A 55,774-nucleotide genomic window follows, 5' to 3' on the forward strand; every position below is an offset into this window, starting at 1 on the left:
TTCGAGGACGAGGGCGAGGCCCTGGCCCACGCCGATGCAGAGGGTGGCGACGCCGGTGCCGGACCCGGCGGCCCCGAGCTGGTGGGCGACGGTGCCCGCGAGGCGGGCGCCGGACGCGCCGAGCGGGTGGCCGAGCGCGATGGCGCCGCCCCGGGGGTTGAGGATCGCCGGGTCGAACTCGGGCCATTCGGCGAGGCAGCCCAGCACCTGGGCGGCGAAGGCCTCGTTGAGTTCCAGTGCCGACAGGTCGGCGAAGCGCCTGCCCGCCTTGGCGAGTGCCCGGTTGACGGCCTCGACGGGGGCGAGCCCGAAGTAGTGCGGGTCGGTCGCGGAGACGCCGGACGCGCTCACCCGGGCGAGGGGTTCGCGGCCGGTGGCCCGCAGGCCCGCCTCGTCGGTGAGGAGGAGGGCGGCGGCCCCGTCGTTGAGCGGTGAGGCGTTGCCCGCCGTGACGGTCCCGCGCTCCGTGCGGAAGGACGGCTTCAGCCGGGCCATCGCCTCCAGGGACGCGTCCGCGCGCACGGACTCGTCCGCGGCGACGAGAAGCGGGTCGCCCGAGCGGCGGGGGACCGGCACGGGCACGATCTCGGCGTCGAACGCTCCCGCGGCCTGTGCCTCGGCCGCCTTGCGGTGGCTGGCCAGGGCGAACTCGTCCTGCCGTTCGCGGGTGATCCCGTGCTTCTCGGCGATGAGTTCGGCGGACTCGCCGAGCGGGACGGTCCACTGGGGTTCCATCCGCGGGTTGACCATGCGCCAGCCCAGGGTGGTCGAGTACAGCTCGGTGTGGGCCGCCGGGAAGGGCCTGTCGCTCTTGGGCAGCACGTAGGGGGCGCGGGTCATCGACTCGACCCCGCCGGCCAGCGCGATGGAGGCGTCGCCGACCGCGATGGCCCGGGCGGCCTGGACGACGGCTTCGAGTCCGGAGGCGCAGAGGCGGTTGACGGTGACGCCGGGCACGGAGGTGGGCAGTCCGGCGAGCAGGGCGGCCATGCGGGCCACGTTGCGGTTCTCCTCGCCCGCGCCGTTGGCGTTGCCGAAGTACACGTCCTCGATCCGCGCGGGGTCCAGGTCCGGCGTACGGGCGAGGAGTTCCCGGATGGCGTGGGCGGCCAGGTCGTCCGGGCGGACGCCGGCCAGGGCGCCGTTGTACCTGCCGACCGGCGTGCGGACCGCGTCGACGATGTAGACGTCCTTCATGAGTCCTCCTCGGGCAGGCGCACCTCGGCGGCGGTCCTGGCGGTGATCTCCTCGGCGGTGACGCCGGGCGCGGTCCCGACCAGCACCAGCCCGCCCGGGGTGACGTCCAGGACGCCGAGGTCGGTGATGATCCGGTCGACGCAGCCCTTGCCGGTGAGCGGCAGCGTGCACTCACGGAGGATCTTGGGGGAGCCGTCCTTGGCGGTGTGGGTCATCACGACGACGACGGTGCGGGCGCCGTGCACCAGGTCCATGGCGCCGCCGATGCCGGTGATCAGCTTGCCGGGGACCGCCCAGTTGGCCAGGTCGCCGCCCGCGGAGACCTGCATGGCGCCGAGCACCGCGACGTCGATGTGCCCGCCCCGGATCATGCCGAAGGACAGCGCGGAGTCGAAGTAGGAGGCGCCGGGCACGACCGTCACGGTCTCCTTGCCGGCGTTGATCAGGTCCGGGTCGACCTGGTCCTCGGTGGGGTAGGGGCCGGTGCCCAGGATGCCGTTCTCCGACTCCAGGACGACCTCCACGCCGGGCGGGAGGTGGTTGGGGATCAGCGTCGGCAGGCCGATGCCGAGGTTGACGTACTGCCCGTCCCGCAGCTCGCGCGCCGCGCGGGCGGCCATCTGCTCCCTGCTCCAGGCCATCACACGCCTCCCGTTCCGCCGGCCGAGACCGTCCGCTTCTCGATCCGCTTGGCGCTCGCCTGCTCGGGGGTCAGGGCGACGACGCGCTGGACGAAGACACCCGGGAGGTGGACCGCGTCCGGGTCGATGGCGCCCGGCTCCACGAGTTCCTCCACCTCGGCGATCGTGATCCGTCCGGCCATCGCCGCGAGCGGGTTGAAGTTCCGCGCGGACTTGTTGAAGACGAGGTTGCCGTGCCGGTCGCCCTTCGCGGCCCGCACCAGCGCGAAGTCGGTGCGGATGGCGCGCTCCAGTACGTACGGGGTGCCGTCGAACTCCCGCACCTCCTTGGGCGGCGAGGCCAGCGCGACGCCGCCGGAGCCGTCGTAGCGCCACGGCAGTCCGCCGTCCGCGACCTGGGTGCCCACCCCGGCCGGGGTGTAGAAGGCGGGGATCCCGGCACCACCGGCGCGCAGCCGCTCGGCGAGGGTCCCCTGCGGGATCATCTCGACCTCCAGCTCACCGGCCAGGTACTGGCGGGCGAACTCCTTGTTCGCGCCGATGTAGGAGCCGGTGACGCGGGCGATCCGGCCCGCCGCGAGCAGGACCGCCAGGCCGGACTCCATCGCGCCGCAGTTGTTGGAGACCACGCCCAGGCCGGACACGCCGCGCTCGTACAGCGCGTCGATCAGTGCCGTCGGCACCCCGCTGAGGCCGAAGCCGCCGACCGCCAGTGTCGCGCCGTCCGGCACATCGGCCACCGCCCCGAGGGCCGTGGCGACCACCTTGTCCATCCGTGAAGCCCCATCTCTTCCGAGCGCCCAGTGCGGCAGTTAGTCAGCGCACTGATTATTTCTCCGAGGTTGCCCACACGCTGCCACTCGTGTCCAGGTCAGTCAAGGCCCCTGGTGGTGGGCCCCGGTAAGAGGAGATTTGCCCGAGACAGGTGAGTGGTGGCCGGGTATCGTTCAGTGCACCAACGAAAGCCGACCTGCTACGTCGCGGAAGCCCGCGGGTACGCGGACCTAGGAGCGCACATGGCCGCGGTGGACCTCTCCACCCATCCCGGGCACCTCGCCCGGCGACTGCAGCAGGCGCACCACCTGCTGTGGAACACGATGGTGTCCGAGGAGATCACCTCGCCGCAGTTCGCGGTCCTGAACGCGCTCGTCGCCGAACCGGGGCTGGACCAGCGCACGGTGGGGGAGCGGGTGGGCCTGGACCGGTCCACCATCGCCGAGGTCGTCAGCCGGCTCGGCCGCCGCGCCCTGCTGGACAAGGTGCGCGACCCGCAGGACGGCCGCCGCTTCCTGCTCCGCCTCACCGGCGAGGGGACGCGCACCCACCGCAGGCTGAGTGTGCGCACGGCGCGGATGAACCAGGTCTTCCTCGGCCCGCTCTCCGCCGATGAGCAGACGCTGTTCTTCGACCTCGTCCTGCGGGTCGCGGACGCCGCCGAGGGCCTGCGCAATCCCGGGGAACCCCTCGTGGCCGGCCAGGCGTGAGCCCGCCTCCGGCGGGACGGCCCGCCCGCCCGGCTCGCGTCAGGCCTTGGTGAAGACCACCCACACCTGGCCCTCGGCGAAGTTCATGGGCGTGCCGTCCGCCGTCGTGAACTCCGTGCCGTCCGCCGCCGATCCGCGGTGCCATTCGGCGTCGAACACCCGCCCGTCGCGCAGCACTTCGGCCTTGCCCGACCCGACGGTCTGCGTGTACGGCGTGTGGTTCCCCAGCACGTCGTGGAACCGGGACGTGCGGACCGTCACGTGCTGCACGACCACGGTCGCGGGAGCCGCCCGTCCGGCGTCCGTCGTCACGGTCGGCCTGCCGTCCATCGTCACCAGCCAGCGATCCCGCTCCGCGGACCAGGTGAAGGTGAAGCGGGCCGCGGGGAAGCGGACCGTGCGCTCGGTCTCCGGAGTGCCACCCGCCGGCGCCGCACCGAAGCGGAAACCCGTCGTCAGGGCGTCCGCGCCCGGCGCCGCGTCCATCAGCCGCCGGGGACGCAGATAGAGGTTGTGCGGGGCGGCCTTGCCGGTGCCGCGGAAGTACGCGGCGGAGTTCTCCTCGGGGCGGACCGGGGTCAGCGGCGCCTTGTCGATCAGCGGCAGCAGTTTGTGCTGTGCGCCGGAGTAGGCGAGCGTCGGCTCGTGGAACTGGCGCAGGAGTTCCAGGTCGGACTCGCGGGCGCTGCGCACCGGGCCCACCGTCTCGGGCAGCCGGGTCGCGTACACCGCCATCAGCCGGCTCAGCCCGCCCTCGACCTGTTCCGCGTACACGACGTCCGCGGCGTTCAGGCCCGTCTGCGGCCGGGCGGCGCTCGCGTTGTCGATCTTGACAGCGAGCACCGGGTCCGCGGGCTTCCCGGCGGACTCCGTGGGCGTGGGCTCGTCGTGCCGTCCGCGGCCGTCGTCGAGCGGGCCGCCGCCTGCGGTGCAGCCCGTCATCAGGGAGCCCGTCACCGCGGCGGCCAGCAGCGCCGCCGTCGTCACGCCGCGCCGCATCCGTGTCATCCGTCCCATGCCCACCGTGGCCACCCATGTCCTGTGCTGTCGATTGTGCGCTCATATGTTCATCGGTGGCCATACCCGATCTCTTCGGGATCTGCGCGTCGCCTGGGCCGAACGGCGCAGCGGAAGTCGGTACGGGACACGGCACTCCGACTGGCGGCGCCGGTCAGGCGGGCGGCCCGAGGATCTCCGCGAGGTCGTAGCGCACCGGCTCCTCCAGCTGTCCGTAGGTGCAGCTCTCGGCCGTACGGTCCGGGCGCCAGCGGCGGAAGCGGGCCGTGTGCCGGAACCGGGCGCCGTTCTCCATGTGGTCGTACGCCACCTCCGCCACCCGTTCGGGCCGCAGCGGCACCCAGGACAGGTCCTTCTTCGACGACCAGCGGCTCGGCGCTCCGGGCAGCCGGGCCGACTCGTGGGCGGCCTCCTCGGCCCACGCGGCCCACGGATGGCTCCGCACGTCCGGCATCCGCAGCGGTTCCAGCTCCTCCACCAGCTCGGCGCGGCGCTTCATCGTGAAGGCAGCGGACACCCCGACGTGCTGGAGCGCGCCCCGGTCGTCGTACAGGCCGAGCAGCAGCGAGCCGACGACGGGTCCGCTCTTGTGGAAGCGGTAGCCCGCGACCACGACATCCGCGGTGCGCTCGTGCTTGATCTTGAACATGGCGCGCTCGTCCTGCCGGTACGGGGCCGCCGGGGGCTTGGCGATCACCCCGTCGAGACCGGCTCCCTCGTACTGCTCGAACCACTGCCGGGCCACCTCGATGTCCGTCGTCGCCGGAGCGACGTGCACGGGGGCGCCCACCCCCGACAGGGCCGTCGTCAGCAGGGCGCGGCGGTCGGTGAGCGGCACGTCGAGCAGCGACTCGTCCGCCAGCGCCAGCAGGTCGAAGACCACGAAGGAGGACGGGGTCCGCTCCGCCAGCGTCCGCACCCGCGAGTCCGCCGGATGGATGCGCTCCGTCAGCGCGTCGAAGTCGAGCCGCCCGTCGCGGGCGATCACGATCTCCCCGTCCATGACGCAGCGCTCCGGCAGCCGCTCCCGCAGGGCCTCCACCAGCTCGGGGAAGTACCTGGTCAACGGCTTCCCGGTACGGCTGCCCAGCTCGATCTCGGCACCGTCGCGGAACACGATCGCCCGGAACCCGTCCCACTTCGCCTCGTACTGCATGCCCGGCGGGATCTTCGCCACGGACTTGGCGAGCATCGGCTTCACGGGCGGCATCACCGGCAGATCCATGCTCCGATTCTGCGGGCTTCCGGGGCGGTTCGCCCGGTGTGCGAGGTATGTGCGGGACGCCTACCGTGGCTCGCATGGGCGATGCGGTGGAACTCGAGGCGGCGGGCAGGACGGTGCGGCTGTCCAGCCCGGACAAGATCTTCTTTCCGGAGCGCGGTTTCACGAAGCTGGACCTCGCCCGGTACTACCTCGCCGTGGGCGACGGCATCCTGCGCGCGCTGCGCGACCGCCCCACCACCCTGGAGCGCTACCCGGACGGGGTGACCGGCGAGTCGTTCTTCCAGAAGCGGGCGCCCAAGAACATGCCCGACTGGATCCCGACCGCCCACATCGCCTTCCCCAGCGGCCGTACCGCCGACGAGATGTGCCCCACCGAGGTCGGCGCCGTCCTGTGGGCCGCGCAGTTCGGCACGCTCACCTTCCATCCCTGGCCGGTGCGCGGCGGGGACGTCGACCATCCCGACGAACTCCGGCTCGACCTCGACCCGCAGCCCGGCACCGACTACGCCGACGCGGTGCGCGCCGCCCACGAACTGCGCGAGGTGCTCCACGAGTACGGCGGACTGCGGGGCTGGCCCAAGACGTCCGGCGGCCGGGGACTGCACGTCTTCGTGCCGATCGAGCCGCGCTGGACCTTCACCCAGGTGCGCCGGGCCGCCATCGCCGCCGGGCGCGAACTGGAACGCCGCATGCCCGAGCAGGTGACCACGGCCTGGTGGAAGGAGCAGCGCGGCGAGAAGATCTTCGTCGACTACAACCAGACCGCGCGGGACCGCACCATCGCCTCCGCCTACTCCGTGCGCCCCCGCCCGCACGCCCCCGTGTCCGCGCCGCTGCGCTGGGACGAGGTGGGCGTCGCCGTGCCCCGGGACTTCGACCTGGCGACCATGCCGGCGCGCTTCGCCGAACTGGGCGACGTGCACGCCGACATGGACGACCACGCCTTCTCGCTGGAGGCCCTGCTCGAACTCGCCAGCCGCGACGAACACGACCACGGCCTCGGCGACCTGCCGTACCCGCCGGAGTACCCGAAGATGCCGGGCGAACCGAAACGAGTCCAGCCGAGCCGCGCGAGGCGTACGTCCTGAGGCCCCGACAGGGCGGCGGAACGCCACGAGTGGAGGATGCCGTCACCTCTCGTCCGCCCGTACCGGACGGCTCTCACCTGACGCCGATGTCGAGCACCGCCCACTGCGTCCAGGGTTTCTGCTGAACGTACAGGCGCGGGCCGCGGCAGACCACGCGGCGCCTTCGGTGTCCGAGATCCGCACCGCCGGAACGGACCAGCCGGCCGTAGCCGACGGGCCGCACGGCGTCCGCGGAGAGACGGCAGTCCACGAGCACGTTCCAGTCGTCGCCGTACGGGCTGAAGAACACCACGCGGTCGCCTTCAACGATCACGCCCTTCGCGCCCTGCACCGGGTTCTCGCGTGCCCGTACGGCACCGTCCTCGCGGATCTCCAGCAACCGGAAACCCGGGTAGGGGCAGGCCCAGACGGTCCCGGCGGCCACGTTCAGCGCGTAGCAGTCGGAGATCGTGTCGAAGCCGGGAAGCGGCTGGTACGCCCACAGCGGCTCACCAGTGGCGCTCCAGCGGCGCAGCCCCGGCGCGCTCAGCGCGTCGCCGTACACGCCTTCGTCGAAATAACCCACCCAGACGTCACCGGCATGGTCTACCAGCAGATCCTCGATGCCGTCACCGACCCGGAACGTCCTGGACCGGCGGCCGCGGGAGTCGAGGACGCTCACTTGGGAGTCACCGCGACGCGAGCGGGGGGCGGCGAGGACGAAACCGCCGGCCGGGAGAGCGTCCAGTCTGCTGTAGGACGCGTGCACGCCGCTCAGTACGGTCTCGTGGACGGACCCGCCCTCGACGGTGACCACCACGGCGTCGTAGGGATCGCCGCGGTGTGGTTCCGGCCGGCGTTCCGTGAGCAGCCAGTGGGCGCGGCCACGGGCGTCGACCGTGCTGTGCACGACGTGCCGGCCGCCGTGGGACTCCGGTAGGCCGGCGTACGGAGTCAGCGGGGTCGGCGGCCGGTCACCCGGCACGGGATCTTCTCCACGTCATGGCGTGATCATCACCGGTGACGCGGCGCGCGGACAAGGGACTTACGGCGCCCGCGGCCGGCGGTGCCGTCCGGTCGCCGGGCGCGCAGGCGCCGTACGCCGTGTCGTCCCCGCGGCTATCCTGATCCGCAACCGCCGAGGAGGAGCCCTGAGGTGACCGAGCCGACGACAGAGTCGCGCCCCACGCTGGAGGCCGTGGCCGCGCGGGCCGGGGTCTCCCGGGCCACCGTGTCGCGTGTCGTCAACGGCGGGGACGGGGTGCGCGAACCGCTGGTCGAGCGGGTCCGACGGGCCGTCGAGGAACTCGGGTACGTGCCGAACCAGGCCGCCCGCAGTCTCGTCACCCGGCGCCACGACGCGGTGGCGGTGGTCATCGCGGAGCCGGAGACCCGGGTCTTCGCCGACCCCTTCTTCGGGCTCCAACTCCGGGGCATCAGCAAGGAACTGACGGCCCATGACATCCAGCTGGTACTGCTGCTGACCGAGGGCCGCGACGACCACGCCCGCGTCGGCCGGTACCTCGCCGGCGGCCATGTCGACGGCGCGCTCGTCTTCTCGCTGCACCTCGACGACCCGCTGCCCCAGCTGATCCTCGGCGCGGGCGTCCCGACCGTCTTCGGCGGCCGGCCCGGCTGGGGCGACGGAGCCCCCGGTTCCGCGTCCCCGGCGTACGTCGACAGCGACAACCGCGGCGGCGCCCGGGAGGCCGTGCGCCATCTGGTGGGGCTCAGGCGAACCCGGATCGCGCACATCACCGGGCCCCTCGACCAGACCTCGGCGGTGGACCGGCTCGACGGGTTCCGGGACGGGCGGGTCGACGCCGACCCGCGCCTGATCGCGGAGGGCGACTTCACCTCAGGGGGCGGTGAGCGGGCGATGCGGGAGCTCCTCGCGCGCTGTCCCGACGTGGACGCCGTGTTCGCCGCCAACGACCTGACGGCCTCGGGCGCGCTGCGGACCCTGCGCGAACACGGGCGCCGGGTGCCCGAGGACGTCGCCGTGATCGGCTTCGACGACATGCAGCCGGTCGCCGAGCAGACCGACCCGCCGCTCACGACGGTCCGTCAGGACATAGAGGAGATGGGCCGGTTGATGGCACGCATGCTGCTGCGGGACCTCGACCGCAGCGGCACCAGGGAGTCCCCGGCGGGTGAGCCGCCGGGCGTCGTCCTGCCGACCACGCTGGTGCGCCGGACCTCCGCCTGAGCCGCTGCGTCCAAGATCGGGCCGGGGTGGTGCGGTGCGGTGCGGCGCGGGCCGGTGCGGTGCGGGATGATCGGCCCGGCCCCGGCCCGTCTCAGCCCCGCTGCCGCGGCGCGCTCCTGATCACCGCGAAACGCGCCCCGTACGGGTCGGCGAGCTGGGCGACGCGGCCCACGCCCTCCAGGTCCGTGGCGGGCAGGAGCACCGTGCCGCCGAGCTCCTGGGCCCGCGCGAGCGTGGCGTCGGTGTCCGTGACCTCGAAGTACGGCAGCCAGTACGCGCCGCTCCCGGCCCCGGTGGGGTCGCCGGACGGCGGGACGAGCCCGCCGAACATGTCCTCGGCCTCGGTGCCCGCCGGGCTGACGCAGGTGTACATGCCGCCGGGGAAGGGCATCGCCGAGGTCTCCCAGCCGAACACGGCGTGGTAGAACGCGGCGGCCGCCGGGACGTCCGGGGTGTGGAGCTCGATCCAGCGCAGGGAGCCGGGGTCGCCCGCCACGTCCAGTCCCTTGATCCGGCCCGGCTGCCAGATGCCGAAGGACACGCCCGCCTTGTCCGCGAGGACGGCCATGCGACCCTCGTCCATCACGTCCATGGGCGGCATGAGGACGGTGCCCCCGGCCCGCTCGACCGCCTGGGCGGTGCCCTGCGCGTCGGGGCTCCGGAAGTACACCGACCAGGACGGCGGGCCCTGCTCCGGGGTGGTCTGCATACCGCCGGCGGCGGTCCTCCCGCCGAGGTGGAAGAAGCCGTAGCCGCCGGACTCGGAGCCCGCCGACCGGAACTCCCAGCCGAAGAGGCTTCCGTAGAAGGACGTGGCGCCGTCGATGTCGGGCGTGCCGACGTCGACCCAGTTCGGAGCGCCGTCGACGAAACGGGTGGTGAGCATGGTGTGCCCTCCTCCGGTGAGGGGTCCCGTTGCCTGCACTGCCGAGTCTGGCACCGCCCGTCGGCGACCGCCGCCGGGCGTGCGGCCCCCGGTGTCCGTCCGTACCCCCGCGACGGAGGGGCCGGGCCGGGGCGGACGCTGTCCCGCAATCCGTTCGCGCGTCCGCGCGCCGCCGTGCGCCGGCCGGTCGGGCGGGGCCATAGTCAGGGGTCCGCCGGAGGGCCGGACCGAGTCGTTGATCCGGCGTTGATCGAACGTTTTTCGCCGCGCGGCACGATCTCGCCATGCACATCGACACGATCATCGAGCCCGACCTGGCGTGGCGGGAGCAGGCGCTCTGCGCGCAGACCGGGGCCGACTTCTTCTTTCCCGAGCCGGGCAGCTCGGTGCGCGAGGCGAAGCGCATCTGCGGCATGTGCGAGATGCGCACCGCGTGCCTGGAGTACGCGCTGAACAACGACGAGCGCTTCGGCGTCTGGGGCGGCCTCTCCGAGAAGGAACGGCTCGGCCTGCGGCGGGCCCAGGAGTGACCGCGGCCCCGAGGCGGGCGGGCACACGCGTACGGCCGGTCCCGGGGGGAACCGGCCGTATGCGTCGGACGGGGGTGCTGCCGCCGGGGCGGGCGGGTCAGCCGGCCGCGCGGGCCGCCATCCGCGCCTTGCGGGCGGCGAGCTTCTCGTCGAACTTCGAGGCCTCGGAGTCCAGGCCGCGCATGTAGAGACCCAGCTCCTCCTGCGCGCGCACACCCTCCGGGCCGAGACCGTCGATCTCCAGGACCCTGAGGTGGCGCAGCACCGGCTGGAGCACGTCGTCGTGGTGGATGCGCATGTTGTAGACCTCGCCGATCGCCATCTGCGCGGCGGCGCGCTCGAAGCCGGGCATGCCGTGACCGGGCATCCGGAAGTTCACGACGACGTCGCGGACGGCCTGCATGGTCAGGTCGGGGGCCAGCTCGAAGGCGGCCTTCAGCAGGTTCCGGTAGAACACCATGTGCAGGTTCTCGTCGGTCGCGATGCGCGACAGCATGCGGTCGCAGACCGGGTCGCCCGACTGGTGGCCGGTGTTGCGGTGCGAGATGCGGGTGGCCAGCTCCTGGAAGGCGACGTACGCCACGGAGTGCAGCATCGAGTGGCGGTTGTCCGACTCGAAGCCCTCGCTCATGTGCGCCATGCGGAACGCCTCGAGCTTGTCGGGGTCGACCGCGCGCGAGGCGAGCAGGTAGTCACGCATCACGATGCCGTGGCGGCCCTCCTCGGCCGTCCAGCGGTGCACCCAGGTGCCCCAGGCGCCGTCCCGGCCGAACAGGGAGGCGATCTCGTGGTGGTAGCTGGGCAGGTTGTCCTCGGTCAGCAGGTTCACGACGAGCGCGATCCGGCCGATCTCGGTGACCTTGGACTGCTCCTTGTCCCAGGCCTCGCCGTCCTCGAACAGGCCGGGGAAGTTGCGGCCGTCGCTCCACGGCACGTACTCGTGCGGCATCCAGTCCTTCGCCACCTTGAGGTGGCGGTTGAGTTCCGTTTCGACCACTTCCTCCAGGGCGTACAGCAGTCGAGCGTCGGTCCAGACGTTGGACGGGCTGCCGAGCTGGGGAGTGGTGGTCGTCACAGAAGCTCCAGGGGGACGTGCGAGCGGAGAGCGGAGTTAACCTACGGCATCGTAGGCTACGTACCCGTAGGTTACGAGACCGTAGGTTAAGAACGCCGTAAAGAACGCTGATCAGCGGGTTCCCGCCATCGCGCCGCACATGCGCGGACACGCAGGCCAAAGCGCCGAACGAGGGATGCCGGGCAGGTTCAGACGTACAGCTCTCGCAGCCGTACCGAGAGGCAGGTCACACAGCCTTCCAGCTTCTCGAACTCGCTGATGTCCACCAGCACCGGCTCATGCCCGAGGTCCGCGAGCAGCTCGGCGGTCTTCGGGGCGCTCGCCGCCATCAGCAGCTTTCCGCCGCCGAGCAGGACGACGTGCGCGCCGGACTCCTCGGGCACCGGCAGGAAGCGCGGGAACAGCGACGGCGTGTCCACCAGCGGGATGTGCCCGAGAACGGTGCCGTCGGGCAGCGCGGTGACCGCCGACTTCAGATGCAGCACCCTGCTCACGGGCACGGCGACGACCCGCGCCCCGAGCGGCTCGAAGGCCGCGCGGAGCTGCTGCACCCCGGCCGCGTTGGTCCGCCCGCCGCGCCCCACGTACAGCGTGTCGCCGATCTTGAGGACGTCCCCGCCGTCGAGGGTGCCCGGATCCCAGATCCAGTTCACCGAGCAGCCGAGGCGGGCCACGGCCTCCTCGACGCCGGCGGTCTCGCCGCGCCGGGACTCGGCCCCCGGACGCGCGATCAGCGCGACGTTGCGGAAGACGACCACCGTGTCCTCGACGAACACCGAGTCCGGGAAGTCGTCGGCGGGGTCCACCTCGACCGTCTCCCAGCCGTGCGTGCGCAGCGCCTCGGTGTACGCCTCCCACTGCTCGCCCGCGAGGTCGACGTCGACCTCCGCGCGGTCGAGGTGCGTCACCAGGCCCTCCGCGAGGCGGGGGCCGGGGCGGCGGACGAGGGCCTTCTTGCTGGGCACGTACAGGTCTCCGAATCGGCAGGGGTCTGGCGCCATCATGCAGGGTGACCCGCGCGCACGAAAGCCCCCCGCGGCCGGACGGCGGCGGGGGAGTCGCGGTGGGGACGCCGCGGCGCCCTCACCGGCGTGGCGCCCTCACCGGCGTGGCGCCTCACCGGCGCGGCGCCCCCACCGCGCGGCGGCTCAGGCCGGAGGCGCGACCGCCTCCGCCGTCGTCTCGGTCAGCTCGCCCCCTTCCAGCAGCAGCCAGCGCGTGATGCCCACCGACTCCAGGAACGGCACGTCGTGCGCGGCCACGATCAGCGCCCCCTCGTACGACTCCAGGGCCGCGGTGAGCTGCCGGACGCTCGCCATGTCGAGGTTGTTCGTCGGCTCGTCGAGCATCAGGAGCTGGGGCGCGGGCTCCGCCAGCATCAGCGCGGCCAGCGTGGCCCGGAACCGTTCGCCGCCCGACAGGGTCGCCGCCCGCTGGTCGGCCCGCGCGCCCCGGAACAGGAAGCGGGCCAGCCGCGCCCGGATGTGGTTGTTCGTGGCGCCCGGCGCGAACCGGGCCACGTTCTCGGCGACCGTCAGCTCCTCGTCGAGGACGTCGAGCCGCTGCGGCAGGAACCGCGTCGGCACCTCGGCCCGCGCCTCGCCGGACACCGGCGCCAGCTCCCCGGCGATCGTCCGCAGCAGCGTGGTCTTGCCCGCGCCGTTGCGCCCGATCAGCGCGACCCGCTCGGGCCCGCGCAGCTCGAAGCCGCCTTCGACCCGGGCGCCGTACCGCAGCTCCAGGTCCCGCAGGGTGAGCACGGTGCGGCCCGGCGGCACGGCCGTGTGCGGCAGGTCGACGCGGATCTCGTCGTCGTCCCGTACGGCGGAGGCCGCCTCGTCGAAACGCTCCCGGGCCTCCGCGAGCCGCTCCTCGTGCAGAATCCGGTGCTTGCCCGCGCTCTCCTGCGCCGCGCGTCGGCGCGCCCCCATGACGATCTTCGGCTCGCGTTTCTGCTCGTACATCTTCTGCCCGTAGCGCCTGCGGCGGGCCAACTTGACCTGTGCGTCGGACAGTTCGCGCTTCTGCCTGCGCAGATCGGACTCGGCGACGCGCATCATGCGTTCCGCCGCCTCCTGTTCGGCGGCGAGCGCCTCCTCGTACGCCGTGAAGTTGCCGCCGTACCAGGTGACCTCCCCGGAGTGCAGTTCCGCGATCTGGTCGACGAGGTCCAGCAGTTCACGGTCGTGGCTCACCACCACCATCACCCCGGACCACGCCTCGACGGCCGCGTACAGCCGGCGGCGCGCGTACAGGTCGAGGTTGTTCGTCGGTTCGTCGAGCAGCAGGACGTCCGGGCGCCGCAGCAGCAGCGCCGCCAGCCGCAGCAGCACCGACTCGCCGCCGGAGAGTTCGCCGACGGTGCGGTCGAGACCGATGCGGCCCAGACCGAGTTCGCCGAGGACCGCCTCCGCGCGTTCCTCGACGTCCCAGTCGTCGCCGACGGCCGCGAAGTGCTCCTCGGCCGCGTCGCCCGCCTCGATCGCGTGCAGGGCGGCGCGGGCCGCCGAGACACCGAGCGCCTCGTCGACCCGCAGGGCGGTGTCGAGCGTGACGTTCTGCGGCAGGTACCCGACCTCGCCCGTGACGCGCACCGTGCCGTCGCCCGGGGCGAGTTCGCCGGCGAGGAGCTTCAGCAGCGTCGACTTGCCGGCGCCGTTGGCACCGACGAGACCGGTTCTTCCGGGGCCGAAGGAGACCTGGAGGTCCTGGAGGACGGGGGTGCCGTCCGGCCAGGCGAAGGACAGGGAGGTACAGCTGACGGACGTGGGGAAGGTGGACATGACGCCTCGCGGTTGCCTGGTGTGGTCGGGGGAACGCGTTCGGGACACCGCGAGGTGACGACAGTCCGGGAGGGGCGGTGGAGAAGGGGCCCGTGCCGGGAGGACGGCTCATACGCCGAGGTCGCACGCTGCGCACACCGGTGCCGGACGGGCCGGGCGTGTGTGACGCGGTGTCTCAGGACCTCAGACGAGCAACGTCCTTCTCCAATCGGCGGCAACAGGACCTCTCCACCGTAGGAAGGGGCCCCGGGGCTGTCAACGCGATTAAGAGGGGCGGGGGCGAGCCGGCGCGCCGCCCGGTCCCTACCGCCTACGGTGGGCTCCGCCCCCGACCACGTGAAGGAGACTCCGTGCCCGACGGCTCGCTCTCGCTGCCCGCCCGGCTCTACCTGCTGGCCTGGGACACCACGAAACTCAAGGTCAGCGGCGCGACCCACCTCCACCACCTGGTCCGCGCCGGCGCCCTCACCGAGCTGGCCCAGCGCGGGCTGCTCGCCGACGTGGACGGCATCGCCACCCCGGCCGACGCGGACGGCCGCACCGGCGATCTCGTCCTCGACGGACTGCTGGAACTCGTGGAGGAGTCCCGCCCCCGGAAGTGGAAGACCTGGGTGACGCTGCGGGCCCGGGTCACCCTCGACGCCCTGCGCGCGCAGCTCGCCGCCGACGGTTATCTGGTGGCGCGCAAGAAGCGGGTGCTGGGGATCTTCCCCTCCGTGGAGTACGAGTTGGCGCGGGTGCCGGTCGTGTCGGCGCTGCGCGAGGAGGCGCGGCAGGTGCTGCAGGGGCCGGGGCCCGTCGCCGAGGTCTCCGACCGGGACGCGGCCCTCGTCGCGCTGGCCGCCGCGGCGGAACTGCGCCCGTTCGTGTCGGCCCGGGACCGCAAGCAGTACAGGGCGCGCATCGAGGAACTCACCGAGCGCAGCGGCGCGGCGGCCCCCGCGTTGAAGAAGGTCATCCAGGAGGTGCGCACGGCGATGATCGTCGCCGTGACGGCCGCCTCGACCGCCGGGGCGAACACGGGAAGCTGAGCGAAGGACCCGGCTGGGGAGAGGCGGGAGCCCGAAAGGTCGAAAGCCGAAGGGCGTCCCGAGCAGGCCCGCCGCTGGTGGCCGGCTCCCGGCCAGGGCCGTGCCGCCGGTCGGTGCGGGGAGGCCGACCGGCCTCGTCGTCAACGCAGTTGTAGCGCTCGCAGTCGTGTCAACAAGGCTGCCGATCTCCTCCCGTCCGCCCGGCGGCTGCCGCGTCCAACGGCGCCCGGCGGCCTCCGCCCGCGGCGGTGCCGCCGCACGCACATGTCGCATTCTCGCCAGCCACGCCCGACTCCCCGGTGGTTGGCTCCTGTCCATGACGCATGACGACACCTCCGCCCTGCACGCCTCCGCCGCCGCCTTCCGCGCCCTGCACGTCCCGGGCCGCCCGCTCGTGCTCCCCAACGCCTGGGACACGGTGAGCGCCCTGCTCGTCGAGGAGGCGGGCGCCGCCGCGCTGGCCACCACCAGCGCCGGGATCGCCTGGGAGCTGGGCACGGCCGACGGGAACCGCCTCGACCGCGGGCAGGCCCTCGCCGCCGTCGAGCGGATCGCCGCCCGGGTACGGATCCCGGTCACGGCGGACATCGAGAGCGGCTACGCGGACGACGCCGAGGGCGTCGAGGAGACCGTCCGGGCGGTACTGGCCGCCGGAGCGGTGGGCGTGAACATCGAGGACGCGCTGCACGACGGCGAAGGCCGGCTGCGCCCGGCGGACGAGCAGGCCAAGCGCATCGCCGCGGCCCGCGCAGCGGCGGACGAGGCGGGCGTGCCGCTCTTCGTCAACGCGCGCACCGACACCTTCCTGAGCGGCGGCGGAAGCGTCGGGGAGACCCTTGAGCGGGCGGCCGCCTACGTCGCCGCCGGAGCGGACGGGGTCTTCGTCCCCGGTGCCGCGGACCCGGCGGTCGTGAAGGCGCTCGCCGAGGGGATCGACGCCCCGCTGAACGTGATGGTCGGCCCCTGGATGCCGGCCGGCGTCGCCGAACTGGCCGCGCTGGGTGTCGCCCGGGTCAGCGCGGGGGCGGCCCTCGCGCAGGCGGCGCACGCCCTGGTCCGTCGTGCGGTTCGGGAGCTGCTGGGCACGGGAACCTACGAGGCGCTGGCGGACGGCCTCGACCACGGAGAGCTCAACCGCCTGATCGGCGGCGCCCGTTAGGGCCGCTCCGCGGTCACCGTCGCGGCGGTACGCGGCTGGCGCGCGAGGTCGGCGCACGTACGCGTCGGCTCCGCGGAATCAGCACGCGTCCCGCATCGGCTGCGTGAGGTCAGCACGCGTCCCGGGCCGGGTCGGGTCGGATCGGCACCGCAGGCTCAGCACGCGTCCCGGATCGGATCGGATTGATCCGCGACGTCAGCACGCGTCCCGGATCAGCTCCGCGAGGTCGTGGTCCAGATCCAGCTGGAGGTGTTCCAGGCCGAAGGGCACCAGCTCCGTCGTACGCTCCAGGAAGCCGCGCACCTCGCCCGAGCGGACGTGCACCACGGCGGTGCCCTCGGGGGCGTGGAACTCCAGGACGGTGCGGTCGTATCCGTACGGCCGCACGCGTACGTCGCCGTCGCCCTCGGGGCCTTCGAGCCCGTCCACCAGCAGCTCCCGGGCGAAGGTCCAGCAGACCTCGACGCCTTCGAGCGTGGCCGGGGCCGGGAACGTCATGCGGACGGCGAACGGGTCGCGCCGGTCGTAGTGGAGCGTTGCGGGAATGCTCGGCATCCGCGGCGCGGCGGCGACGAGGCGGGCCTCTACGGGCTGCTCGATGACGATGGACAACGCCTTGCTCCCTTGTGACGGCTGGACGGACTCCGGACGGACGAGATCTGCTACTTGAGGAGACGATGGAATGAGCCAATCCGTGCACCTGAAAGTCGAGTGACCTCTGTCACCGGGTTCATTCGGAGTGACGATCGTTCCGTTTGGTGATCCATTTCTCATCCGGTCGTCCCCGGACATCCGGGAGGACACCGGCCCGTGGTCCCCGGGTTCCCTCCGGAGGCCATCTGGACGGCACCGGGACAGTGGGCTAGCTTCGCCCGCCATGAGGGGCTTGGGGAAGACGAGACGTACGAGCCGGACGGTCACCGTGGGACTCTGCGCGGCGGCACTCGCCGCCGTGCTGACGGCACCCGCGCAGGCCGAACAGGCACGGAGCGGAACGCAAGGGCGCGGGGCCGGACCGCACTGGGACCTCAAGGACAGCGGCACGGACGTACGGTTCCGCGGGCTGTCCGCCGTCAGCAGGGACACCGCCTGGGTGGCCGGTTCCAAGGGCACCGTGCTGCGCACCACCGACGGCGGCACGCACTGGCGGAACGTCTCGCCACCGGGCGCCGCCGACCTCGAACTCCGCGACGTCGAGGCGTTCGACGGGCGCCGTGCCGTCGTCCTGGCGATCGGCGAGGGGGAGGCCTCCCGCGTGCTGCGCACCGACGACGGGGGCGCGACCTGGACCGAGTCCTTCCGCAACACCGACGCCAAGGCGTTCTACGACTGCGTCACGTTCTTCGACCACCGCCACGGGCTGGCGATGAGCGACCCGGTGGACGGCAGGTTCCGCATCCTGTCGACCGACGACGGCGGCCGCTCCTGGAAGGTGCTGCCCAGTGCCGGGATGCCCGCGGCGCTGGAGGGCGAGGCCGGCTTCGCGGCGAGCGGCCAGTGCCTGGTGACCTCGGGGCCCCGTGACGTGTGGCTCGCCACCGGCGGTGCCGCACGCGCGCGTGTGCTGCACTCCGCGGACCGGGGGCTGACCTGGACGGCCGCCGACTCCCCGATCCCGGCGGGCGACCCCGCCCGCGGTGTCTTCGCCCTCGCCTTCCGCGACCGGGCCCACGGCCTCGCCGTCGGCGGCGACTACCGCGCCGACCGGCCGTCGCCGCAGGCCGCCGCGGTCACCCGCGACGGGGGACGCGACTGGACGCCCGCCGCCCGGCCTCCGGCCGCCTACCGCTCCGGCGTCACCTGGCTCCCGCACAGCCGCTCCCGCGCGCTCGCGGTCGGCCCCACGGGCACCGACCTGACCACGGACGGCGGCCGCACCTGGCGCACGGTGGGCACCGGCTCGTACGACACCGTGGACTGCGCGCCGGACCGGGGCTGCTGGGCATCGGGCGAGAAGGGCCGGGTGGCACGGCTGGAACGCTGACGCCCGCTCGCCGTGCGGCGGGCGAGGGGCCGTGTTTGCGTGGGGACTCGGGGTACCCGCCCGGACGAAGAGGGCGGTACCCGTCCCACGACGAAAGGAAGTGAGCCGTCATGCCCCGAGGCTCGAGTCCCAAGCGGGAACGCCAGTACGAGCACATCAAGGAGAGCGCGCAGGACCGCGGGGAGAGCAAGGACCGTGCCGAGGAGATCGCGGCGCGCACCGTGAACAAGGAGCGCGCCCGCGCCGGCGAGTCCAAGACCGCGAGCCGCACGTCCACGAAGGACATGTCGTCCAGCAAGCGCGGCGGCCAGCGTTCGCACCAGGGGTCCCAGGGCCCGACGTACGACCAGCTGTACGAGGAGGCCAAGCGGCGCAACATCCACGGCCGCTCGGACATGAACAAGCAGCAGCTGCAGCGCGCGCTCGACAAGTAACGGACCCCTTCGACCGGGCCGCACCGCCGCCCGGTCCGCGCGGGCACGGTCCCCCGCGACGGCGAGGAGGATGCCGCCGTCGCGGGGGACTTCCGTCTGCCGGCGGGTGGTGACTGGCGCCGACGGAGGCGTCGGAAAGTGGCGGGGAGCCTGCTGTGCCGAACGGCCCGACGGCGACGGGCGGCCGACGGTGCCATACAGGCACGCAAGCCCGACCCACGCCGGCTGCCGGACACCGCTGGCCCAACTCCCGCACGCCGAATGTCAGTTGACGGCGGCACTCAGACATCCGGACGGCCCCGCCGGGTGCCCGCCCCCCCCCGTCCGGCGGGGAGGCGACGCGGCCGGACCCGTACGCTCGTCACCACCATGACGACCGTACCCATCCCGGCGGGCTGGCCCGCCACCGAAGAGCAGGCGCGCGCCACGCAGGACGAGTTGCGGGCGCGAGTGGTGCGCGACGAGCCCGGACCGCCGCCCGGCAGCGGCCACGTCACCGGGGTCGACGTCGCGTACGACGACGAGCGGGACGTCGTCGTGGCCGCCGCCGTCGTACTGGACGCGGCGACCCTCGACGTGGTCGCCGAGGCCACCGCCGTCGGCCGGGTCTCCTTCCCGTACGTGCCCGGGCTGCTCGCCTTCCGTGAGATTCCCACCGTCATGGCGGCGCTGGACGCCCTGCCCCTCGCTCCCGGGCTCGTCGTCTGCGACGGTTACGGACTGGCCCACCCGCGCCGTTTCGGCCTCGCCAGCCACCTCGGCGTCCTCACCGGGCTGCCCACGATCGGCGTCGCCAAGAACCCGTTCACCTTCACGTACGAGGAGCCGGGCGCCCGGCGCGGCAGCGCGTCCCCGCTGCTCGCGGACGAGGAGGAGGTCGGCCGGGCGCTGCGCACCCGGGACGCCACGAAGCCGGTGTTCGTCTCCGTGGGCCACCGGGTCGACCTCGACACCGCGTGCGCGCACACGCTCGCGCTCACGCCGCGGTACCGGCTCCCGGAGTCCACGCGCCGAGCGGACGCCCTGTGCCGGCGCGCCCTGAAGGAAGCGAGGGACTGAGCGGAGTGAAGTGGGCGTCACCGAGCCCCAGTTACCGCAGCGGCACCTACGCCCTTGCGCACTGCTGCGGCACCTACGCTCCTGAGCACCGCAGCAACTCCCTTGCTCCCGAGTACGGCAGTGGACCCTCACCTCCGAGTGCCGCAGCAATTCCCCTGCCCTCAGGTGCCGCAGCAGCCCCTCGCCCTCAAGTGCGGCAGTGGACCCTCACCTCCGAGTGCCGCAGCGACTCCCTTGCTCCTGAGCGCCGCGGCGGCACCTTCATCCCCGAGTACCGCACCAGCATCCCCGCCGCCCCTGAGTACCGCGAGCCCTCGCCCGCCCCGAACTGAGTACGCGTACGGATGCCGTCACCCCGGTCGCGTCGGCAGGGTGGGCCGTATGACGACGCAGCGGTCCCACAGAGCACCCGCCCCGCCCGTGCACCCCGTCCGCCCCACGGAACGCGCGGTGACGGCCGCCCTCGTGCTCGCCGTGATCGCGGCGCTGGGCTGGACCGCCGGGATGGTCTACACGGTCCTGGGCTGGCCGCTGTAGACGGGGCCGACGCGCGGCTCCCGCGGGGAAGCCGCGCGGGAGCCCGCCCGTCCGGTCACCGGGTGGCGGCGACCCGGAAGACGATCCCGGCCCGGCGGAGGCGCTCCGTCAGGGCGTCGCCCATGGCCTGCACCGTCGTGACCTGCCCGGCGGTGGCGGGGAGTTCGTCGAACGCGAGCGACAGCGCCCCCTCGGCGAGGATCTTCGCGGTCTCGCCATAGCCCGGGTCGCCGCCCGCGACCTCCGTGTAGACGCGGCGCCCGCCGCCCTCGCCGACGAACCGCACCGAGAACCAGCTTTTCGCCCGCTTCTCCTCGCTGGGCCCCTCCCCGGGCTTCACCCGGCCGGACAGCCAGCGCCGGGCGGGCGGCACCTGGGCCGCCGCGAAGAGGGCGCCCACCGCGGCGACCCCGCCCAGGGCGACCGGCAGGTGCTCGACGGCCGCGTAGTGCCGGTAGCGGAAGTCGGGACCGTACCGTTCGACGGCCCGCGCGGAGCGCTGCACCACCTGGGGGTCGATCGTGGGCAGCGGCAGCGCCCACGCGCCGACCTCCTTCGCGAACCGCGGGGCGCTCGGCGGGGCGTACGCCCGCCGGCCCACCAGACGCGGTTCGTGCCGCCTGCGGTCCCGCGCCGCGGCCAGGATGTGCCGGCCGCGCGCGAACTGGTTGAGCGCCGAGGCGAACGTGCCGCCGGAGAACATCCCCTGCACGCGGACGTACCCGTCCACGGTCAGCGGCACCCCCTCGGGCAGCTGCCGCACCGTGAAGTACGCGCCGAGGTCGTGCGGGACCGAGTCGAAACCGCAGGCGTGCACCAGCCGCGCCCCGGTCTCCCGCGCGCGTGCGTCGTGCCGGACGTACATCAGGTCCACGAACTCCGGCTCACCGGTGAGGTCCACGTAGTCGGTGCCCGCGTCCGCGCAGGCGGCGACCAGTTCCTCGCCGTAGGTCAGATAGGGCCCCACGGTGGTGGCGACCACACGTGCGCTGCGGGCGAGCTCGCGCAGCGAGGAAGGGTCGGACACGTCGGCCCGGAGCACCCCGACCTCCGAGGCGGCGGCGAGGCCCTTCCGCAGCCGTTCGAGCTTCTCCGTGCTGCGCCCGGCGATCGCCCAGCGCAGCCCCTCGGGCGCGTGCGCCGCGAGGTACTCCGCGGTGAGCGCGCCGACGAAGCCGGTGGCCCCGAAGAGCACGATGTCGTACGCCCGCTCCGCCCTGTCCTGCATGGTCATGACACCTCTCAGCAGTTCGTCCCGCGCCTTTGCCGGTGGCTGAGGCTAGCGTGAGGTGCGGCGGACCGAACGGCGAGGGGCCGAGACGGCCGGAAATTGACTAAGCGCTTGCTCGTCAGGGTCTTGTCCGGAGTGGAACACGTTCTTTAACATCGCTGATGTCACATCAGTGGTGTCACAGTGCTGGGGGCCCGATGGCAGCGGCAGGGACGGCAGGGCACGGTCCGCTCGCCGGGGTGCGGGTCGTGGAGCTGGCGGGCATCGGGCCCGGCCCGTTCGCCGCCATGCTCCTGGCGGACCTCGGCGCGGACGTCGTGCGCGTGGACCGGCCGGGCGGCGCTGGTCTCGGGATCGACCCGGCGTACGACGTCACCAACCGGAACAAGCGGTCGGTGGTGGTCGACCTCAAGGCGGCGGACGGAGCGGAGCGCGTCCTCGACCTGGCGGAGCGCGCGGACGTCCTCGTCGAGGGCTACCGCCCCGGCGTCGCGGAGCGCCTCGGCGTCGGCCCCGAGCCGTGCCACGCGCGCAACCCGGCGCTCGTCTACGGGCGCATGACCGGCTGGGGCCAGGACGGACCGCTCGCCCCGCGCGCCGGCCACGACATCGCCTACATCGCCCTGACCGGCACCCTCGGCATGATCGGCGACCCGCAGAGCCCGCCGCCGGCCCCCGCGAACCTCCTCGGCGACTACGCGGGCGGCTCCCTGTACCTCGTGGTCGGCGTCCTCGCCGCGCTCCACCACGCCCGCGCGACCGGCGCCGGACAGGTCGTGGACGCGGCCATCGTCGACGGCACCGCGCACCTCTCCGCGATGATCCACGGCATGCTGGCCGCCGGCGGCTGGCAGGACCGGCGCGGGGCCAACCTGCTCGACGGCGGCGCCCCCTTCTACGGGACCTACGAGACGGCCGACGGCACGTACATGGCGGTGGGCGCCCTGGAGCAGCGTTTCCACGACGAGTTCACCGAGCTGCTCGGCCTCCCGGACGACGCCCCGGCCCGCCAGGACATGGCCCGCTGGGGCGAACTGCGCGAGAGTGTGGCGGCCCGCTTCCGGACCCGTACCAGGGACGAGTGGACGGCCGTCTTCGAGAACTCCGACGCGTGCGTGGCACCGGTCCTCTCGCTGCGCGAGGCCCCGGCCCACCCGCACCTCGCCGCCCGCGGCACCTTCACCGACCACGGCGGCATCACCCAGCCCGCCCCCGCGCCCCGCTTCTCCGCCACCCCCACCTCCGTCCGCCGCGGCCCCGCCCTCCCGGGCGCCGACACCGCGGACGTGGCCCGCGACTGGGACCTGCCCCGCCTCGCGGAGCCCGGCGGCACCCGGCACAGCGACCCGAAGGACGGCGACATGCACGACAGCGACACCGAGGACGGCGACTGATGGAGCTCTCCCTCCCGCTCGACTACGCGGGCGACCCCCGGCAGGCCGCCGACGAGGTGGCCGCCCTGGAGTCCGCCGGTCTTGACGCCGTCTGGGTGGCCGAGGCCTACGGCTTCGACTCGCCCACGATCATGGGCTACCTGGCCGCCCGCACCGAGCGCCTGAAGATCGGCGCCGCGATCCTGAACGTCTACTCCCGCACCCCCGCCCTCATCGCCCAGACGGCCGCCGGACTCGACGCCGTCTCCGGCGGCCGCGCCCTCATCGGCCTCGGCGCCTCCGGCCCCCAGGTCGTGGAGGGCTGGCACGGCAGGGCGTACGACAAACCGCTGGGCCGCACCCGCGAGGCCGTCGAGCTGACCCGCCGCATCCTGCGCCGTGAGGTCATCGACCACCACGGCATCACCGACATGCCGCTACCCGGCGGCCTCGGCAAACCGCTGAAGATCCTCACCCGGCCGGTGCGCCCCGAAGTGCCCCTATACATCGCCTCGCTCGGCCCCGCCAACGTGCGTCTGACCGCCGAGATCGCCGACGGCTGGCTGCCGACCCTCTTCATCCCGGAGAAGGCGCACCAGGTGTGGGGCGCCGCGCTCGCGGAGGGCGCGGCCCGCCGGGACCCGGCCCTCGGCCCGCTCCGGACGGTCGCCGGCGGGGTGCTCGCCATCGGCGAGGACGCGTCGGCCCTGCGCGACCTCGCCCGCCCGAGGATCGCGCTCTACGTGGGCGGCATGGGCGCGCCCGGCAAGAACTTCTACAACGACCTCGCCGTGGCCTACGGCTACGAGAGGGAGGCCGCGCTCATCCAGGAGCTGTACCTCTCCGGGAAGAAGCGGGAGGCCGAGGCGGCCGTGCCCGACGAGTTCTGCGAGCTGATGTCGCTCTGCGGACCCGAGAGCTACGTGCGTGAGCGCGTCGAGGCCTTCCGCGAGGCGGGCGTCACGATGCTGAACGTCACGCCCGTCGGCGAGGATCCGGCGAAGTTGGTCGAGACCGTCAAGAACTGGCTCTAGGGGGCCCCGGCAATGAAACGGCAGATCTTCTCCGCCGAGCACGACGCGTTCCGCGAGACCGTCCGCACCTTCCTGGCCAAGGAGGTGCTGCCCCACTACGAGCAGTGGGAGAAGGACGGCATCGTCGCGCGCGACGCCTGGCGGGCCGCCGGGAAGCAGGGCCTGCTCGGGCTCGCCGTGCCCGAGGAGTACGGGGGCGGGGGCAACACCGACTTCCGCTACAGCGCCGTACTCGCCGAGGAGTTCACGCGCGCCGGGGTCTCCGGACTCGCCCTCGGCCTGCACAACGACATCATCGGGCCCTATCTGACGGGCCTGGCCACCGAGGAGCAGAAGCGGCGCTGGCTGCCTGGGTTCTGCGACGGCTCGCTGATCACGGCGATCGCCATGACGGAACCGGGCGCGGGCTCCGACCTCCAGGGCATCAGGACGCACGCCGAGGACCGGGGCGACCACTGGCTGCTCAACGGCTCCAAGACCTTCATCTCCAACGGCATCCTCGCCGACCTGGTGATCGTGGTGGCGCGGTCGACTCCCGAGGGCGGCGCCAAGGGACTGTCGCTGCTGGTCGTCGAGCGCGGCGCCGAGGGCTTCGAGCGCGGCCGCAACCTGGACAAGATCGGCCAGAAGTCGCAGGACACCGCCGAGTTGTTCTTCCACGACGTCCGCGTGCCGAAGGAGAACCTCCTCGGCGACCTGAACGGCGCCTTCCTGCACCTGATGACGAACCTGGCGCAGGAGCGCATGGGCATCGCCGTCGCCGGGATCGCCGCGGCCGAGCACCTGCTGGAGATCACCACCGCGTACGTCAAGGAGCGCGAGGCCTTCGGGCGGCCGCTCTCCAAGCTCCAGCACATCCGCTTCGAGATAGCCGAGATGGCGACCGAGTGCGCCGTCACCCGCACCTTCCTCGACCGCTGCATCGTCGACCACGCCAACGGCGAACTCGACGCGGTGCACGCCTCGATGGCCAAGTGGTGGGCCACCGAGCTGCAGAAGCGGGTCGCCGACCGCTGCCTGCAACTGCACGGCGGCTACGGCTACATGACGGAGTACCGCGTCGCCAGGGCCTTCACCGACGGACGCATCCAGACCATCTACGGCGGGACCACCGAGATCATGAAGGAGATCATCGGCCGTTCCCTGCTCGGCTAACCCTCCTGCCCTTCCCGAAAGGCCTCATCGTGAGCACCGAAGCGTACGTGTACGACGCGATCCGCACCCCGCGCGGCCGCGGCAAGGCGAACGGCGCCCTGCACGGCACCAAGCCCATCGACCTGGTCGTCGGACTCATCCACGAGATCCGCGACCGCTTCCCGGGCCTCGACCCGGCCGCGATCGACGACATCGTGCTCGGTGTCGTCGGCCCGGTCGGCGACCAGGGCTCCGACATCGCGCGCATCGCCGCGATCGCCGCGGGACTGCCCGACACCGTCGCCGGCGTCCAGGAGAACCGCTTCTGTGCCTCGGGCCTGGAGGCCGTCAACCTGGCGGCGATGAAGGTCCGTTCGGGCTGGGAGGACCTGGTCCTCGCGGGCGGCGTCGAGTCGATGTCGCGGGTGCCGATGGCCTCGGACGGCGGCGCCTGGTTCGCCGACCCGATGACCAACCTGAACACCAACTTCGTGCCGCAGGGCATCGGCGCCGACCTCATCGCCACCATCGAGGGCTTCACGCGCCGCGACGTCGACGAGTACGCGGCGCTCTCCCAGGAGCGCGCCGCCGCGGCCTGGAAGGACGGCCGCTTCGAGCGGTCCGTCGTGCCGGTCAGGGACCGCAGCGGCCTGGTCGTCCTCGACCACGACGAACACCTGCGCCCCGGCACCACCGCCGACTCGCTCGGCCGGCTCAAGCCCTCCTTCGCCGACATCGGCGAGCTGGGCGGCTTCGACGCCGTGGCCCTGCAGAAGTACCACTGGGTCGAGGAGATCGACCACGTGCACCACGCGGGCAACTCGTCCGGCATCGTCGACGGCGCCTCCCTCGTCGCCGTCGGGTCCCGCGAGGTCGGCGAGCGCCACGGCCTGACCCCGCGCGCCCGGATCGTCTCCGCCGCCGTCTCCGGCTCCGAGCCCACCATCATGCTCACCGGCCCCGCGCCCGCCACCCGCAAGGCGCTCGCCAAGGCCGGACTGACCATCGACGACATCGACCTGGTCGAGATCAACGAGGCGTTCGCGGCGGTCGTGCTGCGGTTCGTGAAGGACATGGGCCTGTCCCTCGACAAGGTCAACGTCAACGGCGGCGCCATCGCCCTGGGCCACCCGCTCGGCGCCACCGGCGCGATGATCCTCGGCACCCTCGTCGACGAACTGGAGCGCCAGGACAAGCGCTACGGCCTCGCCACGCTGTGCGTCGGCGGCGGCATGGGCATCGCCACGATCATCGAGCGCCTGTAACTCCCCAGCGGCTTACGAGACCTACACGGAGAGACCTCCTCATGACCGAGAGCACCACCATCCGCTGGGAACAGGACGAGACCGGCGTCGTCACCCTCGTCCTCGACGACCCGAACCAGTCCGCCAACACGATGAACCAGGCCTTCCGGGACTCCATCGCGGCGATCGCCGAGCGCGCCGAGTCCGAGAAGGACTCCATCCGCGGCATCATCTACACCTCCGCCAAGAAGACCTTCTTCGCGGGCGGCGACCTCAAGGACATGATGCGGGTCGGCCCCGAGGACGCCCGGCACGCGTTCGAGGCCGGTACGGCGATCAAGTCCTCGCTGCGCCGCATCGAGACCCTCGGCAAGCCGGTCGTCGCCGCCCTCAACGGCGCGGCCCTCGGCGGCGGTTACGAGATCGCCCTCGCCTCCCACCACCGCGTCGCCCTGGACGCCCCCGGATCCAAGATCGGCCTGCCCGAGGTCACCCTCGGCCTGCTGCCCGCGGGCGGCGGCGTCACCCGCACGGTACGCCTCATGGGCATCGCCGACGCGCTGCTGAAGGTGCTGCTCCAGGGCACCCAGTACTCGCCGCAGCGCGCCCTGGACAACGGCCTGGTGCATGAACTGGCCGCCACGCCCGAGGAGATGCTCGCCAAGGCGCGCGCCTTCATCGACGCGAACCCCGAGTCCCAGCAGCCCTGGGACAAGCCGGGATACAAGATCCCCGGCGGTACGCCGTCGAACCCCAGGTTCGCCGCCAACCTGCCCGCCTTCCCGGCCAGCCTGCGGAAGCAGCTGAACGGCGCCCCCTACCCGGCGCCGCGCAACATCCTCGCCGCCGCCGTCGAGGGCTCGCAGGTCGACTTCGAGACCGCGCTGACCATCGAGGCCCGGTACTTCACCGAGCTGGTCACCGGGCAGACCGCCAAGAACATGATCCAGGCGTTCTTCTTCGACCTCCAGGCGGTCAACTCCGGCGCCAACCGCCCGGACGGCATCGAGCCGCGCCCGGTGCGCAGGGTCGCCGTCCTCGGCGCCGGCATGATGGGCGCGGGCATCGCCTACTCGTGCGCCCGCGCCGGCATCGACGTCGTCCTGAAGGACGTCTCCGCCGAGGCCGCGGCCAAGGGGAAGAACTACTCCGAGAAGCTCTGCGCCAAGGCCGTCTCCCGGGGCCGTACGACCCAGGAGAAGGCGGACGCGCTGCTGGCCCGCATCACCCCCACCGCCGACCCGCAGGACCTGGCCGGCTGTGACGCCGTGATCGAGGCCGTCTTCGAGGACACCTCGCTCAAGCACAAGGTGTTCCAGGAGATCCAGCACATCGTCGAGCCCGACGCGCTGCTGTGCTCCAACACCTCGACGCTGCCCATCACCGCCCTCGCCGAGGGGGTGGAGCGCCAGGACGACTTCATCGGGCTGCACTTCTTCTCGCCCGTCGACAAGATGCCGCTGGTGGAGATCATCAAGGGCGAGCGGACCGGCGACGAGGCGCTGGCCAGGGCGTTCGACCTGGTCCGCCAGATCAACAAGACCCCGATCGTGGTGAACGACTCCCGGGGCTTCTTCACCTCTCGCGTCATCGGCCACTTCATCAACGAGGGCGTCGCCATGGTCGGCGAGGGCATCGAGCCCGCGTCCGTCGAGCAGGCCGCGGCACAGGCCGGCTACCCGGCCAAGGTCCTCTCGCTCATGGACGAGCTGACCCTCACCCTGCCGCGCAAGATCCGTGCGGAGTCCCGGCGCGCCGTCGAGGAGGCGGGCGGCACCTGGGCGACCCACCCGGCCGAGGCGGTCATCGACCGGATGGTCGACGAGTTCGGGCGTACCGGGCGCAGCGGGGGAGCGGGCTTCTACGAGTACGGGGAGGACGGCAGGCGCGGGAAGCTCTGGCCCGGACTGCGCGAGCACTTCACGAAGCCGGGCCACCGCATCCCCTTCGAGGACATGCAGGAGCGGATGCTCTTCTCGGAGGCGCTGGACACGGTCCGGCTCCTCGAAGAGGGCGTCCTGACGTCCGTGGCCGACGCCAACATCGGCTCGATCCTCGGCATCGGCTTCCCCGGCTGGACGGGCGGCGTGCTCCAGTACATCAACGGGTACGAGGGCGGCCCCGCCGGCTTCGTCACGCGCGCGCGTGAGCTGGCCGAGCGCTACGGCGAGCGGTTCACGCCCCCGGCGCTGCTCGTGGAGAAGGCGGAGAAGGGCGAGAGGTTCAGCGACAAGTAGGCACAGGACAGGGCGACAGGCGTAGGTGACCGTCCGTCATGAGGGATGTGCGGTAAACACTCTGACGGACGGTCACCAGTGCGTATGCGCGGCAGCACCGCACGCCCGAGCCGTGCCGCCACACCTCAAGGCCCCGGACCGCGGCGGATCGTGAACGCCGTGCCGCGCACCTGAAGCCTCCGGGCCGGGCGGATCGTGAACGCCGTGCCGCGCACCTGAAGCCTCCGGGCCGGGCGGATCGTGAACGCCGTGCCGCCGACGCCGGCGGCACGGGCGGCCTGCCGGGAGGCCACGGCTCAGGACTCCTTCAGCCATTCGCGCAGCTCCTCCTTGAGGGAGCGCTGGAAGGTGGTCAGCAGCGCCTGCACCACGAGCGGCTGCATGTGCGCGGACAGGGACTTCACCGCGGCGACGGACTCGCTCTCGCCCACCGCCTCCCGCAGCAGCGTGGACAGCTCGTGCGCCGCCGCCCGCGAGTGCTCCAGCAGGACGGTGCGCGCCGCGAGGACCGCCTCGTGCGCGATCGGCAGGCCGAGGAGCTGCACGCCGAGCCGGAGCAGACCGGCGTCCACGCCGAAGCCGCCGGGGGTGCGCACGATCAGGCCCATCGCGGTGAGCCGGTCCAGTTCCTCCTCGTCCAGCGGCCGGCCCGCCCGCCGCTCCAGCTCCTCCCGCGACACCTCCTGCGCCGTGTCCGGCGCCCACGAGGCGACCACCGCGCGGTGGACGGCGAGGTCCTCGACGCTCAGGTCCGGGGGCAGCTGCCCGAGGTAGCGCTCGATCGCGGCCAGCGTCATGCCCTGGCGCTGGAGCTCCTCGATGAGCGCGAGCCGGCCGAGGTGCAGGGGGCCGTAGTGGCCGACCCGCCGGGGGCCGATCACGGGCGGCGGCAGCAAGCCCTTGCTGCTGTAGAAGCGCACCGTGCGGACCGTGACGCCCGCCCGCGCGGCCAGTTCGTCGACCGTGAGCGTCGGCTCCTCGGTGTCCGTCGTCATGGCAGCCCCTCGCCTGTCCGGGTGATGCGGTGGTCCGGTGCAACAGTATTGCTGTCTCACCGGTGCTGTGAAAGCGCGCGCCGGGTCCCACCGGCGGCGTCCGCCCCTGTGGGGGACGCGTGAAGTCCTTGATCGACGTGTGAGGCGTGCCGCCGTGTGACGTGAAGCACCGCATGCGGGGTGATCTCCGGGGCAGGTGCCGCCTTGGTCTGTGCCCCGGGACGGAGAGCGCGGGCCGGACACATCGGACACCCGCGTACGCCGTACGCCGGGGCACCAGAGAGTTGATCCACCCGTGAGCAAGGAAGCCGTAGACACAGCCGGAGACGCGTCGCGCGCCGAGGGCCACCCCCTCCCCGCGGACGCGGGAGACGCCGGCTACAGCAAGGACCTCAAGGCCCGCCACGTCAACATGATCGCGATCGGCGGCGCGATCGGCACCGGGCTCTTCCTCGGGGCCGGCGGCCGGCTCCACGACGCGGGGCCCGCGCTGGCCCTGGCCTACCTCGTCTGCGGCGTCTTCGCCTTCTTCGTCGTGCGCGCCCTGGGCGAGCTGGTCCTCTACCGGCCCTCCTCCGGGTCCTTCGTGTCGTACGCGCGTGAGTTCCTCGGTGAGAAGGGCGCGTACGTCGCCGGCTGGATGTACTTCCTCAACTGGTCCACGACCGGGATCGCCGACATCACGGCGATCGCGCTCTACACGCACTACTGGAGCCTGTTCACGGACATCCCGCAGTGGGTGCTCGCCCTGGTCGCGCTCGCCGTGGTCCTGGCCGTGAACCTGATCTCGGTCAAGATCTTCGGCGAGCTGGAGTTCTGGTTCGCGATCGTCAAGGTCGCCACACTCGTCGCGTTCATGCTCATCGGAATCTTCCTGCTGGCCACCCGCCACGAGGTGGGCGGGAGCACTCCGGGCGTGGGTGTCATCACGGACCACGGCGGCTTCCTGCCGCACGGGGTCATGCCGGTCGTCCTGGTGATGCAGGGCGTGATCTTCGCGTACGCCGCGCTGGAGCTGGTCGGCGTCGCCGCGGGCGAGACCGCCGAGCCGGAGAAGGTCGTCCCCCGCGCGGTGAACTCCATCATGTGGCGGGTCGCCGTCTTCTACGTCGGCTCGGTCGTCCTGCTCGCCCTGCTGCTGCCCGGCTCGGTCTACTCGGCCGGCGAGAGCCCCTTCGTCACGGTGCTGTCCAGGATCGGCGTGCCCGCCGCCGGTGACGTCATGAACCTGGTGGTCCTCACCGCGGCCATGTCGTCCCTGAACTCCGGCCTGTACTCCACCGGACGCATCCTGCGCTCCATGGCCATGGCCGGCTCCGCGCCGCGGTTCACCGCCCGCATGAACCGCAGCCAGGTGCCGTACGGCGGCATCCTGCTGACCTGCGCGGTGTGCGTGCTCGGTGTCGTCCTGAACTACCTGGTGCCGAGCCAGGCCTTCGAGATCGTCCTCAACGTGGCGTCCCTCGGCATCATCAGCACCTGGGTGATCATCATGATCTGCCATCTGGTGTTCGTCCGCCGGGCCAGGGAGGGCCTGCTGACGCGGCCGTCCTTCCGGCTCCCCGGCAGCCCGGTCACCGAGATCGTGACGATCGCCTTCCTCGTCGCCGTGCTCGGCCTGATGGGCAGCGACCCGGAGGTCGGCCGCAAGACGCTGCTCCTCGTCCCGCTGGTCGCGGTGCTGCTGGTCGGCGGCTGGTTCGCGGTCCGGCGCCGTGTCTCGCAGTCCGCGGACCGGGAACTGACCGGGCTGACCGACCGGCGGTGACCGGCGGGGGAGCGCCGACCGGCAACGGTGACTTCCGGTCAACTATGGCGCGGACGCGCGTACGTTGTGCAGACGTGAACGGGTAGGCCACGGGTATGGATCTCCTTCCGTACCCGCTCGGCCCGATCAACCCGAAGGTCACGGACCTCGTCTTCGCGCTGCCGCTGTTCGCCGTGGTGTACCTGGGCGTCACCCGGGCGCTGCGGCGGCTGCGCCGGGCCCTGGCGGCCCGGCACGACGCGACCGTGGGCACCGCGCGGCGGGCCGCCGCGGTGCGGGCCGCCGCGGAGGCGGAGCGCGCCCGGACGGAGCGGCTCCTCGCCGACGCGCACCACGACGCCGTCCGCGCCCGGCAGCGGGCCCGCGAGGAGGGCGCCGCGCTGCTCGCCGCGGCCCGCGAGGACGGCCGGCGCGAGCAGGACGCCCTCGTGGCGCGGGCACGGGACCGTGTCGCGTCCGAGCGGGCCACCGCCGACGCCGAACTCCGCATGACGGTCTCGGAACTGGCCTCGGCACTCGCGAGCCGCATCGTCGGCGAGCCGGTCACGGCCCGGACCGAGCCCGGGAACTGACCGGACGTGCCCCGGCCGGGGGACCGGCGTCGGTGAACCGGGCCCGTGCCACTGGCGGGGGTGTCGACGTCAGTGAACCGGGTTCAGGTACGTGGCCTGCGGTTTGTCGGACCGCCAGTTCCAGCGGGTCCAGCCGAGCCGCGAACTGGTCGACTGGAGCGTGCCGTTGGAGATCGCCTGAGTGCCGTCCGGTACCGCCACCGACACGTCGTACGTGGCCTTGTCACGCGGGTGGTCGTTGCTCGGGTACCACCACCACGCCGCCTCGGGCTCGTCCGCCGCGACCGCCCCGTCGGGGGTGCGGTGCCAGGTCGAGAAGCCGTAGGCGGTCCTCGCGGACGGCACCCCGCTGTAGCGCACGACGACCGTGACCGGCGTGCCCTTCGCCAGCGGCCGGGCAGGGGTGATCTCCAGCTCGTGCTCGCCCGAGGCCGCGAACGACGCCTTCGCGCCGTTGACCCGCACCTCGCTCACGTCGAGCAGGAAGTCCAGGTCGAAGCGCGACAGGTCCTGCGTCGTCGTGGCCAGGAGGGTCGCCGTCCCCTCCAGTTCGTCCGTCCGCGGCTGGTACTTCAGCCGCAGGTCGTAGTGCGAGACGTCGTATCCGCCGTTGCCGTAGGCCGGGTAGTAGGCGTCGCCGATGCCCGGCGCGCCGGGTACCGGGCCGGCCGCCGACGCCGGGACCGCCAGCAGGAGGGAGGCCGCGAGCGCGCCCGGGGCGATGAGTCTGCGGTGCACGGGAGCTCCAAGTCGTAGGGGCACGGAGTCTGTTCGGAGACTATTCAGCCGCCGGCGCCCCAAGGGTGTCCACGGCCCCCGCCGTCACACGATCGCCATTCGGCCGACATGAGCCACCCCGTCGTACGCACCTTGCAAGAGCCCTCTTTTGCACGGGAGTTGACCGGGGTACCTTCCGCGCATGCCGATTCGAGCGCGCCGTGCGCGCCCCACGACCTGGAGATCGCTCGCGACGGCGGCCACCGCCGCCCTGCTGGCCGCCCTCGTGTCCCCCGCCGTCGCCCACAGCGCGCCCCGGGAGAGCACACCCGTCTACTCATACGACAACGCCATCCGCGAGTCCGTGTGGGTCGACACCGGGCTGGACGGCGACGCCGACGGGAGGACGGACCGCGTGGCCGTCGACATCGTCCGGCCTCGCGAACCCGCCCAGCGGGGCCGCAAGGTACCCGTGATCATGGACGCCAGCCCGTACTACTCCTGCTGCGGGCGGGGCAACGAGAGCCAGAGGAAGACGTACGACGCGAACGGCGACGTCGTCCAGATGCCGCTCTTCTACGACAACTACTTCGTGCCGCGCGGCTACGCGTTCGTCGGCGTCGACCTGGCCGGCACCAACCGCTCCGACGGCTGCGTGGACGTCGGCGGCCGCTCCGACGTCCAGTCCGCGAAGGCCGTCGTCGACTGGCTGAACGGCCGTGCCAAGGGCTACACCAGCCGCACCGGCGGGGACCGCGCCAAGGCCGGCTGGACCAACGGCAGGACCGGCATGATCGGCAAGAGCTACGACGGCACGATCGCCAACGGCGTGGCCGTCACCGGCGTCGAGGGACTGGAGACCATCGTCCCGATCGCCGCCATCTCCTCCTGGTACGACTACTACTTCGCCAAGGGCGCCCCGCTCTACGACTCCGGCCCCGAATGGCTGTCGGACTACGTGGAGAGCCCGGACGCCCGCGCCCGCTGCGCCGCCGTGCAGCAGAAGCTCGTCGACCAGGCCCCGCGCACCGGTGACTGGACCGGGCTGTGGACCGAACGCGACTACGTGCGCCACGCGGACCGCGTGAGGGCCAGCGTCTTCGTCGTCCACGGCATGCAGGACCTCAACGTCCGCACCAAGCACTTCGGCCAGTGGTGGAACGCCCTGGCCGCACACGGCGTCGAGCGCAAGATCTGGCTCTCGCAGACCGGCCACGTCGACCCGTTCGACTTCCGCCGCGGCGCCTGGGTCGACACACTGCACCGCTGGTTCGACCACGAACTCCTCGGCTACGACAACGGAGTCGACGACGAGCCGATGGCCGACATCGAGCGGCACCCCGACTCCTGGACCACCTCCCGCGTCTGGCCGCCGCGCGGCACGGACACCGTCCGTCTGCACCCCGGCAAGGGCACGCAGGCGGGCGTCGGCACCCTCGGGACGAAGACGCGGTCCGGCACCGAGACCTTCACCGACGACTCGCGACTCGGCGAGACCGACTGGGCGGCCCACATCGACGCACCGACCCCCGAGAAGGCCGGCTTCGTCACCTCGCAACTCACCCGCGCCCTGCGGCTTTCGGGCTCGTCCCAGGTGACCGTGACCGCCACGCCGACCACCCCGACCGCGCACCTCTCGGCGGTCCTGGTCGACCTCGGCCCGGACACCATCCGCGACTACGCCGCCTCCGGCGAGGGCATCACGACCCTCACCGACCGCACCTGCTGGGGCCCGAGCACGGCCGGCGACAGCTCCTGCTTCAAGGAGACCGCGGCGAAGAACGCGGACGTCGACTACACGGTGGTCAGCCGCGGCTGGGCCGACCTCGGCAACCACGCCTCCGCCACGAAGGGCGTCCCGCTCACCCCGGGCAGGGCCTACACCATCACGCTCGACCTGGCCGCCACCGACCACGTCGTGCCGAAGGGCCACCGCCTCGCCCTCATCGTCGCGGGCACCGACAAGGACCTCATCGATCCGCCGTCGAGCACGCCCACGCTGACCGTCGACCTGGCCCGCACCTCGGCCCGGGTACCGCTGGTCGGCGGCGGCGGCGGCGGCGCCTTCGCCGCGGCGACGGCGCACTCCACCGCGCTCGCCCACCCGTCGGTCCTGGACGGCGTACGCGACCCGGCGGCCCCCCGCCGGGTCCCCGGGGCGGGCACCCGATGAGGTCGCGCGTCCGCGCCCTGGCCGTGGCGGTCACCGCCACGGCCCTGGCCGCGCCCCTGGCGGCGGCGCCCGCCCACGCCGGCGCCGCCCCGCCGCGCACCGGCTTCGAGCGGACCGACGGAGCACGCTGGACCACCCAGCCCGAGGAGCAGGACTTCCTCGCGGCCCTCGACCGGGTGAGCGACCGGGTCTCCGTCGACCGGATCGGCACCACCGCCCAGGGACGCCCGCTCCAGCTCGTCCGCGTCGGCGCCCGGCACGCCCCGACGACCGTGCTCCTGGTGTGCAGTCAGCACGGCGACGAGCCCTCGGGCCGCGAGGCGTGCCTCACCACCGTCCGCGACCTCGCGTACGCCGACGACGCGCCGACCCGGCGGCTCCTGCGCACCACGACCGTGCTCGTGGTGCCGACCGCCAATCCCGACGGCCGCGCCGCCGACACCCGCGGGAACGGCGACGGCGTCGACGTCAACCGCGACCACCTCGCCCTGAACACGGCCGAGGCCCGCGCCATGGCCGCGGTGCTGCGCGACCGCCGGCCCGACCTGGTCTACGACCTGCACGAGTACGGGGCCACGCCCCCGTACTACGACAAGGACCTGTTCGACCTCTGGCCGCGCAACCTCAACACCGACCCGGCCGTGCACGACGAGGCGCACACCCTGTCGCTGGACCACGTCCGCCCCGCCGCCCTCCGGGCGGGCTACTCGACCGGCACGTACGGCATCTGGACGGACCCGGTGACCGGCGACCCGGTCAAGCAGACCGCCGGTGACGGACAGGAACGCATCCTGCGGAACATGTCGGGCGTCAAGCACGCCGCGGGACTGCTCATCGAGAGCCGCGTCGACCCGCTCACCGAGGCCGAGCGGGCGGATCCGTCGCTGAACAGGCGGCGCCGTGTGGACTCCCAGCTCGCGGCGCTGGGCGGCCTGTTCGGCTACGCGGGCGAGCACGGCCGGCGGCTGGCGGCCGCCACGGCCGCGGCACGGCTCACCGGCTACCGGGACACCGGCCCGGTCTACCTGGGCGGCGCCGACAACGACCCGGCCGAACCGGCCGAGGTGATCCAGGACCCGCCGTGCGGTTACCGGCTCACCGCGGAGCAGTACGCCGGCCTGCGCGACGAACTCGCCCTGCACGGCCTGCGCGCCGAGCGCCACGGCGACGGCGTCCTGGTACGGCTCCGCGGGCCGCTGCGGGCGCTCGTCCCGCTGCTGCTGGACGCACGGGCGCCGTACCACCTCACGGCCGGGGAGTCCGACACCGACTGCTGAGCCCCCTCCCGCCGCCGGTACTCGTGATAAGTCGTATGGGCGCGATGCGGCAATGACGCCCATACGACTTCCACGGGAAGGTGCGGCGGATGACAGAGGACCTGAAGGAACGGGGCGGCCGGGGCGATCCGTCGGACGTCCCCGGCGGCACGGACCACCGCACCGACCGGGTGGTGTTCGGCGTCACCGCCGCACTGACCCTGGCCTTCGTGATCTGGGGCTCGGTCGCCACCGACTCCCTGACGAGCGTCTCCACCACGATGCTCGACGGCCTGATCCACAACGGCGGCTGGGCCTTCATGCTGGCCGCCTCCTGCTTCGTGGTCTTCGCCCTGTGGCTCGCCATCAGCCGCTACGGCCGCATCCACCTCGGTGCCGAGGGCGAGGAGCCCGAGTTCCGCACCGTGTCGTGGGTCGCGATGATGTTCAGCGCCGGTATGGGCATCGGCCTGATGTTCTACGGCGTGAGCGAGCCGCTCTCGCACTACACCACGCCCCCGCCGGGCACCACGCCCGCCGACTCCGGTGAGCGCATGGAGACGGCGATGGCGACCACCCTCTTCCACTGGACGCTGCACCCGTGGGCGATCTACGCGGTGGTCGGCCTCGGCATCGCCTACAGCACCTTCCGCAAGCGCCGGCGCCAGACCATCAGCGCGGTCTTCACCCCGCTCATCGGCGAGCGGCACGCCAACGGCACCGCGGGCCGGGTGATCGACATCCTGGCGATCATCGCCACCGTGTTCGGCTCCGCCGCCTCGCTCGGCCTCGGCGCGCTGCAGATCGGCTCCGGCTTCAAGGAACTCGACTGGATGGACACGGTGAGCACCGGACTGCTCGTCGCCATCATCGCCGTCCTGACCGTCGCGTTCGTCGCCTCGGCCGTCTCGGGCGTCGAGAAGGGCATCCAGTGGCTGTCCAACATCAACATGGTGCTCGCGCTGGTGCTCGCCGTGTTCGTGTTCGTGGCGGGCCCCACGATCATCGTCCTCGACCTGCTGCCCACCTCGATCTTCGCCTACCTCGGCGACCTTCCCCAGCTCGCCGGGCGCACCGAGGCGAGCGGCGGCGAGGGCGTCGCCGACTGGCTGAGCAGCTGGACGGTCTTCTACTGGGCGTGGTGGATCTCCTGGACGCCGTTCGTCGGCATGTTCATCGCCCGCATCAGCCGGGGCCGCACCATCCGCCAGTTCGTGGGCGGCGTCATCCTCGTCCCCAGCAGCGTCAGCCTGGTCTGGTTCGCCGTCTTCGGCGGTACGGCGATGAAGCTGAAGGAGGGCGGCGCGCTCGGCGGCGAGTCCACGCCGGAGGGCCAGCTCTTCGGCGTACTGCAGGAGTTCCCGATCGCCACGGCGTCCAGCCTGCTCGTGATGATCCTGGTCGGCATCTTCTTCGTCTCCGGAGCGGACGCCGCGTCGATCGTGATGGGCACGCTCTCGCAGCGGGGCGCGCTCGAACCGGCGCGCCTGGTCGTGGTGTTCTGGGGCGTGGTGACCGGCGCCGTCGCCGCCATCATGCTGCTGGTCGGCAGCGGCCAGGGCGACGCGCTCACCGGGTTGCAGAACCTCACGATCCTCGCCGCGGCGCCCTTCGTCCTCGTGATGATCGGGATGTGCGTCGCGCTCATGCGGGACCTGCGCAGGGACCCGGTCATCGTGCGCCGCGAGATGGGTTCCGAGGCGGTCGGACTCGCCGTGATCAAGGGGCACCGGCGGTACGACGGCGACTTCGAGATCCGGGTGGGCCCCGGGGCCGGCACGGACACGGAGGGCGACCCGGTCGGCCGGGACCACGGCTGAGGCTCAGCGGGAGGCGAGCCGCGCCGCCTCCCGCGCGCACCCCCAGGCCACGGTGACGCCCGCGCCCCCGTGACCGTAGTTGTGCACCAGCACCCGCCCGCCGGGCAGCGCCTCGCGCTCCAGGCGCACCGTGTCGCGCACCGGCCGCAGCCCCACCCGGTGGCCGAGGACCCGCGCCCCGGCGATCTCCGGACGCAGCCGCGTGCACCGTTCGACGATCCGCTCGGCCACCGCCGGGTCGGGCGTCGTCGACCAGTCGTCCTCGTCGGCCGTCCCGCCGAGGACCAGCCGGTCCGGCTGCGGGAACAGATACGTGGTCGTCCCGGCCGCCGCGTCGGTCGAGACGACGTACGTGCGCAGGCCCGGGTTCTCCACGATCACCAGCTGCCCGCGCACCGGCCGCACCGAGGGGTCGCGCACGAGTTCGCGGGCCCCGAGCCCCGTGCAGTTGACGACCACCGGTGCCGGCACGTCCGCGAGGTCCGCCACGGCGCGCACCTCGACCGTCCCGCCCGCCCTCAGCAGACGTGCGCGCAGCCACCGCAGGTGCACCGGCATGTCGATCAGCGGCAGCCGTGCCCACAGCGCGGGCCCCGCGTGCTCCTCGGGAGTCGCCGTCCGCAGCCCCGGCACCCGCGCGGCCCAGGGGTCCCGCTCGTCCAGCCGCGTCTCGCCCTGTACGCCCTCGACCAGGCGTACGCCGGTCTCCCCGGCGCGCGCGGCCAGTTCCGTGTACACCGCGAGCGAGTGCAGGGCCCATTCCCGGGCGGACGCGAGCGGCTCGATCCGGTAGGGCCACCACAGCGCGCCCGCGACCGCCGAGGTGGTCAGCTCGGCGGGCTCCCGGGTCCACACCCGCACCCGGCTGCCGCCCTCCGCCAGAACCACGGCGGTCGTCAGTCCCATGACGCCGCTGCCGACCACGATCACGTCACTGCCCGGAGCTGTCCTCACGCCCGGACGGTAGCGGACTACGCCATGCCGTGCGCACCCGTCCGCGGGTCCGGTCCTTCCCCGTGGCGCGGACCTCGACAAGCGTGCTGGTGGAGACGGGGGCCGCCGAGGACGAGCGCCGCGGGGCCGCCGGGCGCGGGCCGTGCGGGGGTGCCCGGAAACCGGGCGGAGCCGGGAGCGGCGGGGCCGTTAGGATCGGCGTCCTGATGACTGCCACCCTCGTCGCCAAGAATCTCGCCGCCGGACACGGCGACCGCTCGCTCTTCTCCGGACTCGACCTCGTCGTCGCGCCCGGTGACGTGATCGGGCTGGTCGGTGCCAACGGCGCCGGCAAATCCACGCTGCTGCGGCTCCTCGCCGGACTGCTCACCCCGGAGGAGGGCGAGCTGCGGCTGTCCCCGCCGAGCGCGTCCGTCGGCCACCTGCCGCAGGAGCCCGAGCGGCGGCCCGGCGAGAGCGTGCGGGAGTTCCTGGCCCGCCGCACCGGGGTGGCCGAGGCCCAGCGCGCGATGGACGAGGCGACCCAGGCGCTGGTGGACGGCGCCCCGGGCGCGGACGACGCGTACGCCGAGAGCCTGGAGCGCTGGCTCGGCCTCGGCGGCGCCGACCTCGACGAGCGGGCGGAGGAGGTCGCCGACACCCTCGGGCTCGGCGTCGGCCTCGATCAGCTGATGACGTCCCTGTCCGGCGGCCAGGCCGCCCGCGCGGGCCTCGCCTCGCTGCTCCTCTCCCGGTACGACGTGTTCCTGCTCGACGAGCCCACGAACGACCTCGACCTGGACGGCCTGGAGCGGCTCGAACGCTTTGTGAGCGGCCTGCGCGCCGGCACCGTCGTCGTCAGCCACGACCGCGAGTTCCTCACCCGCACCGTCACCAAGGTGCTCGAACTCGACCTCGCCCAGCAGGAGATCACCCTCTACGGCGGCGGCTACGAGGCGTACCTGGAGGAGCGCGAGACCGCCCGCCGGCACGCCCGCGAGGACTACGAGGAGTACGCCGACAAGCGGTCCGCGCTGGAGGGCCGCGCCCAGATGCAGCGCTCCTGGATGGACAAGGGCGTCAAGAACGCCCGCCGCAAGGCGAACAACGACAACGACAAGATCGGCCGCAAGTTCCGCAGCGAGGCCAGCGAGAAGCAGGCCGCGAAGGCCCGTCAGACGCAGCGCATGATCGAGCGGCTGGACACCGTCGACGAGCCCCGCAAGGAGTGGGAGCTGCGCATGGAGATCGCGGCGGCACCCCGGTCCGGTGCCGTCGTCGCCACGCTGCGGGACGCCGAAGTGCGGCGCGGGGACTTCACGTTCGGGCCCGCGACGCTCCAGATCGACTGGGCGGACCGGGTCGCGGTCACCGGGGCCAACGGCGCGGGCAAGTCGACCCTGCTCGGCGCGCTGCTGGGCCGCGTCCCGCTGGACGCGGGGCACGCCACCCTCGGCTCCGGCGTGGTCGTCGGCGAGGTCGACCAGGCCCGCAAGCTGTTCCACGGCTCCGAGTCGCTGCTGGACGCCTTCTGCGCGGCCGTCCCGGACACCGAACCGGCCGAAGTACGCACGCTGCTGGCCAAGTTCGGCCTCAAGTCGCACCACGTGCTGCGCCCCGCGGCGTCGCTGTCCCCGGGGGAGCGCACCCGCTCGGCGCTGGCCCTTCTCCAGGGGCGCGGTGTGAACCTCCTGGTCCTGGACGAGCCGACGAACCACCTCGACCTGCCGGCCATCGAGCAGCTGGAGTCGGCCCTGGAGGCGTACGAGGGCACGCTGCTCCTGGTCACCCACGACCGCCGCATGCTGGACGCGGTCAGCACGACCCGCCGCCTCGAAGTCGCCGACGGCAAGGTCACCGAGCGCTGAGCAAGCCCCCTGCCCGCTGCCGGGCAGGGGCCCCGAGCCCCCGTCCGGTGCCGGGCCGTCCACTCGCGGACGGCCCGGCACCTCACGTCAGCGGCCCCGCTTGGGGTCGACCAGCCCCGCCCGCCGCAGGGCGTCCGCCATCGCGCTGTTGCCGGGCGCGGGCGCCTGACGCGCACCGCCGCCTCCGCCGCCCTGCCGCGCGCCGCCGCCCTGGCCGCCCCCGCGGCCCTGCCGCGCCTGCTGCTGCCGCTGCTGGGGCGGACGGCCCGCACGCTGCGGGCGCCCGCCCTCCTGCGCCGGTCCCTCGGGCGCCGCCTCGTCGTCCAGCCGCAGCGTCAGTGCGATCCGTTTGCGCGGCAGGTCGACGTCGAGCACCTTCACCTTGACGATGTCTCCCGGCTTCACCACGTCCCGGGGGTCCTTGACGAACGTCTTCGACATCGCCGAGACGTGCACCAGGCCGTCCTGGTGGACACCCACGTCCACGAAGGCGCCGAAGGCGGCGACGTTCGTGACGACCCCCTCCAGCACCATGCCCGAGGACAGGTCGGAGAGCTTCTCGACGCCCTCCTTGAAGGTCGCCGTCTTGAAGGCGGGCCGCGGGTCGCGCCCGGGCTTCTCCAGCTCCTTCAGGATGTCCGTCACGGTCGGCAGGCCGAACGTGTCGTCCACGAAGTCGGCCGGGCGCAGCGAACGCAGCACGCCCGTGTTGCCGATCAGCGACGCGACCCCGTCGCCGCCCGCCGTCTTCCCCATGCGCCGGACCACCGGATACGCCTCCGGGTGCACGCTGGACGCGTCCAGCGGGTCGTCCCCGCCGCGGATGCGCAGGAAGCCCGCGCACTGCTCGTACGCCTTCGGGCCGAGCCGCGCCACGTCCTTCAGCGCCCGACGGGAGCGGAACGGGCCGTTCGCGTCACGGTGGGCCACGATGTTCTCGGCGAGGCCCGAGGTGATGCCGGAGACCCGGGAGAGCAGCGGGGCGGAGGCCGTGTTCACGTCGACGCCCACGCCGTTCACGCAGTCCTCGACCACCGCGTCCAGCGAGCGCGACAGCTTCACCTCGGACAGGTCGTGCTGGTACTGGCCGACGCCGATCGACTTGGGGTCGATCTTCACCAGCTCCGCCAGCGGGTCCTGGAGGCGGCGGGCGATGGAGACGGCGCCGCGCAGCGACACGTCCATGCCGGGCAGCTCCTGCGAGGCGAACGCGGACGCCGAGTACACGGACGCGCCGGCCTCGGAGACCATCACCTTCGTCAGGTTCAACTCGGGGTGCTTGGCGATCAGTTCGGCGGCGAGCTTGTCCGTCTCGCGGGAGGCCGTGCCGTTGCCGATCGAGATCAGCTCGACCGCGTGCTCCTTGGCGAGCCGGGCCAGCTTGGCGACGGCCTCGTCCCACCTGTTCGCCGGGACGTGCGGGTGGATGACGTCGGTGGCGACCACCTTGCCGGTCGCGTCGACCACGGCCACCTTGACGCCCGTACGGAAGCCCGGGTCGAGCCCGAGCGTCGCGCGCGTGCCGGCCGGGGCGGCGAGCAGCAGGTCCCGCAGGTTCGCCGCGAAGACGTTGACCGCCTCGTCCTCGGCGGCCGTGCGCAGCCGCAGCCGCAGGTCGATGCCGAGGTGGACGAGGAGGCGGGTCCGCCAGGCCCAGCGGACCGTGTCCGTCAGCCACTTGTCGCCCGGGCGGCCCCGGTCGGCGATCCCGAAGCGCTGGGCGACGATTCCCTCGTACGAGGACGGCCCGGGCGTCTGCGAGGGCTCCTCCGGCTCCAGGACGAGGTCGAGCACCTCCTCCTTCTCGCCGCGCAGCATGGCGAGGACGCGGTGCGAGGGCAGCTTCGTGAAGGGCTCCGCGAAGTCGAAGTAGTCGGCGAACTTGGCGCCCGCCTCCTCCTTGCCCTCGCGCACCTTGGCGACCAGCCGGCCGCGCACCCACATGCGCTCGCGCAGCTCGCCGATCAGGTCGGCGTCCTCGGAGAACCGCTCGGTGAGGACGGCCCGCGCGCCGTCCAGCGCGGCCTGCGGGTCGGCGACGCCCTTGCCGGCGTCCACGAAGGGGGCCGCGGCGGCGAGCGGATCGGCCGACGGGTCGGCCAGCAGGCGGTCCGCCAGCGGTTCGAGACCCGCCTCGCGGGCGATCTGCGCCTTGGTGCGCCGCTTCGGCTTGAAGGGCAGGTAGATGTCCTCCAGGCGCGCCTTGGTCTCCGCCCCGCGGATCCGCGCCTCCAGCTCCTCGGTGAGTCTGCCCTGCTCGCGCACCGAGTCCAGGATCGCCGTGCGGCGGTCCTCCAGCTCCCGCAGATAGCGCAGCCGCTCCTCGAGGGTGCGCAGCTGCGCATCGTCGAGCATCTCGGTCGCTTCCTTGCGGTAGCGGGCGATGAAGGGCACCGTCGAGCCGCCGTCGAGCAAGTCGACCGCGGCCTTGACCTGCCGCTCCCGTACGCCGAGTTCCTCGGCGATCCTGCCTTCGATGGACCCTACGAGGGGTGTCGTCACGATCCCGTACCGCCTTCTCCACTGGGGTTGCGCGGCAATTGTGGCAGGTGACACCGACAACGGGGGATCAGGGCGGCCCCGCAGCGCGCCGGGAGCCGGACGCGTCGGACGCGTCCGGCTCCCGGAACGTGGGTCGTGAACGGGCCGTGCGGCCCGGGGGTTGCGGTCAGGCCCTGCGGGCGGAGTGCGAGGCGCCGCCGAACAGCCGGGCCACCGCCCGGAACGGCAGGGTCACCACCGTGGCGACGGCTCCACCGATCTGCCGCAACACGTCTGCGATCGCACGAAACACGCGCTTCCCCTTTCGTCTCCCGGCACGTTGACTCCCGTCTGGTTCGACGGGGCCGGGTGACATACGGGTACCTCAGTCCTTGCCGATCATGCCTGCCGGGAACGCCCCGTTCGCCACGGCCGTCAGCAGCAGCCCCTTCGCCAGCTCGGTCAGCCGCTCCACGCCGGCCGCCCCGAGGTGCGCGTACGGGGCCAGGTCGAGCCGGTCCGTCTCGGCCTCGATGTGCTGTCGCAGGGCCGTGCCGGCGTCGGTCAACTCGCCCTTCGCGTCGAGCAGTCCGCGCCCGCGGAGCCGGTCCGCCGCCGCTTCCCAGTCCTCCCGCGTCCAGCCCCGGGTCCCCAGTGCCCACCTCGGGGCCATGCCCTTGCCGGTCGCGGTGTGGCTGACCAGCGCCTCGACGGGGTCGAGCCCGGCGGCGAGCAGGACGGCGAGGTGGCCGTCGCCGCGGTGCTCGCGCAACAGGGTGGCGGCGTGCCAGAGCGCCAGGTGCGGCTCCTCGGGGACGGGCAGGTCGGCGTGGGCGGCGTACAGGGGGCGTGCGGTCCTGGTGCACGCCTGCGCGGCGCGCAGCGCGAGCCCGGCCGCCTCGGCCACCTCCTCGGACGCGATCAGCTCGTCGCCGAGCAGCCGCCGCAGCGTCACGTCGACGGCACGCGCGCGTGCGGCGAGGACCGCCTCGGGGGACGCGGCCCGCCACACCCCGGGCACGTGCTTCGCCACGAGTTCGTGCCGGAAGTTGTAGAACGTCGCGGTCACCGTCCCCGGCCCCACCGCGCCCATGGCCGCGGAACGCGCGGCGAAGTAGGCGCCCCGGTCGTCGTCGATCCCGATCGCGGCGAGCTCCCGGCCCAGGTCGGGGGAGAAGTAGTGCGTCGAGTGCAGCGGGTTCAGGACGTTGTGGCAGCGCCGCCCGGCGCGCTCCGGCAGTGGAGAGGTCATGCCGGGCACATTACCGACTGGTCAGTACGTACGGAACGGGCGGACGTCCCATGGCAGGAAAGGTGGGGTACTCGTCATTGCGGCCGTCGTCCCGCGGGCCAAGAATCGACAGCATGCGCACCGTCCTGGTCGTCCTCTTCGACGACGTGCAGAGCCTCGACGTCAGCGGGCCCGTCGAGGTCTTCGCCGGCGCCCGTCCCGACGGCGCGTACCGCGTCCGCACCGCCTCGCCGGACGGCGCCCCGGTCCGCACCTCCAGCGGCCTCACCCTCGTACCGGACCATGCGTTCGCCGACGCCCCCGCCCCGCACACCCTGCTCGTCCCGGGCGGCCCGGGCACCAGGACCCCGGCACCCGCCCTCGTCGACTGGCTGCGCGAGCACGGACCGCGCGCCGAGCGGCTGGTCTCCGTCTGCACGGGCGCGCTGCTGCTCGCCGCGGCGGGACTGCTGGACGGCCGCCGGGCCACGACCCACTGGGCGTTCTGCGACAAGCTCGCCCGCGACCACCCGGCGGTGAGCGTGGAGTCCGATCCGGTCTACGTCCGTGACGGGCACGTCGCCACCTCGGCCGGTGTCACGGCGGGCATCGACCTAGCGCTCGCGCTCGTGGAGGAGGACCTCGGCCGGGACGCCGCGCTGGCCGTCGCCCGCGCCCTGGTGGTCTTCCTGCGCCGCCCGGGCAACCAGGCCCAGTTCAGCGTCCAGCTGGCCGCGCAGACCGCCCAGCGCGCACCGCTGCGGGAGGTCCAGCAGTGGATCAGCGAGCATCCCGACGACGACCTGAGCGTCGAGGCGCTCGCCGCCCGTGCCCGTCTCTCGCCCCGCCACTTCACCCGCGCCTTCCGCGGCGAGACCGGCGTGACACCCGGCCGCTACGTCGACCGCGTCCGGCTCGAACACGCCCGGCGGCTCCTGGAGGACACCGCCGACGGCGTCGAGGAGATCTCCCGGGCCTGCGGCTACGGCACCCCGGAGGCGATGCGCCGGGCCTTCGTCAAGGCGCTCGGCTCGGCACCCGCCGAGTACCGGCGCCGTTTCCGTCCCGCGTCCACCCACCGAGGGGGAACCCGATGCTGACCGCCATCGTCCTCTACGACCGCTTCACCGCCCTCGACGCGGTGGGCCCCTACGAGACCCTCAGCCGGCTGCCCGGCGCGGAGACGGTCCTCGTCGCCGAGCGGACCGGCCCCGTCCGCAACGAGACGGGGGACCTGGCACTCACCGCCGACCGGGCCCTGTCCGACGTCCCGGCCCCCGACCTGGTGGTCGTCCCGGGCGGCCCCGGCCAGTGGGCGCAGATGGAGAACGAGACGCTCCTCGCCTGGCTGCGCGCCGCCGACGCCACCAGCACCTGGACGACCTCCGTGTGCACGGGCTCCCTGCTGCTCGCCGCCGCCGGGCTGCTCCGGGGCCGCCGCGCCACCTCGCACTGGCTGGCGCTCGACTTCCTCGGGCACTACGGCGCCGAACCGGCGCGGGAGCGGGTCGTCGTCGACGGCAAGTACGTCACGGCGGCCGGCGTCTCGGCCGGCATCGACATGGGGCTGACCCTGGTCGGCCGGATCGCGGGCGACGAACACGCGCAGGCCGTCCAGCTGTTCACGGAGTACGACCCCCGGCCGCCCTACGACGCGGGTTCACCGGACAAGGCTCCCGCGCACCTGGTCGAGGAGTTCCACACGAACAGCCGCTTCAAGCTCGACTAGGGCAGGCGACGGGGGAGCGGATCGGGACGGCGGGACCTCAGCCCTCGCTCCCGTCACCGCCGACGGTCCAGGTGAACTTCGGCTGCCTGCGCTCCAGGAAGGCGGCGACCCCCTCGTCGGTGTCGCCGCTGCCGCGCGCCTGCCCGGCCCAGTACGCGTCCCGGTCCTCGCGCCCGCCGGCGAACTCCTTGGCCGCCGCCTGCGTCAGCTGCGAGCGCGCGACGAGGACGCGGGTGAACTCGGCGACCCGCTCGTCGAGCCCGCCCTCCGGCAGCACCTCGTCCACGAGGCCGGTGCGCAGCGCCCGCTGCGCGTCGATCAACTCACCCGAGAAGAGCAGGTACTTGGCGGTCGCGGGCCCCACCAGCGACACCAGCCGCCGCGTGGAGGAGGCCGGGTAGACGATCCCCAGCTTCGCCGGCGTCACCCCGAACAGCGAGCCCTCCCGCGCGAACCGCAGATCGCACGCCGCCGCGAGCTGGGAGCCGCCGCCCACGCAGTACCCGCGGATCGCCGCCACCGTCGGCTTCGGGAACGCCGCGAGGGCCTCCTCGGCGCGGACGGCGAGTCCCTGCGCCTCGCCGGACGAGTTCCGCAGCGTCGAGATGTCGGCTCCCGCGCAGAACGTCGTGCCCTCGCCGGTCAGCACCAGCGCGCGCACGCCGGGGTCGGCGGCCAGCAGGCCGAGCAGCGGAGGCAGCGCCCGCCACATGCCGGCGGTCATGGCGTTGCGCTTGGCCGGGTGGTGGATCACGACGGTGGCGACTCCGTCGGCCACGCGGTGCAGCAGCTGGGGCTCCATGCGCCGGATGCTATCCGGGGCGCCACGCCGCCGGTCGGGAAGGGTGCGCCCGCCCCGGGACCCCGCTTCGGCGCCCTCGGCCGGCGGCCGGGGTCCGGGGGTACGAAGGGGACGAGCCGGGCGGCCAACCCGTACAACCCGAAGAGTTGCCGAAGGCGGCACCGGCGCGACAGAAGCGGTCGCTCAAGCGTCATTGACGTTCATGAGCGATCGGAAAGCGTCGATACCCGCTGACTTCTGTTCAGTCATTCGGTACGGACCAGCGCGTTCTCAACACTCGACGTGTGGTGACAATCGAGCGCGAGGGTGGCGACCGGACGATGGAGAACGGTGGGCGGGGGTCCGACTCACGCCCGGAGGGCGGCGACGACGTGCCTGCCGACCGGAGACCCCCCGGCCCGCTGCCGTACGAGGGGGTCTGGCGGTTCACCGCTCCCGCCGTGGACGCCTCGGTCCCGCAGGCCCGCCACGCCGTCCGCGACCTGCTCGTCCGCCAGGGCGTGCCCGTCTCGGAGGACCTGGTCCAGGGACTGCTGCTGATCGTCTCCGAGCTGGTCACCAACGCGGTGCGGCACGCGGCGCTGCTCTCGCCGACCCTCGCCGTGGAGGTCGCCGTCGGCGCCGAGTGGGTGCGGGTGTCCGTGGAGGACAACCACCCCTACCGCCCGACCGCCCTGGAGGCCGACCACGGGCAGACCGGCGGGCGCGGTCTGCTGCTCGTGCGGGAGGTCACCAGAGAGGCGGGCGGGGTCTGCGACGTCGAGCACACGGCGAGCGGCGGCAAGGTGATCTGGGCGGCGCTGCCCCTCAAGTCCGTCACCGTGTAGCGGGCCTCACCAGCCGGCGGACGGCCCCGTCAGCTCCCTGACCGCCGGGCGCGCCGCGTCCAGCACGGTCATGAACCACGCCGAGAACGGCTCCCTCGCGTGCCGCTCCGCCAGCTCCCCGGCGGTCACGTAGGCGGTCGAGCCGACCTCGTCCGGGTCGGGACGCAGCGGGGACTGGACCAGCCCCACGAACAGGTGGTTGTACTCCTGCTCCACCAGGCCGGACTCCGGGTCCGGGTGGTTGTAGCGGACCGTGCCCGCCTCGCCGAGCAGCGACGGCGACACCCCGAGCTCCTCGAACGTGCGCCGGGCCGCCGCCGCGAAGGGGGCCTCGCCCGGGTACGGGTGGCCGCAGCACGTGTTGGACCACACACCGGGGGAGTGGTACTTGCCGAGGGCCCGCTGCTGGAGCAGCAGCCGGCCGCGCTCGTCGAAGAGGAAGACGGAGAACGCCCGGTGCAGCTGCCCGGGCGGCTGGTGCGCGGCGAGCTTCTCCGCCGTGCCGATCGTCGTCCCGTCCTCGTCGACCAGTTCGAGCAAGATCGCTTCAGCGGTGCCGTTCGACGAACTGTGCGTCGCGGTGGCAGGTGTGATCGGCATACCCATCCTTCGCATCGGTCTTCGAACCCCAAGTCTGCCGTACGAAACCGGCACTCCGGGCACTCGCGGCGTCCCCCGCATGTCCCCCGCACGTCCCCCGGGCGGAGACCGCGGCGCGGCACCCGGCCGGCGGCGGGCCGGACGCCGGAGCGGCCGGATACCTGATCGTGCCCTCCGCCGCCGACGGGGAACCGTCCCCCACCGGGGGCGTCATGCGTTCGAGCGGTACCTCCCGGCGCGCGGCCGGTCAGTGGCAGAGCCGGGCCTCGTGCTCGGCGTGCCCGCTGGGCTCCAGCTGGAAGGTGCAGTGCTCCACGTCGAAGTGGTCGCCCAGGCAGCCCTGGAGCTCGTGCAGCATCTTCTCGTGGCCGATGGCGTTCAGCGCCTCGCCGGTCACGACGACGTGGGCGGAGAGCACCGGCATGCCGGAGGTGATGGTCCAGGCGTGCAGGTCGTGAACGTCCTCGACGCCGGACAGCGCCAGGATGTGCGCCCGCACCTCCGCCATGTCGACCCCCTTGGGCGCCGCCTCCAGCAGCACGTCCAGTGTCTCGCGCAGCAGCTTCCAGGTACGCGGGACGATCATGAGGCCGATGACGAGCGAGGCGATCGGGTCGGCGGCCTGCCAGCCCGTGGTCAGGATCACCGTCGCCGAGATCAGCACCGCCAGCGAGCCCAGCGCGTCCGCGGCGACCTCCAGGAAGGCGCCCCGCACGTTGAGGCTCTCCTTCTGGCCGCGCACCAGCAGCGTCAGCGAGATCATGTTCGCGACCAGGCCGATCAGGCCGAAGACGACCGTCAGCCCGCCCTCGGTGTCGGCGGGCGTCATGAACCGCTGGATCGCCTCGTACAGCACGTAGCCGCCGACCGTGAGCAGCAGCAGACAGTTGGCGAGCGCGGCGAGGATCTCCGCGCGGGCCAGCCCGTACGTGCGGTTGCCGCTCGGCGGCAGATTGGCGAAGTGGATGGCGAGCAGCGCCATGCCGAGGCCCAGCGCGTCGGTCGCCATGTGGGCCGCGTCCGCGATGAGCGCGAGCGAATCGGCGAGCGTCCCGCCGACGATCTCGACCACCATCACGGTGAGCGTGATCGACAGGGCCACCCGGAGCCGCCCGCGGTACGCCGCCGCCGCGGTGCCCGTGGGCGGGGCACCGTGCGCGTGTCCGTGATCGTGCCCTGCCCCCATGGAAGCCGCCCTCCGATGTGTACGCCGGATGCCAGTCAACTACGGGCAGGGGGTACGGGGCAACGCGGCACTGAACACCGTTGTCATCTCTCTGACCTGCGCAAACGTTACGCAGGTCAGAGAGCCGGACGTCAGCTCCCGGGGTTCGCGCCCTGGTGTGCCTGCCACCCCTGCCAGGCCGACTCGACCATCTCGCGCACCCCTCGGCGCGCGCTCCAGCCCAGCTCGCGGCGGGCCAGTGCCGCGGAGGCGACCGCGCGCGGGGCGTCGCCGGGCCGGCGCGGTTCGACGAACGCCGGACGCGGGTCCCCGCTCACCTCGGCGATCAGGGTGAGGAGTTCGCGAACCGAAACACCCTCGCCGCGGCCGACGTTGACCGTCAGGTCCCCCGTCGCGTCGCCCGCCAGCCGCCGGGCCGCCGCCAGGTGGGCCTCCGCGAGGTCGGCGACGTGGATGTAGTCGCGCACGCACGTGCCGTCCGGCGTCGGATAGTCGTCGCCGAAGATCCGCGGCGCCTCACCGCGGGTGAGCCGGTCGAAGACCATCGGGATCACGTTGAAGACGCCGGTGTCGGCGAGCTCGGGAGCCGCCGCCCCCGCCACGTTGAAGTAGCGCAGGCACACCGTCGCCATGCCGTGCGCCCGGCCCGCCGCCCGCACCAGCCACTCACCGGCGAGCTTCGTCTCGCCGTAGGGGCTCATCGGGGCGCAGGGCGTGTCCTCGGTGATGAGGTCCACGTCCGGGTTTCCGTAGACGGCGGCCGACGAGGAGAAGAGGAACCGCCGGACACCCGCCCCGGCGGCGGCGTCCAGCAGCGTCGCGAGGCCGCCCACGTTCTCCTGGTAGTACCGCGTCGGCTGCGCGACGGACTCACCGACCTGCTTGCGCGCGGCGAGATGCACCACACCGGTCACCACGTGCTCGGCGAGGACGCGCTTCAGCAGCTCGCCGTCCAGCGAGGAACCCTGCACCAGGCGAATGTCCCCGGGCAGCCGTCCCGGCACCCCGGCCGAGAGGTCGTCGAGCACGACGATGCGCTCCCCGGCCCCGGCCATGGCGCGCGCCACGTGCGCCCCGATGTATCCCGCTCCGCCTGTGATCAGCCATGTCATGGACGACCACCCTATGCGGGTCCCGGCCGCGACGCCGGTGCCGCCCCGTCGCGCGGGCCCGTCCGGGCCGTACCGGTCCGCCCCGGTGCGCCCCGGTGCGCCGGGGACCGCGCGCGATGCCGTGAATGCGCCGGTCTGGGCCCGCGGTTTGTGGCGCGGGCCCCGGATCACCGATGATGATCGCGGCGGAGACGGCCGCTCAGACCGGGTTGATCGGGCCGTGAACGGGCGGTGAACGCCCGCTTCCATTCATCCGATAGCCTCTGCCGACATGCCGCCCGCCGCCTCAGGCGCAGGGCCATCCCACCACGCACATGCCGGCGCGGACGCGTCGGCGCCCAGGGAGTGAGTTCGTCTGTCGACCGCCATCCTCACCGGCCAGCCGGTCCCCGGATCGTCGCTCGAAGGCGATCTGCGGACGCTCGGTTTCGACGTGCGGGTCGCCTCGGACGCCGGTGACGCCGAGACGCTCCTCGCCCAGGTGCCCGCCGACCAGCGGGTCGCGATCGTCGACTCCCGCTTCGTGGGACACGTCCACGCGCTGCGCCTCGGCCTCACCGACCCGCGCTTCCCGGCCGCCGCGGTGCCCGGAGCCGTCACCGTCCAGCCCGGCGCCCGCCAGGCCCTGACCCGTGCGGTGGCCCGGGAGAGCTCGGCCGCGGGCGGCGGTGCCACCGTCGTCGTCGAGGACCTCGCCGACCGCGTCACGGCCGCCCTGGACGCGGACGCCGTCCCGGTGCACCGGCCCGAACTCGGCACCCTCGTCGCCGTCGTGCCCGCCGACCCGCAGACCCGCAACGAGGCACGGCAGGCCGTCTCCGCCGTGGACGACGAGGCCGTACGCCTGCGCACCGCCGTAAAGTCCCGCGACGGCTTCTTCACCACCCACTTCATCAGCCCGTACTCGCGCTACATCGCCCGCTGGTGCGCGCGCCGCGGCCTGACCCCGAACCAGGTCACCACCGCCTCGCTCGTCACCGCGCTGATCGCGGCGGGCTGCGCCGCCACCGGCACCCGCGCCGGGTACGTCGCCGCCGGCGTGCTCCTCCTCTTCTCCTTCGTCCTCGACTGCACCGACGGGCAGCTCGCCCGGTACTCGCTGCAGTACTCGACGCTCGGCGCCTGGCTCGACGCGACCTTCGACCGCGCCAAGGAGTACGCCTACTACGCGGGCCTCGCGCTCGGCGCGGCCCGCGGCGGTGACGACGTGTGGGCGCTCGCCCTCGGCGCCATGGTGCTGCAGACCTGCCGGCACGTCGTCGACTTCTCCTTCAACGAGGCGAACCACGACGCCACCGCCAACACCAGCCCCACCGCGGCCCTTTCCGACAAGCTGGACAGCGTCGGCTGGACCGTGTGGCTGCGCCGGATGATCGTCCTGCCCATCGGTGAGCGCTGGGCGATGATCGCCGTCCTGACGGCACTGACCACCCCCCGTATCACCTTCTACGCCCTCCTCGTCGGGTGCGCGTTCGCGGCGGCCTACACCACGGCCGGCCGCGTCCTCAGGTCGCTGACCCGCAAGGCCCGGCGCACGGACCGCGCCGCCCAGGCCCTCGCCGACCTCACGGACTCCGGCCCGCTCGCGGAGCTGCTGACCCGGTTCACCCGCCGGGTCCCCACCCGCGGCCCGGCCTTCGTCGCCCTCGCGGCCGGCGCCCTCGTCGTGCTCTGCGCCACACTCGCCCCCTACGGCAGCTGGTGGCCCGTCCTCGGCGCCGCCGGCTACGTGCTGCTGTCCCCGGTGGCCCTCCGGCGACCCCTCAAAGGCGCTCTGGACTGGCTGGTTCCGCCGTTCTACCGCGCCGCCGAATACGGCACGGTGCTGGTACTGGCGGCCAAAGCGGACGTGAACGGGGCCCTTCCGGCGGCTTTCGGGCTGGTTGCGGCGGTCGCCTACCATCACTACGACACGGTGTACCGCATCCGCGGCAACGCCGGCGCGCCGCCGCACTGGCTGGTGCGGGCAATCGGCGGGCACGAAGGCAGGACGCTGCTGGTCACCGTCCTGGCCGCGCTGCTCGCCGCCACAGATTTCAAGGTCGCGCTCACGGCTGCCGCCGTGGCCGTGGCACTCGTGGTGCTCTTCGAGAGCATCCGCTTCTGGGTGTCCTCCCATGCACCCGCCGTACACGATGAAGGAGAACCCGCATGATCGGCCTCGTGCTGGCGGCCGGCGCCGGACGGCGTCTTCGCCCCTACACCGACACCCTGCCCAAGGCTCTGGTGCCGGTCGGCCCCGAAGGCGACGAGGACAGCATCACCGTGCTCGACCTCACGCTGGGCAACTTCGCCGAGATCGGCCTGACCGAGGTCGCGATCATCGTCGGGTACCGCAAGGAGGCCGTCTACGAGCGCCGCGAGGCGCTGGAGCAGAAGTACGGCGTCAAGATCACCCTCATCGACAACGACAAGGCCGAGGAGTGGAACAACGCCTACTCCCTCTGGTGCGGCCGTGACGCCATCAAGCACTCGGTGATCCTCGCCAACGGCGACACCGTGCACCCGGTCTCCGTCGAGAAGACGCTGCTCGCCGCCCGCGGCGACGGCAAGAAGATCATCCTCGCCCTCGACACGGTGAAGTCCCTCGCCGACGAGGAGATGAAGGTCGTCGTCGGCCCCGAAGGCGGCATGACGAAGATCACCAAGCTCATGGACCCGGCCGAGGCCACCGGCGAGTACATCGGCGTCACCCTCATCGAGGGCGAGGCCGCCGACGAGCTCGCGGACGCGCTGAAGACGGTCTTCGAGACGGACCCGCAGCAGTTCTACGAGCACGGCTACCAGGAGCTCGTCAACCGCGGCTTCCGCATCGACGTCGCGCCCATCGGTGACGTCAAGTGGGTCGAGATCGACAACCACGACGACCTCGCCAAGGGACGTGAGATCGCGTGCCAGTACTGACGAGGCTCATCCCCTCGCCGGTCGTCGTCGACATCCGTCCGGGCGCCCTGGACGACCTGGCGGGCGTGCTCGCCGACCAGCGGATCTCGCACTCCGGCAAGCTCGCCGTCGCGATCAGCGGCGGCTCCGGGGCCAAGCTGCGCGAGCGGCTGGCCCCGGCGCTGCCGGGCGCGACCTGGTACGAGGTCGGCGGCGGCACCCTGGACGACGCGATCAAGCTCGCGGACGCCATGAAGTCCGGTCACTACGACGCGGTCGTGGGCCTGGGCGGCGGCAAGATCATCGACTGCGCGAAGTTCGCCGCGGCACGCATCGGCCTCCCGCTGGTCGCCGTCGCCACGAACCTCTCGCACGACGGTCTGTGCTCGCCGGTCGCGACCCTCGACAACGACGCGGGCCGCGGCTCCTACGGCGTGCCGAACCCGATCGCGGTGGTCATCGACCTCGACGTCATCCGCGAGGCCCCGGTCCGCTTCGTGCGCTCCGGCATCGGCGACGCCCTGTCCAACATCTCCGCGGTCGCGGACTGGGAGCTCGCCCACCGCGAGAAGGGCGAGCAGATCGACGGCCTCGCCGCCGCGATGGCGCGCCAGGCCGGCGAGGCCGTGCTGCGGCACCCGGGCGGCGTCGGCGACGACGCCTTCCTCCAGGTGCTGGCCGAAGGGCTGGTCCTCACCGGCATCTCCATGTCCGTCGCGGGCGACTCCCGTCCCGCGTCCGGCGCCTGCCACGAGATCAACCACGGCTTCGACCTCCTCTTCCCCAAGCGCGCGGCGAGCCACGGCGAGCAGTGCGGACTGGGCGCGGCCTTCGCGATGCACCTGCGCGGTGCCCGCGAGGAGTCCGCCAACATGGCCGAGGTGCTGCGCCGGCACGGACTCCCGGTGACGCCGGAGGAGATCGGGTTCACTGCGGAGGAGTTCGTCCGCGTCGTGGAGTTCGCTCCGCAGACCCGGCCCGGCCGCTACACGATCCTCGAACACCTCGACCTGACCACCGACCAGATCAGGGACGCATACGCCGACTATGCAAAAGCCATCGGTAGCTGAGCTCCGCCCGGTCGTGCACCCCCCGGGTGTCAAGGACCGGCGGAGCGGCGAACACTGGGCCGGCCGGCTCTACATGCGCGAGATCTCGCTGCGCATCGACCGGCACCTGGTGAACACCCGGGTCACGCCCAACCAGCTGACCTACCTCATGACCGTCTTCGGCGTCCTCGCCGCCCCGGCCCTGCTGGTGCCGGGGATACCGGGCGCCGTCCTCGGCGTCCTCATGGTCCAGCTGTACCTGCTGTTCGACTGCGTCGACGGCGAGATCGCCCGCTGGCGCAAGCAGTTCTCGATCGCCGGTGTCTACGTGGACCGGGTCGGCGCCTACCTGTGCGACGCCGCGGTCCTGGTCGGCTTCGGTCTGCGCGCCGCCGACCTGTGGGGCCCGGGGCGCATCGACTGGCTGTGGGCCTTCCTCGGCACCCTGGCCGCCCTCGGCGCCATCCTGATCAAGGCCGAGACCGACCTCGTCGGTGTGGCCCGGCACCAGACGGGCAAGCCGCCCGTCCAGGAGTCGGCCTCCGAGCCGCGGTCCTCCGGCATGGCGCTGGCCCGCAAGGCCGCCGCCGCGCTGAAGTTCCACCGGCTGGTCCTCGGGGTCGAGGCGTCCCTGCTGATCCTCCTCCTGGCCGTCCTCGACACCGTCCGCGGCGACCTGTTCTTCTCGCGGCTCGGCGTCGCCGTCCTGGCCGGCATCGCGATCCTGCAGACGCTGCTGCACCTGGTGTCCATCCTCGCCTCCAGCAGGCTGAAGTGAGCACCGTGAAGGTCGGGGCGGTCGTCATCACGATGGGCAACCGCCCCGAGGAACTCCGCGCCCTCCTCGACTCGGTCGCCAAGCAGGACGGCGACCCGGTCGAGGTCGTCGTGGTCGGCAACGGCTCGCCCGTCCCCGACGTCCCCGAAGGCGTCCGCACCGTCGAGCTGCCCGAGAACCTCGGCATCCCCGGCGGCCGCAACGTCGGCATCGAGGCGTTCGGCCCCGGCGGCACCGACGTCGACATCCTGCTGTTCCTGGACGACGACGGCCTGCTCGCCCGGCACGACACGGCCGAGCTGTGCCGCCGGGCCTTCGAGGCCGACCCGCGGCTCGGCATCATCAGCTTCCGCATCGCCGACCCGGAGACCGGCGAGACCCAGCGCCGGCACGTGCCCCGGCTGCGGGCCGCCGACCCGATGC

Annotated in this window: 50 protein-coding genes and 2 pseudogenes (2 of these 52 running past the window's edge); 29 read left to right on the forward strand and 23 right to left on the reverse strand. The window is 72.9% G+C overall.

What is annotated here, in order from left to right:
• The 3 genes in view from ACWGIS_RS11120 to ACWGIS_RS11130 are tightly spaced (each overlapping or abutting the next) and all read right to left on the reverse strand, a layout consistent with a single transcriptional unit that may run on beyond the window.
• Positions 1 to 1,197, reverse strand: the 5' portion of a protein-coding gene (locus ACWGIS_RS11120) for a thiolase family protein (protein WP_453362111.1). Its footprint begins 6 nt before the window's first position; only the first 1,197 of its 1,203 coding nucleotides appear in the window; the start codon lies at positions 1,195 to 1,197; its stop codon lies off the left edge, out of view.
• Complete coding sequence (locus ACWGIS_RS11125; RefSeq protein ID WP_453362112.1) at positions 1,194 to 1,838, reverse strand: CoA transferase subunit B; 645 nt, start codon at positions 1,836 to 1,838, stop codon at positions 1,194 to 1,196. Before ACWGIS_RS11125 ends, ACWGIS_RS11120 begins: the two co-directional genes overlap by 4 nt.
• Positions 1,838 to 2,611 (reverse strand): CoA transferase subunit A, encoded by a 774-nt coding sequence (locus ACWGIS_RS11130; protein WP_453362113.1) that lies wholly within the window; start codon positions 2,609 to 2,611, stop codon positions 1,838 to 1,840. The genes ACWGIS_RS11125 and ACWGIS_RS11130 overlap by 1 nt, the downstream gene beginning before the upstream one ends.
• A gap of 243 nt (positions 2,612 to 2,854) precedes the next feature.
• Here ACWGIS_RS11130 and ACWGIS_RS11135 point away from each other — a divergent pair, with 243 nt between their 5' ends.
• Complete coding sequence (locus tag ACWGIS_RS11135; RefSeq protein WP_453362114.1) at positions 2,855 to 3,322, forward strand: MarR family winged helix-turn-helix transcriptional regulator; 468 nt, start codon at positions 2,855 to 2,857, stop codon at positions 3,320 to 3,322.
• A 39-nt stretch (positions 3,323 to 3,361) separates the two neighbouring features.
• Here the strand turns inward: ACWGIS_RS11135 and ACWGIS_RS11140 are convergent, their stop codons facing one another.
• Together ACWGIS_RS11140 and ACWGIS_RS11145 are read right to left on the reverse strand one after the other, a co-directional pair.
• Positions 3,362 to 4,339, reverse strand: a complete 978-nt coding sequence (locus tag ACWGIS_RS11140; RefSeq protein WP_453362115.1) for a DUF3048 domain-containing protein — start codon at positions 4,337 to 4,339, stop codon at positions 3,362 to 3,364.
• 154 nt (positions 4,340 to 4,493) lie between these two features.
• The gene (locus ACWGIS_RS11145; protein WP_453362116.1) at positions 4,494 to 5,564 is read right to left on the reverse strand and encodes an ATP-dependent DNA ligase; all 1,071 of its coding nucleotides are present in this window, start codon (positions 5,562 to 5,564) and stop codon (positions 4,494 to 4,496) included.
• 74 nt (positions 5,565 to 5,638) lie between these two features.
• Between ACWGIS_RS11145 and ligD the strand changes: the two genes are divergently transcribed.
• A complete protein-coding gene (ligD, locus tag ACWGIS_RS11150; protein ID WP_453362117.1) occupies positions 5,639 to 6,652 on the forward strand; it encodes a non-homologous end-joining DNA ligase in 1,014 nt (337 codons plus the stop codon).
• A gap of 73 nt (positions 6,653 to 6,725) precedes the next feature.
• Here ligD and ACWGIS_RS11155 read toward each other — a convergent pair whose 3' ends face one another.
• On the reverse strand, positions 6,726 to 7,616 hold the full coding sequence (locus ACWGIS_RS11155) for a hypothetical protein (protein ID WP_453362118.1): 891 nt from the start codon (positions 7,614 to 7,616) through the stop codon (positions 6,726 to 6,728).
• Positions 7,617 to 7,787: 171 nt separating this feature from the next.
• Between ACWGIS_RS11155 and ACWGIS_RS11160 the strand changes: the two genes are divergently transcribed.
• Positions 7,788 to 8,840 (forward strand): LacI family DNA-binding transcriptional regulator, encoded by a 1,053-nt coding sequence (locus tag ACWGIS_RS11160; protein ID WP_453362119.1) that lies wholly within the window; start codon positions 7,788 to 7,790, stop codon positions 8,838 to 8,840.
• Between the two features lie 91 nt (positions 8,841 to 8,931).
• Here ACWGIS_RS11160 and ACWGIS_RS11165 read toward each other — a convergent pair whose 3' ends face one another.
• Entirely contained in the window at positions 8,932 to 9,726 is a 795-nt protein-coding gene (locus ACWGIS_RS11165) for a VOC family protein (protein ID WP_453362120.1), read from the reverse strand.
• Positions 9,727 to 10,010: 284 nt separating this feature from the next.
• Between ACWGIS_RS11165 and ACWGIS_RS11170 the strand changes: the two genes are divergently transcribed.
• Positions 10,011 to 10,256 (forward strand): WhiB family transcriptional regulator, encoded by a 246-nt coding sequence (locus ACWGIS_RS11170; protein ID WP_355787592.1) that lies wholly within the window; start codon positions 10,011 to 10,013, stop codon positions 10,254 to 10,256.
• 97 nt (positions 10,257 to 10,353) lie between these two features.
• On the opposite strand, the gene ACWGIS_RS11175 is transcribed toward ACWGIS_RS11170, so the two are convergent.
• The 3 genes from ACWGIS_RS11175 to ACWGIS_RS11185 form a co-directional block, all read right to left on the reverse strand.
• The gene (locus ACWGIS_RS11175; protein ID WP_453362121.1) at positions 10,354 to 11,331 is read right to left on the reverse strand and encodes an acyl-ACP desaturase; all 978 of its coding nucleotides are present in this window, start codon (positions 11,329 to 11,331) and stop codon (positions 10,354 to 10,356) included.
• Between the two features lie 188 nt (positions 11,332 to 11,519).
• A complete protein-coding gene (ddaH, locus tag ACWGIS_RS11180) occupies positions 11,520 to 12,296 on the reverse strand; it encodes a dimethylargininase (RefSeq protein WP_453362122.1) in 777 nt (258 codons plus the stop codon).
• A 183-nt stretch (positions 12,297 to 12,479) separates the two neighbouring features.
• Positions 12,480 to 14,114 (reverse strand): ABC-F family ATP-binding cassette domain-containing protein, encoded by a 1,635-nt coding sequence (locus ACWGIS_RS11185; RefSeq protein WP_453362123.1) that lies wholly within the window; start codon positions 14,112 to 14,114, stop codon positions 12,480 to 12,482.
• Positions 14,115 to 14,464: 350 nt separating this feature from the next.
• On the opposite strand from ACWGIS_RS11185, the gene ACWGIS_RS11190 reads away from it, so the two are divergent.
• Both ACWGIS_RS11190 and ACWGIS_RS11195 read left to right on the forward strand, forming a co-directional pair.
• Positions 14,465 to 15,145, forward strand: a complete 681-nt coding sequence (locus ACWGIS_RS11190; protein ID WP_453362124.1) for a GOLPH3/VPS74 family protein — start codon at positions 14,465 to 14,467, stop codon at positions 15,143 to 15,145.
• Positions 15,146 to 15,461: 316 nt separating this feature from the next.
• A complete protein-coding gene (locus ACWGIS_RS11195) occupies positions 15,462 to 16,304 on the forward strand; it encodes an isocitrate lyase/PEP mutase family protein (RefSeq protein WP_453362125.1) in 843 nt (280 codons plus the stop codon).
• Between the two features lie 195 nt (positions 16,305 to 16,499).
• Here ACWGIS_RS11195 and ACWGIS_RS11200 read toward each other — a convergent pair whose 3' ends face one another.
• Positions 16,500 to 16,916, reverse strand: a complete 417-nt coding sequence (locus tag ACWGIS_RS11200) for an SsgA family sporulation/cell division regulator (protein WP_453362126.1) — start codon at positions 16,914 to 16,916, stop codon at positions 16,500 to 16,502.
• 265 nt (positions 16,917 to 17,181) lie between these two features.
• Between ACWGIS_RS11200 and ACWGIS_RS11205 the strand changes: the two genes are divergently transcribed.
• The 4 genes from ACWGIS_RS11205 (at position 17,182) to mmpA (ending at position 20,318) form a co-directional block, all read left to right on the forward strand.
• Positions 17,182 to 18,288 (forward strand): WD40/YVTN/BNR-like repeat-containing protein, encoded by a 1,107-nt coding sequence (locus tag ACWGIS_RS11205; RefSeq protein ID WP_453362127.1) that lies wholly within the window; start codon positions 17,182 to 17,184, stop codon positions 18,286 to 18,288.
• A gap of 110 nt (positions 18,289 to 18,398) precedes the next feature.
• On the forward strand, positions 18,399 to 18,722 hold the full coding sequence (locus tag ACWGIS_RS11210) for a plasmid stabilization protein (protein ID WP_453362128.1): 324 nt from the start codon (positions 18,399 to 18,401) through the stop codon (positions 18,720 to 18,722).
• A gap of 369 nt (positions 18,723 to 19,091) precedes the next feature.
• On the forward strand, positions 19,092 to 19,781 hold the full coding sequence (locus ACWGIS_RS11215) for an endonuclease V (protein WP_453362129.1): 690 nt from the start codon (positions 19,092 to 19,094) through the stop codon (positions 19,779 to 19,781).
• A 381-nt stretch (positions 19,782 to 20,162) separates the two neighbouring features.
• Positions 20,163 to 20,318 carry a morphogenic membrane protein MmpA gene (gene mmpA, locus ACWGIS_RS11220; protein ID WP_453362130.1) on the forward strand — a complete coding sequence of 52 codons (156 nt, stop codon included), beginning with the start codon at positions 20,163 to 20,165 and terminating at the stop codon, positions 20,316 to 20,318.
• 55 nt (positions 20,319 to 20,373) lie between these two features.
• Here the strand turns inward: mmpA and ACWGIS_RS11225 are convergent, their stop codons facing one another.
• Entirely contained in the window at positions 20,374 to 21,552 is a 1,179-nt protein-coding gene (locus tag ACWGIS_RS11225; protein WP_453362131.1) for a saccharopine dehydrogenase family protein, read from the reverse strand.
• Positions 21,553 to 21,746: 194 nt separating this feature from the next.
• Here ACWGIS_RS11225 and ACWGIS_RS11230 point away from each other — a divergent pair, with 194 nt between their 5' ends.
• The 5 genes from ACWGIS_RS11230 to ACWGIS_RS11250 are packed head-to-tail and all read left to right on the forward strand — an operon-like array spanning position 21,747 to position 28,571.
• Positions 21,747 to 22,943 (forward strand): CaiB/BaiF CoA transferase family protein, encoded by a 1,197-nt coding sequence (locus ACWGIS_RS11230; RefSeq protein ID WP_453362132.1) that lies wholly within the window; start codon positions 21,747 to 21,749, stop codon positions 22,941 to 22,943.
• Positions 22,943 to 23,956, forward strand: a complete 1,014-nt coding sequence (locus ACWGIS_RS11235; RefSeq protein ID WP_453362133.1) for an LLM class F420-dependent oxidoreductase — start codon at positions 22,943 to 22,945, stop codon at positions 23,954 to 23,956. The genes ACWGIS_RS11230 and ACWGIS_RS11235 overlap by 1 nt, the downstream gene beginning before the upstream one ends.
• A gap of 12 nt (positions 23,957 to 23,968) precedes the next feature.
• Entirely contained in the window at positions 23,969 to 25,111 is a 1,143-nt protein-coding gene (locus ACWGIS_RS11240; RefSeq protein ID WP_453362134.1) for an acyl-CoA dehydrogenase family protein, read from the forward strand.
• A gap of 29 nt (positions 25,112 to 25,140) precedes the next feature.
• Complete coding sequence (locus ACWGIS_RS11245) at positions 25,141 to 26,355, forward strand: acetyl-CoA C-acetyltransferase (RefSeq protein WP_453362135.1); 1,215 nt, start codon at positions 25,141 to 25,143, stop codon at positions 26,353 to 26,355.
• Between the two features lie 41 nt (positions 26,356 to 26,396).
• The gene (locus ACWGIS_RS11250; protein WP_453362136.1) at positions 26,397 to 28,571 is read left to right on the forward strand and encodes a 3-hydroxyacyl-CoA dehydrogenase NAD-binding domain-containing protein; all 2,175 of its coding nucleotides are present in this window, start codon (positions 26,397 to 26,399) and stop codon (positions 28,569 to 28,571) included.
• A gap of 125 nt (positions 28,572 to 28,696) precedes the next feature.
• On the opposite strand, the gene ACWGIS_RS11255 is transcribed toward ACWGIS_RS11250, so the two are convergent.
• Together ACWGIS_RS11255 and ACWGIS_RS11260 are read right to left on the reverse strand one after the other, a co-directional pair.
• Positions 28,697 to 28,864, reverse strand: coding sequence for a hypothetical protein (locus ACWGIS_RS11255; protein ID WP_453362137.1), 168 nt, complete (start codon positions 28,862 to 28,864; stop codon positions 28,697 to 28,699).
• Positions 28,865 to 28,867: 3 nt separating this feature from the next.
• A pseudogene (locus ACWGIS_RS11260) lies at positions 28,868 to 29,609 on the reverse strand (MerR family transcriptional regulator).
• Between the two features lie 252 nt (positions 29,610 to 29,861).
• On the opposite strand from ACWGIS_RS11260, the gene ACWGIS_RS11265 reads away from it, so the two are divergent.
• Complete coding sequence (locus ACWGIS_RS11265) at positions 29,862 to 31,334, forward strand: amino acid permease (protein ID WP_453362138.1); 1,473 nt, start codon at positions 29,862 to 29,864, stop codon at positions 31,332 to 31,334.
• Positions 31,335 to 31,429: 95 nt separating this feature from the next.
• Positions 31,430 to 31,906 carry an ATP synthase F0 subunit B gene (locus ACWGIS_RS11270; RefSeq protein ID WP_453362139.1) on the forward strand — a complete coding sequence of 159 codons (477 nt, stop codon included), beginning with the start codon at positions 31,430 to 31,432 and terminating at the stop codon, positions 31,904 to 31,906.
• Positions 31,907 to 31,990: 84 nt separating this feature from the next.
• Here ACWGIS_RS11270 and ACWGIS_RS11275 read toward each other — a convergent pair.
• Positions 31,991 to 32,644 (reverse strand): annotated as a pseudogene (locus ACWGIS_RS11275) (M1 family peptidase); the annotation flags it as partial.
• A gap of 181 nt (positions 32,645 to 32,825) precedes the next feature.
• On the opposite strand from ACWGIS_RS11275, the gene ACWGIS_RS11280 reads away from it, so the two are divergent.
• From ACWGIS_RS11280 to ACWGIS_RS11290, 3 genes are all read left to right on the forward strand, one after another.
• Complete coding sequence (locus tag ACWGIS_RS11280) at positions 32,826 to 34,796, forward strand: Xaa-Pro dipeptidyl-peptidase (RefSeq protein ID WP_453362140.1); 1,971 nt, start codon at positions 32,826 to 32,828, stop codon at positions 34,794 to 34,796.
• On the forward strand, positions 34,793 to 36,073 hold the full coding sequence (locus ACWGIS_RS11285) for a M14 family metallopeptidase (RefSeq protein WP_453362141.1): 1,281 nt from the start codon (positions 34,793 to 34,795) through the stop codon (positions 36,071 to 36,073). Before ACWGIS_RS11280 ends, ACWGIS_RS11285 begins: the two co-directional genes overlap by 4 nt.
• Positions 36,074 to 36,162: 89 nt before the next feature.
• Positions 36,163 to 37,872: a BCCT family transporter gene (locus ACWGIS_RS11290; RefSeq protein ID WP_453362142.1), complete on the forward strand. Its 1,710-nt coding sequence runs from the start codon at positions 36,163 to 36,165 to the stop codon at positions 37,870 to 37,872.
• Between the two features lie 3 nt (positions 37,873 to 37,875).
• Here ACWGIS_RS11290 and ACWGIS_RS11295 read toward each other — a convergent pair whose 3' ends face one another.
• On the reverse strand, positions 37,876 to 38,826 hold the full coding sequence (locus ACWGIS_RS11295; protein WP_453362143.1) for an FAD-dependent oxidoreductase: 951 nt from the start codon (positions 38,824 to 38,826) through the stop codon (positions 37,876 to 37,878).
• Between the two features lie 206 nt (positions 38,827 to 39,032).
• Here ACWGIS_RS11295 and ACWGIS_RS11300 point away from each other — a divergent pair, with 206 nt between their 5' ends.
• Positions 39,033 to 40,673, forward strand: a complete 1,641-nt coding sequence (locus ACWGIS_RS11300) for an ABC-F family ATP-binding cassette domain-containing protein (protein ID WP_453362144.1) — start codon at positions 39,033 to 39,035, stop codon at positions 40,671 to 40,673.
• Positions 40,674 to 40,760: 87 nt separating this feature from the next.
• On the opposite strand, the gene ACWGIS_RS11305 is transcribed toward ACWGIS_RS11300, so the two are convergent.
• The 3 genes from ACWGIS_RS11305 to ACWGIS_RS11315 form a co-directional block, all read right to left on the reverse strand.
• On the reverse strand, positions 40,761 to 43,175 hold the full coding sequence (locus ACWGIS_RS11305) for a Tex family protein (protein ID WP_453362145.1): 2,415 nt from the start codon (positions 43,173 to 43,175) through the stop codon (positions 40,761 to 40,763).
• Positions 43,176 to 43,341: 166 nt separating this feature from the next.
• Complete coding sequence (locus tag ACWGIS_RS11310) at positions 43,342 to 43,467, reverse strand: LPFR motif small protein (RefSeq protein ID WP_389391598.1); 126 nt, start codon at positions 43,465 to 43,467, stop codon at positions 43,342 to 43,344.
• Positions 43,468 to 43,539: 72 nt separating this feature from the next.
• Positions 43,540 to 44,406, reverse strand: a complete 867-nt coding sequence (locus ACWGIS_RS11315; protein ID WP_453362146.1) for an SCO6745 family protein — start codon at positions 44,404 to 44,406, stop codon at positions 43,540 to 43,542.
• Between the two features lie 113 nt (positions 44,407 to 44,519).
• On the opposite strand from ACWGIS_RS11315, the gene ACWGIS_RS11320 reads away from it, so the two are divergent.
• Both ACWGIS_RS11320 and ACWGIS_RS11325 read left to right on the forward strand, forming a co-directional pair.
• A complete protein-coding gene (locus ACWGIS_RS11320) occupies positions 44,520 to 45,485 on the forward strand; it encodes a GlxA family transcriptional regulator (RefSeq protein ID WP_453362147.1) in 966 nt (321 codons plus the stop codon).
• On the forward strand, positions 45,479 to 46,114 hold the full coding sequence (locus ACWGIS_RS11325; RefSeq protein WP_453362148.1) for a DJ-1/PfpI family protein: 636 nt from the start codon (positions 45,479 to 45,481) through the stop codon (positions 46,112 to 46,114). The genes ACWGIS_RS11320 and ACWGIS_RS11325 overlap by 7 nt, the downstream gene beginning before the upstream one ends.
• 37 nt (positions 46,115 to 46,151) lie before the next feature.
• Here the strand turns inward: ACWGIS_RS11325 and ACWGIS_RS11330 are convergent, their stop codons facing one another.
• Positions 46,152 to 46,916 (reverse strand): enoyl-CoA hydratase/isomerase family protein, encoded by a 765-nt coding sequence (locus tag ACWGIS_RS11330; protein ID WP_453362149.1) that lies wholly within the window; start codon positions 46,914 to 46,916, stop codon positions 46,152 to 46,154.
• Positions 46,917 to 47,236: 320 nt separating this feature from the next.
• Between ACWGIS_RS11330 and ACWGIS_RS11335 the strand changes: the two genes are divergently transcribed.
• Positions 47,237 to 47,743 (forward strand): ATP-binding protein, encoded by a 507-nt coding sequence (locus ACWGIS_RS11335; RefSeq protein WP_453362219.1) that lies wholly within the window; start codon positions 47,237 to 47,239, stop codon positions 47,741 to 47,743.
• A 6-nt stretch (positions 47,744 to 47,749) separates the two neighbouring features.
• Here the strand turns inward: ACWGIS_RS11335 and idi are convergent, their stop codons facing one another.
• From idi to galE, 3 genes are all read right to left on the reverse strand, one after another.
• The gene (idi, locus tag ACWGIS_RS11340) at positions 47,750 to 48,343 is read right to left on the reverse strand and encodes an isopentenyl-diphosphate Delta-isomerase (RefSeq protein WP_453362150.1); all 594 of its coding nucleotides are present in this window, start codon (positions 48,341 to 48,343) and stop codon (positions 47,750 to 47,752) included.
• 247 nt (positions 48,344 to 48,590) lie between these two features.
• Positions 48,591 to 49,529 carry a cation diffusion facilitator family transporter gene (locus ACWGIS_RS11345; RefSeq protein WP_453362151.1) on the reverse strand — a complete coding sequence of 313 codons (939 nt, stop codon included), beginning with the start codon at positions 49,527 to 49,529 and terminating at the stop codon, positions 48,591 to 48,593.
• Positions 49,530 to 49,660: 131 nt separating this feature from the next.
• The gene (gene galE / locus ACWGIS_RS11350; RefSeq protein WP_453362152.1) at positions 49,661 to 50,641 is read right to left on the reverse strand and encodes a UDP-glucose 4-epimerase GalE; all 981 of its coding nucleotides are present in this window, start codon (positions 50,639 to 50,641) and stop codon (positions 49,661 to 49,663) included.
• Between the two features lie 355 nt (positions 50,642 to 50,996).
• On the opposite strand from galE, the gene ACWGIS_RS11355 reads away from it, so the two are divergent.
• The 5 genes in view from ACWGIS_RS11355 to ACWGIS_RS11375 are tightly spaced (each overlapping or abutting the next) and all read left to right on the forward strand, a layout consistent with a single transcriptional unit that may run on beyond the window.
• The gene (locus ACWGIS_RS11355; RefSeq protein ID WP_453362220.1) at positions 50,997 to 52,796 is read left to right on the forward strand and encodes a DUF5941 domain-containing protein; all 1,800 of its coding nucleotides are present in this window, start codon (positions 50,997 to 50,999) and stop codon (positions 52,794 to 52,796) included.
• A complete protein-coding gene (locus tag ACWGIS_RS11360; RefSeq protein WP_453362153.1) occupies positions 52,793 to 53,545 on the forward strand; it encodes a phosphocholine cytidylyltransferase family protein in 753 nt (250 codons plus the stop codon). Before ACWGIS_RS11355 ends, ACWGIS_RS11360 begins: the two co-directional genes overlap by 4 nt.
• Positions 53,533 to 54,594 (forward strand): iron-containing alcohol dehydrogenase family protein, encoded by a 1,062-nt coding sequence (locus tag ACWGIS_RS11365; protein ID WP_453362154.1) that lies wholly within the window; start codon positions 53,533 to 53,535, stop codon positions 54,592 to 54,594. Before ACWGIS_RS11360 ends, ACWGIS_RS11365 begins: the two co-directional genes overlap by 13 nt.
• Positions 54,572 to 55,351, forward strand: coding sequence for a CDP-alcohol phosphatidyltransferase family protein (locus tag ACWGIS_RS11370; protein WP_453362155.1), 780 nt, complete (start codon positions 54,572 to 54,574; stop codon positions 55,349 to 55,351). Before ACWGIS_RS11365 ends, ACWGIS_RS11370 begins: the two co-directional genes overlap by 23 nt.
• Positions 55,348 to 55,774, forward strand: the 5' portion of a protein-coding gene (locus ACWGIS_RS11375; protein WP_453362156.1) for a glycosyltransferase family 2 protein. It continues 455 nt past the right edge of the window; the window shows 427 of its 882 coding nt (coding positions 1-427); the start codon lies at positions 55,348 to 55,350; the stop codon falls past the right edge of the window. The genes ACWGIS_RS11370 and ACWGIS_RS11375 overlap by 4 nt, the downstream gene beginning before the upstream one ends.

Source organism: Streptomyces sp. NPDC054842 (genome assembly GCF_053611025.1).

Bases quoted from the DNA above. Each gene is read 5' to 3' on its own strand.
- ACWGIS_RS11125 (WP_453362112.1), bottom strand. From the start codon at position 1,838: ATGGCCTGGAGCAGGGAGCAGATGGCCGCCCGCGCGGCGCGCGAGCTG.
- idi (WP_453362150.1), bottom strand. From the start codon at position 48,343: ATGCCGATCACACCTGCCACCGCGACGCACAGTTCGTCGAACGGCACC.
- ACWGIS_RS11235 (WP_453362133.1), top strand. From the start codon at position 22,943: ATGGAGCTCTCCCTCCCGCTCGACTACGCGGGCGACCCCCGGCAGGCC.
- ACWGIS_RS11205 (WP_453362127.1), top strand. From the start codon at position 17,182: ATGAGGGGCTTGGGGAAGACGAGACGTACGAGCCGGACGGTCACCGTG.
- ACWGIS_RS11170 (WP_355787592.1), top strand. From the start codon at position 10,011: ATGCACATCGACACGATCATCGAGCCCGACCTGGCGTGGCGGGAGCAG.
- ACWGIS_RS11320 (WP_453362147.1), top strand. From the start codon at position 44,520: ATGCGCACCGTCCTGGTCGTCCTCTTCGACGACGTGCAGAGCCTCGAC.
- ACWGIS_RS11145 (WP_453362116.1), bottom strand. From the start codon at position 5,564: ATGGATCTGCCGGTGATGCCGCCCGTGAAGCCGATGCTCGCCAAGTCC.
- ACWGIS_RS11135 (WP_453362114.1), top strand. From the start codon at position 2,855: ATGGCCGCGGTGGACCTCTCCACCCATCCCGGGCACCTCGCCCGGCGA.
- ACWGIS_RS11360 (WP_453362153.1), top strand. From the start codon at position 52,793: ATGATCGGCCTCGTGCTGGCGGCCGGCGCCGGACGGCGTCTTCGCCCC.
- ACWGIS_RS11325 (WP_453362148.1), top strand. From the start codon at position 45,479: ATGCTGACCGCCATCGTCCTCTACGACCGCTTCACCGCCCTCGACGCG.
- ACWGIS_RS11185 (WP_453362123.1), bottom strand. From the start codon at position 14,114: ATGTCCACCTTCCCCACGTCCGTCAGCTGTACCTCCCTGTCCTTCGCC.
- ACWGIS_RS11330 (WP_453362149.1), bottom strand. From the start codon at position 46,916: ATGGAGCCCCAGCTGCTGCACCGCGTGGCCGACGGAGTCGCCACCGTC.
- ACWGIS_RS11280 (WP_453362140.1), top strand. From the start codon at position 32,826: ATGCCGATTCGAGCGCGCCGTGCGCGCCCCACGACCTGGAGATCGCTC.
- ACWGIS_RS11225 (WP_453362131.1), bottom strand. From the start codon at position 21,552: ATGACCATGCAGGACAGGGCGGAGCGGGCGTACGACATCGTGCTCTTC.
- ACWGIS_RS11370 (WP_453362155.1), top strand. From the start codon at position 54,572: ATGCAAAAGCCATCGGTAGCTGAGCTCCGCCCGGTCGTGCACCCCCCG.
- ACWGIS_RS11290 (WP_453362142.1), top strand. From the start codon at position 36,163: ATGACAGAGGACCTGAAGGAACGGGGCGGCCGGGGCGATCCGTCGGAC.
- mmpA (WP_453362130.1), top strand. From the start codon at position 20,163: ATGACGACGCAGCGGTCCCACAGAGCACCCGCCCCGCCCGTGCACCCC.
- ACWGIS_RS11270 (WP_453362139.1), top strand. From the start codon at position 31,430: ATGGATCTCCTTCCGTACCCGCTCGGCCCGATCAACCCGAAGGTCACG.
- ACWGIS_RS11335 (WP_453362219.1), top strand. From the start codon at position 47,237: ATGGAGAACGGTGGGCGGGGGTCCGACTCACGCCCGGAGGGCGGCGAC.
- galE (WP_453362152.1), bottom strand. From the start codon at position 50,641: ATGACATGGCTGATCACAGGCGGAGCGGGATACATCGGGGCGCACGTG.
- ligD (WP_453362117.1), top strand. From the start codon at position 5,639: ATGGGCGATGCGGTGGAACTCGAGGCGGCGGGCAGGACGGTGCGGCTG.
- ACWGIS_RS11345 (WP_453362151.1), bottom strand. From the start codon at position 49,529: ATGGGGGCAGGGCACGATCACGGACACGCGCACGGTGCCCCGCCCACG.
- ACWGIS_RS11240 (WP_453362134.1), top strand. From the start codon at position 23,969: ATGAAACGGCAGATCTTCTCCGCCGAGCACGACGCGTTCCGCGAGACC.
- ACWGIS_RS11130 (WP_453362113.1), bottom strand. From the start codon at position 2,611: ATGGACAAGGTGGTCGCCACGGCCCTCGGGGCGGTGGCCGATGTGCCG.
- ACWGIS_RS11250 (WP_453362136.1), top strand. From the start codon at position 26,397: ATGACCGAGAGCACCACCATCCGCTGGGAACAGGACGAGACCGGCGTC.
- ACWGIS_RS11300 (WP_453362144.1), top strand. From the start codon at position 39,033: ATGACTGCCACCCTCGTCGCCAAGAATCTCGCCGCCGGACACGGCGAC.
- ACWGIS_RS11195 (WP_453362125.1), top strand. From the start codon at position 15,462: ATGACGCATGACGACACCTCCGCCCTGCACGCCTCCGCCGCCGCCTTC.
- ACWGIS_RS11210 (WP_453362128.1), top strand. From the start codon at position 18,399: ATGCCCCGAGGCTCGAGTCCCAAGCGGGAACGCCAGTACGAGCACATC.
- ACWGIS_RS11165 (WP_453362120.1), bottom strand. From the start codon at position 9,726: ATGCTCACCACCCGTTTCGTCGACGGCGCTCCGAACTGGGTCGACGTC.
- ACWGIS_RS11285 (WP_453362141.1), top strand. From the start codon at position 34,793: ATGAGGTCGCGCGTCCGCGCCCTGGCCGTGGCGGTCACCGCCACGGCC.
- ACWGIS_RS11315 (WP_453362146.1), bottom strand. From the start codon at position 44,406: ATGACCTCTCCACTGCCGGAGCGCGCCGGGCGGCGCTGCCACAACGTC.
- ACWGIS_RS11230 (WP_453362132.1), top strand. From the start codon at position 21,747: ATGGCAGCGGCAGGGACGGCAGGGCACGGTCCGCTCGCCGGGGTGCGG.
- ACWGIS_RS11215 (WP_453362129.1), top strand. From the start codon at position 19,092: ATGACGACCGTACCCATCCCGGCGGGCTGGCCCGCCACCGAAGAGCAG.
- ACWGIS_RS11140 (WP_453362115.1), bottom strand. From the start codon at position 4,339: ATGGGACGGATGACACGGATGCGGCGCGGCGTGACGACGGCGGCGCTG.